A 56,517-nucleotide genomic window follows, 5' to 3' on the forward strand; every position below is an offset into this window, starting at 1 on the left:
CTGGTGGACGACCGGATCACCCGGATCGAGCTGGTGGCCGAGGCCGACCGGCTGCGGGACCTGGACATCACGCTGGTGGAGTGGGCCGGCCGCCCGGAGGACCGGCCGGAGGACCGCTCGAAGGACCGGCCGGAGGACCGCCCGGAGGACCGGCCGGAGGCGGCCGGGACCGCCCCGGACTAGCTCCCCGGCCGGACTAGCTCCCCGGCCGGTCCAGCAGCTCCGCGACGATCTTCTCCACCCGCCGCTGCCGCGTCTCGGGCTTCTTCGCGCCCTCGACCGCGATCACGTGCTGCCGCCGGCGCCCCGGGGGCAGCTTGTCGTACGCGGCCCTGGCCGCCGGCTCGGCGTCGAGCGCGGCGGCCAGCTCCTCGGGCTCGACGACCGGACGCGGCTCGGTGTCCAGCTCCAGCCCCACCTCGACCTCGTCGCCCGTCTCCACCCCCGCGGCCTCCCTGTTCGCCCGGCTCAGGCCGATGAGGTAGCGGCCGCGCATGAGGGCGACGCGGCTGCGCCACACGTGCCCGTTCAGCGTGATCGTCACCGGCGGCCGCTTGCCCCCGCCCAGCGACTCGACCACCTCGGGGGGAATCTCCAGGCCCTTCATCGGCTCCGGGGGCTCGACCCTGGACTGGAACTTCATCGTCTGCTCCTGCGGCGTCGGCGAGTGCGTACCCCCTCATCCTCCGCCGCCGGGGCGCCGCCGGGCGGAAGAACCGCCCCGGCGGCGCCGACCCGGGTACCCGGGTCCCCGGCTGCCCGGGTCCCCGGCTGCCCGGCTACTCCGCCGTCTTCTCCGCGACGTGGTCGATGCGGTAGATCCCCGCGTCGGTGTTGGTGCTGCCGCGGCCGACGCCGCTACCCGCGCCGAAGTCGATGACGTAGAGCGAGCCGTCGGGCCCGAAGGCGGCGTCGAAGATCTGGATCCACTCCATCCCCTCGAACACCGGGTCGATCGACCGCAGCTCGCCGTCCTCGTACGAGAACGTCTTGAACCACTTACGGGTCAGCTCGTAGTTGAACCACTTGCCGTCGTACGACTCGGGGAACTTCGTCGCGCTGTCGAGGTCCGGGTCGAAGTCGTACGCCGGACCGCCCATCGGGCCGCCGCCGCCCGTGCCCAGCTCCGGGAACTCGGGGGAGGCCGCGTACGAGTACCAGACCTGCGCGGCGGTGGCCGGGGGCAGCCGCGTCTTGCCGGTGTTGTTCGGCGACTCGTTGACGGGCGCGGCGCAGTCGAACTTGTCGCCGGAGGTGCCGGTGGCGAAGTCGTAGTCGTTGAACGGGATGTTGTCGCCGACGCAGTACGGCCAGCCCATGTTGCCGGCCCGGGTGATCAGGTTGTACTCGACGGTGCCGGCAGGCCCGCGGTCGGGGTTCGCCTCGCCGGAGTCGGGGCCGTAGTCGCCGACCATCAGCGCGTCGGTGGCGGGGTCGACGGCGATACGGAACGGGTTGCGGAAGCCCATCGCGTAGATCTCCGGGCGGGTCTTCTTCTCGCCTCTCTCGAAGAGGTTGCCCTTCGGGATCGTGTAGCCGCCGCCCTTGGTGGGTTTGATGCGCAGCACCTTGCCGCGCAGGTCGTTCGTGTTGGCGGAGGTGGCCTGCGCGTCCCAGGCGTGCCGTCCGTCGCGCTCGTCGATCGGCGCGAAGCCGTCGGACTCGAAGGGGTCGGTGTTGTCTCCGGTGGCGGCGTACAGGTTGCCCTTGCTGTCGAAGGCCAGGGACCCGCCCATGTGCACGTTGGCGCGGCCTTCGTCGCGCCAGGTGGGGATGGACAGCAGGGTCTTCCGGGAGGCGGGGTCGAGCTTGTCGCCGTCGAGGGTGAACCGGGAGATGTCGACCTCCTTCTCGGCCTTGTCGGAGTGCATCACGTACAGCCGGTTGTTCCGCGCGAAGCCGGGGTCGAGCGCGAGCCCGATCAGCCCGTCGGACTGGGTGGTGAACTCCAGCGGGTAGTCGAAGTCGTACGCGGTGGTGACCTCCCGGGTCTCCTGGTCGACGATCTTCAGCTCGCCGGTGCGCTGCGCCCAGATCACCCGCCCGTCCGGCGTGACGGCCAGTTCGAAGGGGTCGGCGAGGCCGGAGTCGACCAGAGTGGTGCGGGTGAACCCGGCCGCGTTGGGGGCGCTCGCGCCGGTGGGCCCGGGCGCGGCGACCGCGGCGGGCGTCGCCGCCAGCAGGGCCGGCAGGACGGCGAGGGAGGCGGCGAGGGCCAGGGGTTTGATCGGACGGCTCATGAGGCTCCCAAAGGTGGAGGCGGTGCGGCGGGACGGCGCGGCGCCGTTTCCCGCCTGCTCGTCACTTGCCAAAGACCTCGATCACGATGTTCCGGAACGAGACCTCGTCTCCCGCGCCGTGGTTCTGCAGCCCGACGTGGCCGGGGCCGAGGCGGCGCTCGGGGACGGTGTCGGTGTAGTCGTTGATCTTCACGCCGTTGAGGCGCACGGTGAGCCGGTCACCGGTGACGCGGAGTTCGTAGGTGTTCCACTCCCCCGGCGGCCGGAGAGCGGCGTCGCGGGCGGCGATGTCGGGCGACCGGAACCCGTACACCGCGCCGGTGGTGCGGTCGGGGGCGTCGGTGGCGTCGATCTGCACCTCGAAGCCCTCGTTGCGGATGGCGGGGTCCTCCCCGGCCGGAAAGCCGAGGTGCACGCCGGAGTTGTCGTCGCCGGCCATGCGCCAGTCGAGCGTCAGGCGGTAGTCCCGGCCGAACTCGCGGCCGGAGTACCAGAGGAGGCCGAGGCCGCCGTACGAGGTGAGCGCGCCGTCGTCGAGGGTGAAGCCGCCGGGTCCGGCCTGGCTCCAGCCTGCGGTGGAGGTGCCGTCGAAGAGGACGAGGCGTTCGGGGACGGGTGCGGGTGCGGCGGTGGCCGGGGCCGGGGACAGGGGCGGGGCGGCGGCGAGCAGGCACCCGGCGGCGGTGGCGACGAGGGCCGCCCGGAGGCCGGCGGCCCGGCGGGTGGTGCGGGAGTGGGGGGTGGGCACAGTGTTCTCCCGGTACGTAGAAGAAAGCGCTTACCGACTGTGCCCTGTCAAAGTAAGCGCCCCGGCCGCCCGGGGTCAACGCCCCGGCACGTACCGGAAGTCGGGGCGCAGCGGAGCTAGCTCGCGTGCGGGTACACGACCATCGAGCTGTTCTCCTCGTCCCAGAACAGCCCGTGGCCGGCGTAGTCGGCGAACGGGACCTCCAGGTGCTTGCTCGCCTCCACCTTGCCGGTGGCGATGTCGACCACCACGCGCGTGTCCGGCGCCACGCCGAAGGCGAGGCCGGTGTCGGTCACACCGTCGAACTCCACCGGCTTGTCGGTGTCGGTCTCCTCGAAGCAGTGCCCCCCGCCCTGCTCCAGGTCGAAGACCACGTTGCCCCTGACGAGGTACCGCCCGTTCGCGGAGAGAGCGGGCTCGTCCTCGGCGTCGAAGCCGCCCAGGCCGCCATCCGGCTCGCACTGCACCTCCGCGCGGATCTCGCCGGTCGCGCTGTCCAGCGCGCCCCAGGTGACGTGGGTCGCCCCCTTCGCACGCCACCGGGCCACCAGGACGTCCTCCAGGATCAGCGACGGGTAGGGCCGGGCGTCCGCATCGATCTCCGCGCCCGTCCATCCGTCCGGCACCCAGAGCGCGGTGTCGGATCCGAGGCCCTCGTTCCACAGCAGCGGGCCGCCGGCCGTGACGCCCTGAATCTCGGAGAGGACGCCGCACAGGTTGCACTCGCTCGCCGGGGGCTCGACCTCGTACAGGTCGTACTCCTCCGTGGCCCCGGTGGCAAGGTCGACGGTCACGTACACGTCGCCGTCCTGCTGCTTGACCATGAGCCCGCCGCCGCCGTCCGACACGAATCCCTCACCTTCGAGTTCGACGTGCCGGGCGGGCTTCACCCCCTCGCCGGAGCCCTCGGCGTCGAAGATGTCGATCGTCGTGATCTCGCTCCCCTTGCTGACCACGTCGCCCTCGGTCGTGCCGGTGCCCCAGAGCACGAGGTAGTCCTTGCCGCCCGCGGTGGCCGAGAGCGACTCGTAGCGCATGTCCTCGCCCGCGGAGCGCAGCTTCGCGCTGGTCCACAGCGTGTCGCCGCTGGTCACGTCCAGGACGGTGAACTGCCTGGGCTCCCCGGTGTACACGCCGACCGCGCCGGAGTGCGGCAGGGGGTGCTGCGTACCGCGGAGGTCGGACTCCCAGCCCCGGGACGTGTCGTACAGCGCGGGCACCTTCAGCTGCGCCTCCGGCGCGCCCCCGCCGCCCCCGGACGGGCCCCCGAGGATCCCGCCGCCCTTGCCGTCGTCACCACCGTCACCGCCGCCGCAGGCGGTGAGCATCCCGGCGGCCAGCAAACCGGCCAGTACACGCGTGAGCCGCATCAACTCGGTTCCTCGTCACGGAAGTCGGGTCTGGGGACGGCACCCGGCTCCCCCAGGACCCGAGCGCGCGCCCCGAGTATGCCAGCACCCGCCCCACACCCGTGCCGTCTTACGACGACGCCCCGTCAGCGCGGCGACCGCCCGGTTGCGAGTCCCATGACGACGAGAGACACCGGAGGGTCCCGCCCGGGGTCCTGACCGGAGGACAGGGCCCTGTCCGGCGGCCGGGGGAACCGGGTGGTCCTGGGTGTCGAGCCGGACCCGGTGGCCGTGGGGGCGTTGCCCGCCGCGGTCTCCCCGGAGGGCGGGGGTTGTGCTTTCGTGGTAAGTCGACGGGCGGATCGCGCCGGGGCCTCGCCACCGCCCGCGTACGTAAGCCGTCCGCCGTCCGCTGTCCGCGAAGCGAGGTCCCCATGCCGCTCGACCGCCGTACGTTCCTGCTCTCCTCCGGTGCCGCCCTCTCCGCCGGCACCGCCCTCGCCGCCGCCGGCCCCGCCGCGGCGCGACCCGCCGCGCCGCTCGCGTGGGAGACCGTCATCGGCTCCGGGACCTTCGCCGACTACGGCGCCCTGGAGGCCGCGTGGAACTACCGCTATCCGTGGGGCTCCGACCACAACGGCTCCGCGCGCATGTACGCAAGCGCCGGCGACCACAACCACGTCTATCTGGAATCCGGCGTCCTCGTACTCAAGGCGTCGCGCATCACCTGGGACGAGGGCAACAGCAGCTCCGACCCCCACCTGCCCATCCGCTACCACTCCGGTGCCGTCCACTCCAAGGCGCACGTGGTCGTCAGCGACCGGTACCCGCAGTGGGAGGTCAAGGGCGAGTTCCAGGCGCCGTCCGCCCGGGGCACCTGGCCCGCCTTCTGGCTGACCGGCGTCAACGGCTGGCCGCCGGAGAGCGACATCCTGGAGTACAAGGGCGACGCCCGCAACTGGTTCAACACCTACGACGGCGGCTGGGACAACACCGTCGTCGGCGTCTCCAACCCCGGCGCCTGGCACACCTACCGCGCCTGGATCGCCAAGGTGAGCGCCACCGACGCCGACATCCACTACTACCTCGACGGCACCTGGGTCGGTCAGCACCGCGCCTCGAACTTCGTCGGCGAGCCGATGTGGATCATCATCAACCTGCAGATGGAGGGCTCCTCGGGCTCCCCCGGCCCCTCCGGCGACACCTTCTACCGCGCCCGGAACCTCTACGTCGGCCGGTCGAACAACACCTGATCCCCGCCGCGGCAGGGCAGGGCGCTCGACCGGGGCGGAGCACGTACTGTATGAGCCCCGCCAGCGTTGGAACGGAGCACCCTTCATGCCCCAGGACGTACGCGCCGTCGTCGCGCGCGCCAAGAACGAGCCGGTGCGGATCGAGACCGTCGTCGTGCCCGACCCCGGGCCGGGCGAGGCGGTGGTGGCGGTGCAGGCGTGCGGGGTGTGCCATACCGACCTGCACTACCGGGAGGGCGGCATCAACGACGACTTCCCCTTCCTCCTCGGGCACGAGGCCGCCGGGGTGGTGGAGGCCGTCGGCGACGGTGTCACCGGGGTGGCGCCCGGGGACTTCGTGATCCTCAACTGGCGCGCGGTGTGCGGCCGGTGCCGGGCGTGTGAGCGCGGGCGGCCCTGGTACTGCTTCGACACCCACAACGCGACGCAGAAGATGACCCTCGCCGACGGCACCGAGCTGGCGCCCGCGCTGGGCATCGGCGCATTCGCCGAGAAGACCCTCGTCGCCGCCGGCCAGTGCACGAAGGTCGACCCCGGGGCGTCCCCCGCGGCGGCCGGGCTGCTCGGCTGCGGCGTGATGGCCGGCCTGGGCGCCGCGCTCAACACCGGCGAGGTGGGCCGCGGCGACTCCGTCGCCGTCTTCGGCTGCGGCGGCGTCGGCGGGGCGGCCGTCATGGGGGCGCGGCTGGCCGGCGCGGCGAAGATCATCGCGATCGACGTGGACGAGCGGAAGCTCACCACCGCCACCGGCCTCGGCGCCACCCACACCGTCGACGCCCGCGCGACCGATCCCGTCGCGGCGGTGCGCGAGCTGACCGGCGGCAACGGCGCCGACGTCGTCATCGAGGCGGTCGGCCGCCCCGAGACGTACAAGCAGGCGTTCTACGCCCGCGACCTCGCCGGCACCGTCGTCCTCGTCGGCGTCCCCACCCCCGAGATGCGGCTGGAGCTGCCGCTGCTCGACGTCTTCGGGCGCGGCGGCGCGCTGAAGTCCTCCTGGTACGGCGACTGCCTGCCGTCCCGCGACTTCCCCGTGCTCATCGACCTCTACCGGCAGGGCCGCCTCGACCTCGACGCCTTCGTCTCCGAAACCATCGAACTCGACGGCGTGGAGGCGGCCTTCGCGCGGATGCAGGCGGGCGACGTGCTGCGCTCGGTGGTGGTCCTGTGAGCCGCGTGCGGATCGACCACCTGGTCACCTCGGGCACGTTCTCGCTCGACGGCGGCACGTGGGACGTCGACAACAACGTGTGGATCGTCGGCGACGATACGGAGGCGCTGGTCATCGACGCCGCGCACGACGCCGACGCGATCGCCGCGGCCGTCGGCGACCGCCGCCTGACCGCGATCGTCTGCACGCACGCGCACGACGACCACATCGACGCGGCCCCCGCGCTGGCCGCCGCGTCCGGCGCGCCGGTCCTGCTGCACCCCGACGACCGGGTGCTGTGGGACATGACCCACCCGGACCGCGCCCCCGACGCCGCCCTCGCCGACGGCCAGACGCTGACGGTGGCGGGCACGGACCTGACGGTCCTGCACACGCCGGGGCACGCGCCGGGCGCGGTGTGCCTGTACGCCCCGGGCCTGGGCACCGTGTTCACCGGGGACACCCTCTTCCACGGCGGCCCGGGCGCCACCGGCCGCTCGTACTCCGACCGCCCGACGATCGAAGCCTCGATCCGCGCGCGGTTGCTGACGCTGCCGCCGGAGACGGTGGTACGCACCGGGCACGGCGAGTCGACGACGGTCGCGGCGGAGGCGGCGGGGGCGGAAGGCTGGTGACGGCGAGGGCGACGGGGGCGACGGGGCGCCGTTGACCCGTCCGGGGGCGGGCGGCATGCTCATGGCCGGGACATGCCACCCACTCGTCACTCCATCCCCCACTGGAGGTCTCGCATGCCGTCACGTCCCGAACCCTCCGGCGCCAGCCGCCGCTCCCTGCTCTTCGGCGCCCTCGGCGCGGGCGCGCTCGGCGCCGCGGGCATCGGTGCCGCGGGCGCCGGCGCCGCCCACGCCGGCCCGGGCCGCGCCGCCGGCCGCGCCGCTCTCAATCCGCTCTACCTGGGCACCTACGGCCAGGGCATCATCGCCTGCACGTACGACACCGCCACCGGCGCGCTCACCGAGACCGGCGGCGGCTTCGGCGACGTCACCAACCCCGACTTCCTCGCCCTCTCCCCTGCCGGCGACGTGCTCTACTCCACCGTCGGCGGCGGCCCCGAGGGCGGGGTGCGGGCGTACGCCATCGGCGCGGACGGCGCGCTCAGCGCGCTGGGCGGCGTGCGGTCGACCGGCGGCGCCGGCGTCACGCACGTGTCGGTGCACCCCGGCGGCGGCCATCTGCTCAGTGCCAACTACAACAGCGGCAGCGTCGCCGCGCACGTCATCGAGGCCGACGGCAGCGTCGGCGAGCGCACCGGCTTCGTCCAGCACTCCGGCTCAGGACCCGACCCGGACCGCCAGGAGGGCCCGCACGCCCACCAGATCGTCACCGACCCCGCCGGCGGTTTCGTCTACGCCGTGGACCTGGGCACCGACTCCGTCTACACCTACACGCTCGACACCGGCGGCGCCCTCGCGCCGGTCTCCGAGGTACGGGCCGTGCCCGGCGCCGGACCGCGGCACATGGTGTTCCACCCCGACGGCGGCCACGCCTACGTGGCCAACGAGCTGGACAGCACCGTCACCGCGTACGCCCACGACGCGGCGACCGGTGGGCTGACCCGGCTGGAGAGCTGGTCGACGCTCCCCGGCGGCGTGGACCCCGGGGGCAACTTCCCGGCGGAGATTACGATCTCGGCGGACGGCGCGTACGTGTACCTCTCCAACCGCGGCCACGACAGCGTCGCCCGCTTCGCCGTCGGGGGCGGCGGCGCCACGCTCGCCCTCCAGGACGCCGTGCCGTGCGGCGGCAGCTGGCCGCGGCACATCACGCTGTCGCCCGACGGCGCGCTGCTCTTCTCGGCCAACGAACGGGGCGCCAACATCGGCGTGTTCACCGTGGCCGCGGAGACCGGCGCGCTCACCGCGTCGGGCGAGCCGTTCGCCACGGCGTCGACCGGGTGCGTGCTGCCCACCTGAGCGGCGGCGAGCGCGCGGCCCGGCCCGGAGGCCGCGGGCCGGTCACGTTCGGTCACGACGTGCCGGGCCCGCGGCCCCGCGGGCCCGGCGCGGGGCCCGTGTGTGGCCGGCGCCACGAATCGAAACAGAAACCACACACCGCCTCACACCCCGATCAGGCAGCCTGAGAGGTCAGGCGTGTGCCGTTATGCCGCTTTTCCACTGACGAATCGTCAACCGGGCGCCAAGTCGCCTCCGGCTGGCGGCCAAGTCCCCCGCCCCACACTGTCGCCGCGCAGGTCGAGGGCGCACCCCCGCCCTCCGTAACCGAAGGTGACGCCGGTCTGGGTGGAGGTCGTCATGAGCCGGATCCCGAACCACGAGCGCGGCCTCTATCTGGGTACGGTCCCGGAGCGGGCCGCGCTACGGCACGGCGCCACGCTCCTCACCCTCGACCACGACCTCGACGTCCTGCCCGACGCCGGCCGCCGGCTGACGGTGGCCGAGGTGGCGGCCTACGCGGCGGACCTGGCGAACCGCCTCGCCGCGGCCGGCGTACGGGCCGGGCACCACGTCGCCGTCTGCAAGCGGGCGAACGTCGACGCCTGGCTGCTGGCCACCGCCGCCGCCCGCCTCGGCGCGGTCCCCGTCATGCTCTCCCCCGCCCTCCCCGCCCCCACACTCGCCGCGCTGCTCAAGCGGCTGCCGCGGCCGCACCTCCTCACCGACGGCCCGAAGCTGGACGAGCTGGCGGACCTGCCGCTCGCCGGGCTGACCGCGTCGGTGATCGGGGTGGCGGGCGCGGGCCGCGGGGTGGCGTCGCTGGCGCGGCTCGCCGGGTCGCCGGCGGTGCCGCCGGTGTGCCAGGGCCTCGACGAGCCCGCGTTGATCACGCACACCTCGGGCACCACGGGCGTGCCGAAGCTGGTGGTGCACACCCCGCGCACGATGCGCGCCCGGCTGCGCCCGCAGCGGTTCCTGCTCGGCGCGCTGCGGCGGCGGGAGACGGTCGCGGTCAGCGTGCCGTTCGTGCACTCGCGGCTGTTCGCGGCGATGGCGCTGACGCTGCTGAAGGGCATGCCGACGCTCCTGGTCAACGACCAGGACCCGCGGGCGGTCGCCAGGTTCTTCGTCAAGAACCGCCCCGGGCTCGTCGAGGCCCTGCCCCGCTCGTTCCTCGCCTGGGAGGGACTGGCCGCGGACCCGCGCGCGCCCTTCGCCTCGGTGAAGTACTTCTCCGCCACCTTCGACGCCCTCCACCCCCGCACCGTACGCCGCCTCCTGGGCGCCTCCCGCCGTCGCAACCCGGGGTTCTTCCAGATCTACGGCCAGTCCGAGGCGGGCCCGGCCGCCGGCCGCCCCTACTACCGCCGCCACGCCCGCGCCATGGACGGCCGCTGCGCCGGCTTCCCGCTGCCGGGCGGCGCCCGGGTCCGCGTGGCCTCCCGGGACGGGCGGGCCGTCTCGGCGGCCAACCCGGGCTTCATCGAGGTCCGCTGGGACGGCCTCGCCCAGACGTACCACGGCGAGCGGGACCGTTACGACGAGAACCTCCGCGACGGCTGGTGGCGCACCGGCGACGTCGGCTACCGCACCCGCGCCGGCTGCCTGCACGTGCTGGACCGCGACACCGGCACCGCCCCCGGCGCCGCTCCCGCTCCCGGCGCCGGTTAACCGCCGCCTTACCCCGCGTCTGCGGGAATACGGCGGTATGCGGATACTGGTGGCCGAGGACGAGCGGGTGCTCGCGGACCTGGTGGTCGAGGGGCTGTACGCGGAGGCCATGGCGGTCGACGTCGCCTACGACGGGGCCGGCGCGCTCGAACTCCTCGCGGTCAACGACTACGACGTGCTGGTGCTGGACCGCGACCTGCCGCGCGTGCACGGCGACGACGTCTGCCGGGAGCTGGCCCGGCGGGGGAGCCGGGTCCGCGTCCTCATGCTGACCGCCTCCGGCGCGGTGCACGAACGGGTCACCGGGCTGAACCTGGGGGCCGACGACTACCTGGCCAAGCCCTTCGCCTTCGACGAACTGGTCGCGCGGGTACTGGCGCTCGCCCGGCGGTCCGCCCCGCCGCTGCCGCCGGTGCTGGAGCGCGGCGGCATCACGCTGGACACCGCGCGCCGGGAGGCGTCCCGCGACGGGCGCCACCTGCCCCTGTCCCGCAAGGAGTACGCGGTGCTGGAGGAGCTGATGCGGGCGCGGGGCGCGGTCGTCAGCACCGAGGAGCTGCTGGAACGGGCCTGGGACGAGCACACGGACCCGTTCACCACCGTCGTCAAGGTGACGATGAGCAAGCTCCGGGCCAAGCTCGGCGATCCGCCCGTCATCGTCACGCTGCCGGGCAGCGGGTACCGGCTGTGAGGCCCGTACGGATCGTGCGGCGCGTCACGTCGCTGTGCGGCGGCTCCCTCCGGGCCCGGATGACGCTGCTCTACAGCGGCATGTTCACGCTCATCACCCTGGCGGTACTCATCGCCACGCAGCGCTTCCAGCAGCGCGCCGTCAGCGACAAGGTGAACAACCTCGTCTCGACCGGCCCGGTCGAGGGGATCCCCTGCCGCTTCCGGCCCGGGAAGGCGCCGTGCCCGGCCGTGCCGTACGACCCGTCCCAGGCCGTCCCGCCCGCCCCTCCCGGGTCCGAGCCGTCGGTCTTCGTCCCGGACGGGAAGGAGCAGTTGCAGGAGGAGCTCGCGGACACCCAGCTCGTCGTCGGCCTCGTCGCCATCGGGGCGCTGGTGCTGCTCGCCTTCGCGGTGTGCTGGTGGCTGACCGGGCGCCTCCTGCGTCCGCTGCACCGCGTCACCGCCACCGCCCGCCGCCTGTCGCTGTCCACCCTGCACGAACGCATCGCCCTGGCCGGGCGGGAGGACGAACTCAAGGAACTCGCCGACGCCTTCGACGCCATGCTCGACCGGCTGGACCGCGCCGTGGCGAGCCAGCGGCGCTTCGTCGCCAACGCCTCCCACGAGCTGCGCACGCCCCTCGCCATCCAGCGGACGGCGATCGAGGTCGGCCTGAGGGACCCGGCCCCGGAGCGGGTGCGGCGGATCCGCCACGAGCTCCTCCGCGCCACCGAACGCTCCGAGCGGCTCATCGAGGGCCTGCTCGTACTCGCGCAGGGGGAGCGGGAACTCACCTCCCGGGACCCGGTGGACCTCGCCGCCGCGGTCGACCAGGTCGTCGCCGAGCAGCTCCCCCTGGCCGAGCGCCGCAACATCAGCCTCACGGCCGCCACCCGTCCCGTCGTCGTCCCGGGCGACGAGGTGCTGCTCACCCGTCTCGTCGCCAACCTGGTGCAGAACGCGATCCGGCACAACACCGACGGCGGGCACGTGCTGGTCGACCTGTCACCGGACGGCGGTCTCGTGGTGTGCAACACCGGACCGCCGGTGCCGGACGAGCTGGTCGGGGAGCTGTTCGTGCCGTTCCGGCGGCTGCGCGCGGACCGGACCGGTTCGTCCGAGGGCGCGGGCCTCGGGCTCTCCATCGTCACCGCCATCGCCGACGCCCACGGCGGCGGTGTGCACGCGACGGCCAACCCCGGGGGCGGTCTGTCGGTCCGCGTGTCCCTCCCGGCCGGCGCCCCGGTGCCGTCCGCCTGACGGCCCGCCGCCCCGCCCCGGGGCATACGGACGGGGCGGCGGGCCGGGGAACCCCGGCGGCTCTAGCCGGATTCGCGGCCGTACTTCTTGTTGCACAGGGCGAGCGCCTCGACCAGCTCCTGCTGCGACTTCTCAGCCCCCTCCTCGATGGTGATGTCCACCGTTCCCGGCGGGGGGTCCTCGGCGGCGATCCCCTGCTCGCGCAGGCACTCGGCCTTCTTCAACGCGCGGTCCTGGTCGGCTTCGGTGACGTCCTCGGGGGCGTCCTGGACGGGCGCGTACCTGGCGCAGGCCACCCGCGCGGCCTCCTGTTCGGCGGAGGACTCGCCGGGGGCCTGGACCTCCATCTCGCCCTCCTTCACCTCCCCGGGGGCGGGGAGGTGCATGCCGTGCTTCTCCATGCACGCGGCGAACTTCCGTTGCCGGGGGCCCTCGTCCGCCTGCGCGTTCCCGCCGGCGGCGGGCGGGTCGTCGCCGCAGGCGGTCAGCCCGAACGTGGCGGTGGCCGCGAGTACCACCGCGGCGAGAATCTGTGTCTTCATGCCCGTCAGCGTGGCCTCCGGCGGGTTTCCCCGCGGTGACCACCGGCGCCGGCCGGCCGGGCCGGGGCGGGAGCACCGCGGCGGACATGCGGCCGGGGTGCCTCCGCGTCGGTGCACGCGGAGACACCCCGGGGGCCCGGTCAGGAGGCCCGTAGCGGACGCCCTGTCAGCACACGCCCTGTCAGCGGATGCCCCGTCAGGTCGTGGCGAGGGCTTCCGTGGGCGTGAGACCGGCCGCGCGGCGGGCCGGGTAGACGCCGGCCAGCGCGCCGATGACGACGGCGGCCAGCGCGCCGCCGGCGACGGCGGTGCCGGGCAGGGGGGTGGGCCAGTCGCGGTAGAGGGCGTATCCGGCGCAGGTGCCGAGCCCGACGAGTACTCCGGCGGCCCCGCCCAGCGCCGACAGGGTCACCGACTCGGTGAGGAACTGGAGCCTGATCTGCCCGCGGGTCGCGCCCAGCGAGCGGCGCAGCCCGATCTCCGTCCGCCGCTCCAGCACCGAGATGACCATGATGTTGGCGATGCCGACGCCGCCGGCCAGCAGGGCGATGGCGCCGAGGCCGAAGAACAGCGCGTTGAAGGTGCGTTCCGCGGCGGCCCGGGCCGTGAGCGCGTCCGAGGGGCGGCTGACCGCCACCTCCTCCGGGTGCTCGGGGTTCACGGTGTACCCCAGCACGGCGCGTACGTCGTCCACCGCCGCTTCCGTGGACTTCTGGTAGAGGGTGGTGACGTTCCCGTCGAATCCCATGCGTTGCGCGTACGACCAGCCGACGAGGGCGGAGCGGTCGATCTCGGGCGCGAGGTCGATCTCGTCGAGGACGCCCACGACCAGGAACCACCGCCCGTCGATGTGGACGTGCGCGCCGGCGCGGTCGATGCCGAGCCGCCCGGCGGCGTCGGCCCCCAGCACGACCACCGGGTAGGCGCCGGTGGCGGCGTTGAGGAAGGTCCCGGATCGCAGCGTGCCGCCGAGGGTCCCGAGCAGGTCGGGGCGGCTGGCCTGCACCGCGATGCCGCCGGTGGTGCCGGGGTCGATCTTGTCGGTGCGGCGGGCGGTCGCGTCCTCGACCGTTCCGGTCGCGGACACGCTCGTCACCCCGGGGATACGGGAGACCATGCTCTCCGCGCTCCGGGGCAGCTCCGAGTCCTTGCCCGTCAGCGTGGTGCCGGGCTCGACGGTCAGCAGGTTGGTGCCCAGTTCCTCGATGTCGGCCAGCAGCGCGTCCCGGCTGGCGGTGCTGATGCCCACCAGGGCGACCATGGCGGCGACGCCGATGGCGATGCCGAGCGCGGAGAGCACGGCGCGCAGCGGCCGGCCGCGCAGTCCGGCAACGCCGACCGCGGCCAGGTCGCGGGTGCGCAGCCGGGCGGCTTCGGGCAGGGGTTTCATGACGGAGCCCCCGTATCGGCGTGGATCCGCCCGTCGCGTATCTCCAGGCACCGCGGCAGCGACGCCGCGACCTCAAGGTCATGGGTGATCACCACGACGGCGGTGCCGTCGCGGTTCAGCTCGGCGAGCAGCTCCAGCACTCCCGCTCCCGATGTCGTGTCGAGGTTGCCGGTCGGCTCGTCCGCGAGCACGAGCGGCGGGCTGCCGACGACGGCCCGGGCTATCGCGACGCGCTGCTTCTCGCCTCCCGACAGCTGGTGCGGGCGGTGGGCGAGCCGGTGGCCGAGCCCGACGCGCTCCAGCGCGGCCTTCGCCCGCTCGCGCCGTTCCCGGGGCGGGGTGCCGTGGTAGAGCAGCCCGGTCGCCACGTTGTCCACGGCGGAGAGGTGCGGGGTGAGGAAGAACTGCTGGAAGACGAAGCCGATCCAGTGGGCGCGTACCGCGGCGAGCCGCCGGTCGGGCACCTCGGCCATGTCGTGCCCGTGGAGGAGGACCCGCCCGTCACTGGGGCTGTCCAGGGTCCCCATGAGGTTCAGCAGCGTCGACTTCCCGGATCCGGACGGTCCCAGGATCGCCATCAGCTCCCCCTCGGGTACGGCGAGGGAGACCCGGCGCAGGGCCCGCACGCCACCGGGGTACTCCTTGGTGCAGCCGTCCACCTCGATGACCGCCGGCCGGCCGGCGGCGCCCGTGCGGCGGCTCATGAGCGGGGCACCTGCACCCTCATGCCCGCGGTGAGGTCGCCCTTCACCTCGACCAGGTCGGCTTCGAACACGCCGAGTTCGACGGGCACGGTCCGTACCCTCCCGGCCGCGGTCACGACCTTCACCCGGTAGGCGCCGGTCGCCGACGCCAGCAGCGCGTTCACCGGCACCGCCAGCACGTCCTCGCGCGCGGTGCCGGCGAAGCCGACGGTCGCGGGGGCGCCGTCCAGGTTCCCCGTGCCGCTCTTCTCCGCCAGGGTGATGTGGACGGGGACGGTGGCGTTCCGGGTGCCCACCCCGGTCTGGGACCGGGAGTTGGTGTCCCCGGCGGACGCCACCGTGCCGATCGAGGAGATCCGGCCGGCGGCGCTCTCGCCGCCCGGCAGCTGCACCGTCACCTTCGCGCCCACCTTCGCCAGCGCCAGGTCGGTCACCGGCAGGTCCACGGTGACCCGTTGCCGGGTGCTGCCGCCGGTCAGCACCGCCCCCCGGGCGGGTGCGCCCGGCACGGCGGTGACCTCGCTCACCCGGAACCGCCCGGCCCGTACCACCGCGTCGCCCGGCGCGACCGCGCCGGACTCCGGCGCGCCCAGGTCCTCCTGCCAGTCCTTGACCGCCTCGGCGGTCGCCGCGGTGAACTCCTCGTCGACGCTCAGGTAGCTTCCGTGGCCGAGGGCGCGGAGGTTGCGTTCCAGCTCCAGCACGTCGTGCCCGGCGGGCACCCCCGCCTTCAGCTCCCGCCAGAACGGCGTCGAGCCGTAGAACAGCGGCACCGGGCGGCCGTCCGCGGCGTAGACGGCGTCGCCCCGTTCGATGACGTCGCCGACGTCCGGGAGCCAGGTGATCCGCCCGCCGCCCTCGGCGAGGACCGTGCGGCCGCCCGCGTAGCCCAGCGTGCCGTCCACCTCGGTGGTGCTGACCAGATCGGTGCGGACCACCTTCGCGGTCGGCAGCTTCGCGCCGGACCGGGCCGGGCCGCCGCCGTCCTGCGCCGGGTACAGCGTGCTCGCCGCGCCGACCGCCAGCGCGACCGCCGCGCCGCCCAGCACCCAGACGCCGCGCCGGCGACGGCGGGGCGGCGGCGCCTCGTGCGGCTCGCCGGCGGGCGCGGCTTCCGGCCCTGTCTCCTCCTGCCCGGGCACGTGCTCCCGGGGCGCCTCAGATTCCCGCATGGCCCGGCCTCCGCGTGGTCCGCCCGGCCTCGCCGCGGACCGGGCCCGGGCGGCGGAACGCCGCCGGCAAAGCGGTGAAATGTGATGTCGTCTGCATGCCCGTCAGGGTGCGGTGCGGCAGGTTTCCCGGGGGTGAGCGCGTTCTCCGACGCGTACGGGCCCGGGCGGGCCGGCGCCGCCGGCCGGGGCTACGCGGCGTCCGGGGTGAAGCTCTCGCGGAGGTCGCGGAGCACCGCTCCGGAGAACGGGTCGGCGGCGGGGTCGGCCGGGGTGAGAACGGTGACGACGAAGAAGGCGGTGAGCATGAGGCCGACGGATTCGACGGATTCGGCGACGGCCGCCGGTACGGCGGAGACGCCGGTGACCGCGGCGGCCGTCAGGGGGCGGGGGTGGCGCGAGTAGAAGAGCGCGAAGGGGCCCTCGCCGGTGGCGTCGAGCGCGTATCCCTCGTCCTCCCAGTGCTGTTCCATCGCGGCGTCGCGGGCGAAGCCGAGGATGTTCGCGTCGGACGAGTCCGCCGCCTCCGGCAGCCGCCAGTTTCCCAGATCCGCGCCGACCAGTCGTTCTCCGTTCAGGAACAGCCGCGGCCAGTGACGCGCCCGGCGCACCAGAAACCTCCGCGCGACCCCGGGGAAGGCGAGGTCCGCGACGAAGTCGGTCGGGTATCCGGTGGGCTCCACGCGTCGCAATTTCCCGTCTGGAAGGGTGTGTTCACCAGCGTACGCGGGTTCGCGGCCCGTTCCGCCCGCCGCCGGGAACGGCCCCTGGCGCAAGCGGTCAACACCCGCCACCCGCGCCGCCGATAGCCGCGGCCCGTGGCAACTTTATGCCCCGCCACGGGACTCCGGGCGGGTGGTATACATCATTTTTAAGGTTCTGCCCGACTCTTCGCGGCAAAACGGAGCCCGTGTATCGGCACGCCTCCCGCGCAGCCTCATTTCAGCCGTCTGCGCACCTCAAGCGATGTTCTCAAGAAAGGCACGACTCCTATGACGACGTTCGGGGATTCATCGGTCTCAGGCTTCTCACCGCGGCGCAGGTCGTTACTGCTCGGCGGAATCGGCGGTGCCGCCACGGCGGCGCTGGGCGCCCTGGGGCACAGCGGGACGGCCGCCGCCGACGAATCCGGCCGCTCGGCGGCGGAGTCGGTCGCGGACTTCGATCTGGACACCGGCAACTTCATCCGGGACGTGATCTCCCGGTTCCAGCCGAGTCATCCGCTGTACGAGGACATCGCCGCCCCCATGGATGTGACCATCGTGCAGCGGTACATCCACCTCTCGATGGTCTCGTGGTTCGACGCGCTGGCGCCCTACCACCCGACCGCCGTCGGCGTGTACTCCCGGCTCGGCCGCCGCCCCTCCAGCGAGTCCGCCACCAACAGGAACAAGAACATCGCCGCCCTGCACGCCAATTACCACGTGACCAAGGCCATGGAGCCGGCGTGGGAGCCGCTCTTCCGGGAGCTGCTGACCGCGGTGGGGCTGGACCCCGACGACATGTCGGAGGACCGGACCAGTCCGGTCGGCATCGGCAACCTGGCCGGCAAGGCCGTCGCCGCGGCGACCGAGCGGGACGGCATGAACCAGCTCGGCGACGAGGGCCGCAGGTACCACCGCCAGCCCTACGCGGACTACACCGGCTACCGGCCCGTGAACACCGCCTACGAGCTGACCCACCCCTCGCGCTGGCAGCCGAAGCTGGGATCCCACCAGCGCCGCCTCGGCCCCGGCCGGGGCGACAAGGGCATCTTCACCGTCCAGCAGTTCGTCACCCCGCAGATGCGGCTGACCCGGGCCCACACGTTCGACGGCCCCGGCCGGTTCGGGCTCGCTCCGCCCACCCACACCGACCACACCCGGCGGCGCGCGTACCGGCACGCGGTGGACGAGGTCCTCGACGCGTCGGCCACCCTCACCGACGAGCGCAAGCTCAAGAACGAGTTCTTCGACAACAAGCTGCTGGGCGTCGGCCTGGCGGGGCAGGTCGCGGCTGACGCCCGCGGCCTGGACCTGGACGGCTGGGTCCACATGCTGTTCGCGATGTCGGTGTCGATCTACGACGCGCTGATCGCCGTCTGGCACTACAAGGCGAAGTACGACTCGGTGCGGCCGTTCAGCGCGATCCGGCACGTGTACGGCGACCGCCCGGTGACCGCCTGGGGCGGCCCCGGGGTGGGGACCGTCGACGACCTGCCCGCCGACGAGTGGACCAGCTACCTGAACGTGGCGGACCACCCCGAGTACCCGTCCGCGTCGGCGTCGATCTGTTCCGCCGAGGCGCAGGCGGCGCGGCGCTTCTTCGACGACGACACCCTCGACTGGACGCAGCCCATCCCCGCCGGCTCGTCGCTGGTGGAGCCGGGGGCGACGCCCGGCAGGGACCTCTCATTCCACTGGGCCACCTGGACCGACTTCGTCCACGACTGCGCCACCAGCCGGCTGTGGGGCGGCGTGCACTTCGCGAAGACGTCCGAGAGGTCGGTCCCCTTCGGCGAGCAGTTCGGCGACCTGGCCTACGAGTACATGCGGCGGCACGTCGACGGCGACGTCGGCGACTGACCCGCCGGTCCCGTAGCGCGGCCTCCCGGCCTCCCTGGCCCTCCGGGCTCCCCCGGTGCGACGGGGAGCGCCGCCGCTCTCCGGCACGGCGGCCGTACGGGCTGCGATCCTTCGACCCGGCGATCCGCGTCGGGCGGCGGATCGCGGCCCCGCCGGTGCCGCGGCGCCGTCGCGCGCCCGCGACCGGGGCGGGCGCACGCGCACCGGACCGGCAGGCGGTCCTCGCGACCCCTGGGGGAGGGTGCTGGGTGGGGCGGGTGGGACTCGAACCCACGGCCGACGGATTATGAGTCCGTTGCTCTAACCGGCTGAGCTACCGCCCCGTACGGCGCGTCACGCACAGATGTGCGCGCCGTCTGCCGCAGCATAGCCGCTCATACGATCTGTCGCCCGGAGACCCCTGCGCCGGGGCGGACCGGCCGCTGCGCACGCCCGGAAGGACGCGCGGAAGACCGCTTCCGGTTCCGGGGCGGCGGGCGCCGGCGGGCCGTACGGCGCAGAAAGGGGCGAAGGCCCCGGTCGGGGCCTTCGCGTACCTGCTCCCCCGACTGGACTCGAACCAGTAACCTGCCGGTTAACAGCCGGCTGCTCTGCCGATTGAGCTACGGAGGACTGCTCCGCACGGAGGCCCTTCCGGCTCCCGGGGGGCGCTCCTGTGCTGCTCGCCATACATTAGCGCATGGCTGGGTCCGCTCCGAAATCGGTATTCACACCTCCCCCACCCCGGGTAGCCGTACCGGTGGCGGCAGGGCGGGACAGCCCAGTCGAGCTAGGCCGAGGGAAGGTGGAGACCATGCGGTACCGGGTCAGCTTCATCGCGGGGATCGCCGTCGGGTACGTCCTGGGCAGCCGGGCCGGACGCGAGCGCTACGAGCAGCTGCGAAAGGCGGCACAGCAGTTCAGCGAGTCCCCGGCGGTGCGCAACGCGGCCGAGGCCGCGGCGCTGACCAGCCGGGACGCCGTGACCAAGGCGGCGAACACGATCTCCACGAAGTTCGCGGACGTCGTGCCCGAGAACGTCGCCGCGCGCGTGCACCTCCGGCACGGCAACGGGCACGCGGGCAGCGTCCGCGGCGGACGCGAGGAGTCCGACGACTGGGGTACGACGAACACCTGACCCCGGCGCGCCCCACGGCCGAGCACCGGTTCGACCGCCCCCGGCCGGAAGCGGCCGGATCATGACGGTCCCGCGGCCGAAACCGCGCCGGTGCCCGGCCGGGTCCCCCGATAGGGCATCATCTGCGGCATGGGGATAGTCGCCGGTCTGGACAGCTCGCCCGAAGGCACCAACATCGTCGTCTGCGACGCCGACACCGGCGCGGTACTCAAGCAGGGCTACGCCCCGCACCCCGAGTCCGCCGGGGAGGCGGCGGCCGCGTACGAGGCCGACCCGCAGACGTGGCTCCTCTCGCTCGGCGAGGCCGCCGACGGCGGCCTCCTCGAAGGCGTGCAGGCCATCGGGGTCGCGGCGCAGCAGCACGCCGTCATCCCGCTGGACGGCGCGGGCACGCCCGTACGGCCCGCGCTCACCGGCAACGACAAGCGGGCCCAGGGCGCCGCCGCCGACCTCGTCGACCAGCTCGGCGGCCGGGCGGCCTGGGCCGGGGCCGTCGGCACCGTGCCCGACGCCAAGCTTCCCGTCACCAAGCTGCGCCGCTTCGCCGCCGACGAGCCCGACCACGCCAAGCGCACCACGCAGCTCATGACCCCCCACGACTGGCTGGTCTGGCAGCTCCTCGGCAAGCCGCACCGCCGCACCACCGACCGCGGCTCCGCCTCCACCACCGGCTACTGGTCCGCGCACGCCGGCGACTGGCGCCGCGACCTCGTCGAGCTGGCCCTCGGCCACGAGGCCGGGCTGCCGGAGGTGCTGGGCCCCGCCGAGGCGGCCGGCCGCACCCCCGAGGGGCTGCTGATCTCCGCCGGCACCGGCGAGACCATGGCCGCCGTCTTCGGCCTCGGCGTGGGCGCCGGCGACGCGGTCGTCACCCTCGGCGCCTCCGGCGCGGTCTACGCCGTCCACGACGCGGCGCTGCCCGACACCGGCGGCACCATCACCGCCCTGGCCGACGCCACCGGCAAGCACCTGCCGGTCGTCCACACCCTCAACGCCGTACGCGCCCTGCGCGGCGCCGCCGAGCTGCTGGGCCTGGCGCCGACCGACCTGGAGCGGCTCTCCGAGCTGGCCCTGACCTCCACGCCCGGCGCCCACGGCCTCGTACTCCTCCCCTACCTCGACGGCGAACGCACCCCGAGCCTCCCCCAGGCCGCCGGTTCCCTGCACGGCCTGCGCCGCGAGAGCATGCGCCCCGAACACCTGGCGCGGGCCGCCTTCGAGGGCATGCTGTGCGGCCTCGCGGATGCGCTGGAGGTGCTGCGCGCCCGGGGCGTCGCCGTACGCCGCGTGTTCCTCCTCGGCGCCGCGGCCGCCCTCCCGGCGGTCCAGGCGCTGGCCCCGGCCGTCTTCCAGGCGCAGGTGGTCGTCCCGGCCTCCGCGGACTACGCGGCCCTGGGCGCCGCCCGGCAGGCGGCGTGGGCGCTGGGCGTCGCCGAGGGGCGGCTGAGCGCGGAGGCGCCGCCGGCGTGGGAGACGGGGCCGCACGAGACGTTCGAGGCGGCGGAGGAGCAGGCGCTGGGGCAGGCGGTGCGGCAGCAGTACGCGGCGGTACGGGAGTCGGTGTACCCGGAGGCGGTGTCGTCGGGGGCGGGCGCGGCCGGTACGGGTGCGCCGGCGGCAGGGGCGGCGGCCGGCGGGCCGGGGCCCGGGCAGGAGGAGCGGGAGCGGGGGCCCGCGCAGGAAGTCTCGCAGGACTGAACCGAACGGCGCCGCGGCGCGTGGACCGGCGGGGTGGGCCATGCGGGCGGCATCGGGCCCGCCCCTCCCCGGGGGCGACGACGTACTCCTAGCTCACCCCGGTGCCGCAGTCGGTGCGGATATGCGGGCTGGCGGCCCAGGATTCGCCGACCGTCACGGAGTCCACCTCGACCCTCACCGCAAGGCGGTAGTTGTAGGTGCCCGTCCTGCCCTGCGGACACGGCTCCGTGCGGGCGGGCCCCTGCTGGCTCCGCGCCCTGGTCCACGACGTGTACCGCGGGTCGCCGTAGTCGCGCCAGCCCGACCAGCTGTCGCGCTCAAGTACGGAGACCTGCCTCATCCGGCCCGGCAGATCGCCGTGGCACTCGGTGGCGAACCCCTCGCCGCCGATCTCGGCACGGGGCTCGGCGCCGCCCACGACGATCTCCCCCTCGACCGCGATCGGCTCGACGGTCGTGGCGCACCACCAGCCGCTGACCGGTTCGATCCGCACCGTCTCGCACTCCGTGACGGCGGCCGGCTCCCGGTAGTCGACGGTGCGCACGGCATCGGGGTCCTGGGGAGCCGCGTCGACGTCGCCCACGGTCATGACCACCGAGCCGTCCTCGAACTCCTCGGCGCGGTAGGTGACCCGGGTGAGGTGCGGCGGCTCGGGAGTGTGCCCCGGACTCCACGAGGCGCACGGCGTCGGGGACTCGGGCAGCACCGAGCCGCCCGGCTCGCGGACTTCTTCACAACCCCCGGCTCCCAGCACGACCGCCGTCACCACGACCGGTACTAAGCATCCACGTCGCCGCACCGTCGCCCCCCGTCATCCCCGTTGCCGCGGGTCCGCTGCCCGGACCCGGGAGGGCGTCACCGTAACAGCTCACGGTCTCCGTGCCACGACCAAGGCCCCGCTCAGCGCACGGCCGGGGCGGGGGCGGCGCAGATCGCCCGGAGGGGGGTTTCGTCGGGGGCGCCGGGGTGGAAGGCGATCGGCGGGCCCGGGGTCCAGGCGCCCGCCTCGTACCGCACCGTCCGCAGCGCGAGCGCGTGCTCGCCGCCCTCGCGGGCGACGAAGACCTGGTTGTAGCCGTTGCGCTCGTCCGACTCGCGGCTCCCCAGCGCCGGCGCGCCCGCGATGCGCGTGGTCCAGGGGCGGGCGGTGCCCAGCAGCCGTTCGGCGGCGGTGAAGCCCAGGTGGGTGTGGCCGTGCAGGACCAGGGAGGTGGCGGCGTCCGCCAGCGTCCACTTCGCCTGGCCCGCGTTGACCACCCCCGAGTACGGGGCGATCTCCACCGCCGGGACCGGCGACAGCGGGTGGTGCAGGGCCGCCAGGGTGACGTAGCCCGGTTCGCGGGTGAGCCGGTCGAGGACGCCGCGGGCGAGGACCCCGGGGTCGTGGCGCTCGAAATCGAGGACGAGGCGGCGTACGGCCTCGTCGTCCGCCGCGTCCGCCGCCGCCACGTACTCCTCGCGGAACCGCGCCAGCCGCTCCCGGTCCCGGTCGTGCGCCGGTTCGCCGCCGGACTCCGCGGTGCCCAGCAGCGCCACGCGCAGGCCCGCGTCCGGGTAGGTGACGTAGAGCCGGCGGGCGGCGGGGTCGGGCTCGTGCAGGTCGGGGTGCGGGTAGCCGGCGAAGACGTCGGCGAACCAGCGGTGCCGCGCCTGCGGGTCCGCGTCCAGGCACAGCTCCCACGACACGTCGTGGTTGCCGCCGGTCAGCAGCACCCGCGGGTCGCCGGGGCGCAGGTCGGGGTGGTCGGCGAGGTGGGTCTCCAGGGCGCGCAGCCAGCCGAGGGCCGTCTCGCCGTCCGCGTCGACGGGCCGGTTCACGAGGTCGCCGGTGGCGATGACCAGGTGCGGCGCCCGGCCCTGGCCGGCGAGTTGACGGACGTGTTCGAGGTACGCGTCGAGCGGCGACCCCGCGCCCGCCAGCTCCGCGAGCCGCTGCCCGGCCTGCGAGGTGTCCTTGGCGTCGACGTTCGCGCGCAGCCCGCCGCCGTGGTGGAGGTCGGTGATGTGGTGGATGCGCAGCACGTCGGGGAGGTGCCGGACGAGCACGGGGTCGTCCGCGGGCGGCGTGTGCGCGTCCCGTACGGCGACGTCCACGCCCGCGTCCCGCCACCGCCGCGCGCGCAGCGCGGCGCGGTGCGGGGCGGCGAGGCCGTCGTGGAACCACTGCGGCACGTACTGGTGCCGTCCGCACGCCTCCTCGTACGCGGCCGTGGCCAGCCGCGCCGCGTCGGTGCGGAGCGCGGGGTGCTCCTCGGCGGTCTGGAGGGCGAGTTCGAGGAGGAACGGCGTGTGCAGCCAGGCCGGTTCGGCGGCGCGCAGCAGGTCCACGACGCCGGGGGCCCAGTCGGGGGCGCGGGCGGCCATGCGCGCGCACTCGCCGGCGCCGAGCGGCGGCGGGCGCAGCACGTCCTTCGGGGCGTCGGCGCCGAGGTGCGGGGCGAGGAGCAACTGCTCGGCGGGGGTGGCGAGGACGACGGGCACGGCGCCGGCGTCGCGCACCTGCGCCAGGCCGGCGGCGAGGGCGGCGGGGTCGACGCCGCCGCGGGCGGCAGGGCCGGTGGGGCCGGTGGCGGCCGGGTCGTGGGCGGGCGCGCGGGCGGTACGGTCGCCGTCCCGCGCCAGCGCCGGCTCGTCGACCAGCACCACGCACCCCTCCGGCACCCCCGGCGCCTGCTTGCCGCCGCGCAGGCACAGCAGCCCCCGGCGCCGTACCGCCTCGGGCCCCGACCGCAGGTCGACCCGGCGCGACGGCCGGTCGTCGCCCCGGGCCCGTTCGACCGCGTGCGCCAGCCACGTCTTGCCCGCCCGGCGGGGCAGCTCCACCAGCCAGGCGGCGGAGTTGGGCAGCTGTCCCTCGACCAGGGGGCGCGCCCAGCCGGGCACGTGGTCGCCGGGGAACCGGACGTCCAGCTCCCGCTGGTAGGCCCGGCTCGGCCGGTAGAGGCTCATGGGGCCGACTCCTCATCGGTTCGGGGGCCCGCGGCCCGGGTGTGTGACGACTCGTCCCGCAGCGACACCTGGCTCAGCGCGATCCAGTCGAAGAACGGCCGGTCCGCCAGCCACTCGTCCCCCGGCCGCAGCAGCCCCACGTCCCGCAGCTCCATCCGCTGCGCCGGCGCCGGCTCCGGCGGCGGCTCGCCGGGCACCTGGAGCAGCGCGGCGCGGCCCGCGGGGCCGATCTCCGCCCAGCGGGACTGGAACTGCTCGCCGCGGCCGATCAGCAGCTCCTGGCGGCGCAGCTCTTCGAGCGCCGCCCCGCTGGTGAGCGGGTCGCGGTCGTCGGCCTGCACGGCCCGTACGACCGCGTCGCCCATCACCTGAAGGTAGAACGGCCAGGTGCCGACCAGCGCGAGGATCCGCGTGCCCGCGCGGCCGGGTTCGATGTCGACGCCGAGGTTCGCGGCGGTGCCGGTGAGGAACGCCAGGGCGTGCGGCTCGCCGAGGGGGCCGAGGATGCGTTTGTCGACGTCGTTGCCGAAGCTGGAGCCGGGGGCGGTGAGCGCGGAGCGTACGACGGTGTGCCAGTCCTTCTCGGTGCCGGTGTAGACGAGCCAGGCGCCGGCCTGGCCGAGGTCGCGGAGCCAGGAGACGGCGGCGGGGTGGTACTCGGCGAGCCGCCCGACCTCGTCGAGCAGGAACGCCTCCCGGTCGGCGCGCGCCGCGGGCTCGCCCGCCCGGGTGAGGAGGGCGTCGGCGGGGCTCGCGGCGCCCCGTACGGCGGGGTCGAGGAGGGCGGCCAGCTCGTCCGGGCTGTCGACGGGACTGGCGCGGTGCGGCACGGTGAGCTTGCGCACCCGCCGCGCGCCGTCCGCGACGAGCCGCCGCTCCAGCTCGCCGAGCACCCATGTCTTGCCGGCCCGGCGGGGGCCGAGGAGGGCGACGGAGGTGCCGGTGGCGTACCGGTCGCGCAGCCACGCGAGTTCCGCGTCGCGGCCGACGGGGCGGCCGGTACCGCCGCCGACGTGGAAGCGGTCGGCGGCGAGGTCGAGGGCGTCGACGCGGAACGGCCGACGCGTGCGCGGCACGTCGGCGTCCCGCTCGCGCGCGGCGGCGCCGATGCGGGCAAGGGCCTCGGCCTGGCCGCGGGCGGTGGGGTCGCCGGGCAGGAGGGCGATCTGCAAGACGACGCGGACCCTGCCCTGCGCGGACAGGGCCCGGCCGGGGGGCAGGTAGTCCGGTACGCGGCGGGGGTTGATGCCCGCCGCCCCGTAGTCGTGGCGGTCGCCGAGCGGCAGCACGAGCGTGGCCGCGGCCATCTTCCTGATCCGCGCGGACAGCACCGCCCGGCCGCCCGCGACGACCGGATGGACCCCGACCCGCGGCCCCTCCCGGCAGAGCCGGGTGAAGTCCTCGACGGGCTTGCCGTGCTCCACGTCCTCCAACGCGTCCAGGAAGCCCTCGTAGCCGTCCAGGAGCACGAGCAGGTACGGCAGCCGCCGGTGCGTCGCCACCGCCTGCCGCTGCGCGACGACGTCGGGGAACGCCTCGGCCGCGAGCTGCGACTCCCGGGCGCGCACGGTGGTGGTGAGCCGGTCCAGCAGGCGCGTGAGCCGGTCGGGTTCGTTGCGGGAGACGACGGCGCCGCAGTGCGGCAGCTCGGTGAGTGCCTGCAGCGCGCCGGCGCCGCAGTCGATGCCGTAGAGGTGCACATCAACGGTGCTGTGCCGGCGTGCGACGGCGCCGGCCACGGTGCGCAGGAACTGCGAGCGCCCGCTACCCGGGCCGCCCACGACGAACAGCGGCGCGTTGTCGGACAGGTCGAGCAGCGTGCGCTCCTGCCGCTGGGCGCCGGGGACGTCCGCCAGACCGATCGGCACGGGGGCCAGGTCGGGCCACTCCTCGGGGGGCGCGTCCGGCGAGGGACGGCCCGCGGACAGCGCGTCCAGGTCGATCTCCTCGCGGAGCGGAGGCGGCAGCAGCGGCGTGGGCCCGGGGACGCCTGCCGTGCGGGCGGCGCCGCGGACGGCGTCGACGAGGACGGCCAGATCCGTCCGCCCGGTCGGGTCCGGCTCCACGCGCAGCGAGCCGCCGCCGTCCTCGTCGCCGGCCCCGTCGGCGCCGCGCACCCGCACGAGGGGCCCGGCGCCGGGCCCGGCCGCCGAGAGCACGCCGACGCGCGCGGTGCGCAGCCGCACGAGCGTCTCGGCGCCGGTGCGCACGTACGCGAGCCCGGGCTCGGAGGCGCTGAGCCAGGCCGCGTCCGGCGCGTCGATCACGTCGGCGCTGTCGCTCTCGCCCGCGACGCGCAGTGCGATACGGAGGTTGGTGGTGGCCCGGACCTGGGCGGTCGCCACGGCGGCGGGCCGCTGGGTGGCGAGCACGAGGTGGACGCCGAGGGAGCGGCCGCGCCGCGCGATGTCGAGCAGGCCGCGGACGAAGTCGGGCAGTTCGCTGAGGAGCGCGGCGGCCTCGTCCACGACGAGCACCAGCCGGGGCAGCGGATCCGGGGCGCGCGCGTCCCCGGCGGCGTAGCGGTCGGTGTACTCACCGATGTCCCGCATTTCTGTCGTCATCAACAGTTCCTCGCGCCGGCGCAGCTCGGCGGCGAGGCCGGCGAGGGTGCGTTCGACGAGATAGCCGTCGAGGTCGGCGAGCACGTCCACGGTGTGCGGCAGCAGGGCGCACTCGCCGAACGCGGTGCCGCCCTTGTAGTCCACCAGCAGGAACGACAGGGCGTCGGGTGGGTGGGAGACGGCCATGGAGGAGATCCAGGTGCGCAGGAACTCGGTCTTGCCGGAGCCGGTCGTGCCCGCGACGAGGGCGTGCGGGCCGTCGCGTACGAGGTCGATGGAGACGGGCTCGCCCCGGGACTTCCCCACGCGCGCGGAGAGCCCGCGGGGGCGGAGACCGCGGGAGGCGCGGAGGCTGTACGTCCGGGGGTCGGGGAGCTCGATCAGGTCGAGCAGGCCGGGGCTGTCGGGCTCGGCAACGGAGGCGGGGTCGCGGAGGGGGGCGAGGATGCGGCCGACGCGGTCGGACCAGGCGGGGTCGGCTCTGTCCGCGACCCAGGCGTCGGGCGTCCTCCAGTTCGGCAGGTCGCGTGCGTCGAACACGCGGCGGCAGGCGGCCGGCAGCAGCCTGGGGTGGTCGTCCAGGCAGATAGTGAGCACCCCGTGGTCCGGACCGGTGCTGAGCAGCTCCGGCACGCCCGGGAGCTGTCCCACCTGCCGGGCACCGTCCAGCATCAGCACCGCCGTAGCGGGCCGCGGGCCGTCGTCGAGCCGGTCATCCAGCCGGCGCAGCAGGTCGGCCACCTGGCCGGCGTGCGTCCGCGCGTCGCGGCTGACTCTGGGGCCGGCCGCCGTGCGCGGGAGCCAGCGCAGGAAGGCCCAGGCGTCGTCGTCCTCTCCGCCGCCGAGGGTCAGGACGCGCAGGTCCACGTCGGCCGGGCTGTGCAGGGTCGCGATCTGGGCGGCCGCCCAGGCGGCGATCCGGTGCCGGCCGTCGTCCGCGGCAATGCCGATCACGCCGAGGCGGCGCAGATCCGCACCGACCGGCTCCCCGACCGGGTCGAACCCGACCAGGTCGTCGCTGTGATGGCCCCGGGACCAGCGGTAATGGCCCAGGTACAGGCGGAGGAAGTCGTCGTCGGACGGCCTGCGGCGCCACAGTTCCCACATCGCCCTTCGGGGGTCCGGCATCAGCTTGCCGGGCTCCGTGGGTGGGACGGCCAGCAGCGGCGGGTCGCCCGGTTGCCGTCCGCCCGGCAGTAACCGCCGCCAGCTGCCCCGCGGGCGCCGCTGCGCGGCCGACGCCCCCGGGGAGCGCGACAGCAGCAGCGTGCCGCCCTCCCCCGGCTCGGCGAGGCCCAGGCGGAGGAGCGCGCGGTGGACGGCGTCCGGAGAGGCGACGACGGGGCCCGGGGAGGCGGCGTTCGGCTTCGCCGGGGGCCGGCCGAGCCAGATGCGGCTGCCGGGGCGCACCGGGACCTCGGACAAGGGCACGTCGAGCGGCAGCTCGGTGCCGTCGGCCAGATGGACCGGCCGGGAGAACAGAGCCGGGTCCACCCAGTTCACCAGTGCGGCAACGACCTCCCGCACCGGCGCGCTGTCCGGCGCCTCCAGCACCACGTCGCGCTCCGCGCCGTCCGGCAGGACGACGGTCAGCATCCGCTCCGCGGCCACCCCCGCCTCACGCCCCCGCGCCCGTGCCGCCCGGTGGCGGGCCCGCGTGCTCCTGGAGCTGCTGCGCCGTCGCGCGGAACTCCGTCAGCCACTCCGCCGTCTCCGCCTCGACCTGCCGGCGTACGGCCTCCACCAGCGATGTCAGCAGCGCCAGCCGGCGTTCCAGCGCCGCCGGTTCGAGGTCACCGTCTCCCTCGGCGGTGCGCAGCTGCTCCGCCGCCCACGCCATCCGGAAGTCGTTCAGCTCCGCGCGCAGCGCGTTCGCCGCCGTGATGTCGCGCATCCACCCCGACGACAGCCCGAAGAAGTGGTCGAACCCCTTGCACCCCGCGGCCAGCGCCAGCAGCACGTACCCCCACCCCTGCGGCGGGCCGCCGGAGACGACGCTCGCCAGCGGGATCAGCGTGCCGCCCACCGCCAGCAGGATCGTCAGCGCGCTGATGACGCGTGAGCCGCGGCGTTTGAGGCGCTTGTCGTGCAGGTACCACTCGATCGCGTCCTCGGCCTCGCGTTCGGCCCAGGTCCGCAGCTCGCGCAGGACCTCCCGGGGCCCGCCCGCGCCCGGCTCCAGCGCGGCGCCGGGGAAGGGGCGGCCGCGCAGGTCGCGGTGTCTGCCGCGGCCGAAGCGGACGCTCGGCGCGGGCGCCGGTTCCGGTGCCGTGCCCGTCCGCGTCTCCCCACCCGGCATCAACCGCCTCCGCGTTCGCCCCAGTCCGGCTCCTTGAGGCTATCGGACGGGGGCGGGCCGCCACCCGGGTCCGTACGGGCTAAGTGCCCTGCGCCGACCACCAGACCGTCGTGTCTCCCGGCAGTTCGACCGCGCCGTCGACGGGCTCCCCCGCCGCGGCCTCCGTGCTCGCCAGCAGCACCCGCCCGCCGGGCACCTCGACGCGGACCGCCGCGCCCGTGGTGTTCGCCGCGCAGACGAACCCGGTGCCGTCGGCGGCCGTCCGCCGGAACAGCAGCACCCCCTCCGGCGCGGCCAGCCACTCCACCCCGTCCCCGGCGCCCAGCGCCGGGTGTTCGCGGCGTAGCGCCAGCGCCGTGCGGTACAGCTCCAGCGTCGAGCCCGGGTCGCCGCTCTGCGCCTCGACGCTCAGCTCGCCCCAGCCCGCCGGCTGCGGCAGCCAGCTGCCGCCCGGGCCGAAGCCGTACGAGCTTCCCGCCACCGTCCACGGGATCGGCACCCGGCAGCCGTCGCGGAACCCGTCCTGCCCCGCGCCCCGCGCGAACGCCGGGTCCTGCCGCACCTCGTCGGGCAGGTCGGTGACGTCCGGCAGGCCCAGTTCCTCGCCCTGGTAGAGGTACGCGGAGCCGGGCAGGGCGAGCATCAGGAGCGTCGCGGCGCGGGCGCGGCGCAGGCCGAGGGCCGGGTCGCCGGGGGTGCGCAGCTGGGTGCCCAGGCCCGCCGGGTTGGCGAAGCGGGTGGTGTGGCGGGTGACGTCGTGGTTGGACAGCACCCAGGTGGCGGGGGCGCCGACCGGGCGCATGGCGGCCAGCGAGGCGTCGATGACGGGGCGCAGCTCGGCGGCGTCCCAGTAGGTGCCGAGGTACTGGAAGTTGAACGCCTGGTGCAGCTCGTCGGGGCGTACGTAGTTGGCGGTGCGCTCGACGGTCGGCGTCCACGCCTCGGCGACGGCGATGCGCCGGCCGGGGTACTCCTCCAGGACGCGGCGCCAGCTGCGGTAGATGTCGTGCACGCCGTCCTGGTCGAAGAAGGGCATGGCGGAGTTGCCCAGCAGCCGCAGCTGGTCGTCGCCGCCGACGTCCGGCAGCCCGGCGGCCTTGACCAGGCCGTGCGCGACGTCGACGCGGAAGCCGTCCACGCCCATGTCGAGCCAGAAGCGCAGGATGGAGCGGAACTCGTCGGCGACCGCGGGGTGGTCCCAGTTGAAGTCGGGCTGTTCGGGGGCGAAGAGGTGCAGGTACCACTCGCCGTCGGGGCAGCGGGTCCAGGCGGGGCCGCCGAAGATGGACTCCCAGTCGTTGGGCGGCAGCGCGCCGTCCGGGCCCTTGCCCGGGCGGAAGTGGTAGCGGGCGCGCAGCGGGGAGCCGGGGCCGTCGGCGAGGGCGCGGCGGAACCACTCGTGCCGGTCGGAGGAGTGGTTGGGCACGACGTCGACGATGATCCGCAGGCCAAGCTCGTGGGCGTCGCGGATGAGGGCGTCGGCGTCGTGGAGGGTGCCGTAGACGGGGTCGATGGCGCGGTAGTCGGCGACGTCGTAGCCGCCGTCGGCCTGCGGGGAGGCGTAGAAGGGGCTGAGCCAGACCGCGTCGACGCCGAGCTGCGCGAGGTACGGCAGCCGGGCGCGGACGCCGGGCAGGTCGCCGGTGCCGTCGCCGTCGCCGTCGGCGAAGCTGCGCGGATAGACCTGGTAGATCACCGCGTCGCGCCACCAGTCGAGGGCGTCGGCGGAGTCGGCGGCCGTACGGGCGGCAAGGTGCTGGGTCATGTCTTCCCCGGGTGGTGAGGTGGGCGGGCGGCCGCGCGGGCCGCGTCCAGTGGCTTGCGGGTGGGGGGTCGCGGGAGGCGGGCTACGACTTGGCGGCGCCGGCCGTCAGGCCGGTCACCAGATGGCGCTGGACGAGGTAGAAGAACCCGGCCGCGGGGATCCCGATGAGCACGCCGGTGGCGGCCATCAGGTTCCACTGCTGGTCGTGCTCGCTGACGAAGGTCGCCAGGCCGATCGGCAGGGTGTACTTGTCGGAGCTGAGCATGAACACCGACGCGAAGGCGAACTCCGCCCACGCGGTGATGAAGGTGTAGAACGCCGCGACCGCCATCCCGGGCCGGGCCAGCGGCAGCACCAGCCGCCAGAAGGTGCCGAAGGGCGTGAGCCCGTCGACCCGGCCGGCCTCGTCGATCTCGTGCGGGATGGTGTCGAAGTAGCCCTTGAGCAGCCAGGCGCAGTACGGCACGGCCTGGGTGAGGTTGACGGCGATCAGCGCCCAGTACGTGTCCAGCAGGTCGAGCCCGGCGAGGATGTTGTACAGCGGCACGATCAGGATCGCGAACGGGAACATCTGCGTGACCAGGAACGTCCACATCAGCTGCCGGTGGCCGGGGAAGCGCATGCGCGAGACGGCGTAGGCGGAGCTGGCGGAGACGAAGACGCCGATGAGGCAGGTGCCGAGGCTGACGATCAGCGAGTTGCCGACCCAGCGGAGGAAGTCGGTGTCGGACAGCACGGTGGTGTAGTTCGACAGGCTGATCTTCCCGGCGATCTCGCCGGCGTGCAGGAAGTCGGTCTTGTCGGGGCCGAGGGAGATCCAGGCGAGCCAGGCGACCGGGAAGAGCGCGACGAAGCTCGCCAGCAGCAGGGTGCCGTGCAGCGCGACGGACGCGGCCGTGCTGCGCTCGCCGCGGCGGCGCGGGCGCGGGCGGGCACCGGCGGGGCGCGCGGCGGCGAGGCGGGAGGCGGCCGGGCGGGAGGTGGTTGCGGGGCTCATCGGAGGGCCGCCTCCTCGTTGCGGTTCAGCCAGCGCCGGTAGACCGACACCAGCACGACGAGCATGGACAGGATGATCACGCCGTAGGCGGCGGAGCCGGCGTAGTCCCGCGGCGTCTGGCCGAAGCCGAGCCGGTACGCCCAGGTGACCAGGATCTCGGTGTCCGGGGCGGTGGAGCCGAAGAGCAGGAAGATGACGATGAACTGGTTGAACGTCCAGATGATGCCCAGCATGATCACCGTGCTGCTCACCGCGCGCAGCCCGGGCAGGGTCACGTACCGGAACCGCTGCCAGGGTGTGGCGCCGTCCGTCTCGGCGGCCTCGTACAGCTCGTTCGGGATCGACTGCAGCCCGCCGAGCAGCGAGACCATCATGAACGGCACCCCGCACCAGGTGTTGACGACGATCGCCGCGGTCCGCTGCCAGAACGGCTCGCTGAGCCAGGCCGGTTCGGGCAGGCCGACGGAGGCGAACGCGGAGTTCAGGACGCCTCCGTCGGCGAGGATCATCCGCCAGGAGAAGACGGTGACGAACGTCGGCACCGCCCAGGGCAGGATCAGCGCCAGCCGGTAGAGGGTGCGCCCGCGCATCCTGCGGTTGAGCAGCACGGCGAGGCCCAGGCCGATGCCGTAGTGCAGGGTGACGCAGGCCGCGGTCCAGAACAGCGTCCAGACGAACTGCTGCCAGAAGGTGTCGGCGGCGCTGCCGGTGAGGATCTCGACGTAGTGGTCGAGGCCGACGAACGAGAAGCTGTCCGGGATCTCGTTGACGCCGATGGTGCGGCCGACGTTGTCGCTGGTGGCGTCGGTCAGCGACAGGTAGATGCCGCGGCCCAGCGGGTACGCCACGAGCACGGCCAGGACGGCGGCCACGGGGGCCACCATGGCGTAGGCGTACCAGTGGCGGCTGTACGACCTCTTCAGGCTGCTGATCACTTCGGTGCCCTTCCGGCGCAGCGGTCTCGTCTCTACGCGAAGTCGGGGACCAGCTCGGCGAACTTCCCGGCGGTGTCGTCGAGTCCGTCCGCGACGGACGTGTCGCCCTGGAGGATCGCGGTGAGGTTCTGCGCGAAGTCGTCGCCGAGCAGGGTGCTGTACTCGGGCAGCGACGGGCGCGGCTGGGCGGTGTCGGCGAGGACCTGCTGGTAGTCGGCGATGCCGGGGGCGGCCGTGACCTCGTCGGTGTAGGCGGAGGCGCGGGTGGGCAGGGTGCCGTTCGCCCGCGCGATCTTCGACTGGGTCCGCGCGGAGGTCATCCAGCCGACGAACTCCTTCGCGGCCTCCTGGTGCGCCTCGTCGGAGCCGTTGTAGACGGAGAGGTTGTGGCCGCCGGTGGGGGCGCCGGCCTCGCCGGTGGAGCCGGCCGGGACGGGGGCGATGCCGAGGTTGGACTTGTGCGTGAAGGCGGAGCCGGCGTAGATGTTCGTCAGCTCCCAGGGACCCTGGATGATCATGGCGACCTTGCCGTTGACGAACGCGTCCTGCATGTGGGCGTACGCGTCGGCGGTGACGTCCAGGTCCGCGGTGCCGGGGGCGTCGACGATCTCCTTCAGCTTCTCCACCCCGGTGACGGCCGCGGGCGAGTCGACGGTGATCTTCCCGGCCTCGGCGTCGACCATGTCGGTGCCCTCGCCGAAGAGGAACGGCAGCGTGTAGTACGGGTCGCTGTTGACCCAGAAGCCGTCGGCGCCGGCCTTGTCCTCGACGTCGGCGGCGATGTCCATCAGCTCGTCCCAGTCGGCGGGCGGGGCGTCGTGGCCGGCCTTCTTCAGCAGGTCCTTGTTCCACAGCAGCGCGAGGGTGTCGGTGACGATCGGGGCGCCGTAGGTGGCGCCCTCGTACTGCGCCTGCTTCAGCAGCGACGGCGTGAAGTCCTCCGGCTTCGGCAGGGCGGCCGTGCCGTCGAGCTGGGCGAGGAACTGCGACTTGGCCCAGGAGGCGGTCCAGCCGACCTCGGTGCGGATGACGTCGGGGGCGCCCTTGGTGCCGGCGGCCGTGGTGAACTTGTTCTGGGCCTGGTCGAAGGGGACGTTGACGTACTCGACGTCGATGTCCGGGTGCGCCTTCTCGAACTCCTTGATCAGCGCCTTGTACGTGGGCGCCTCGTTGGTCGCGTTGGAGGTGTCCCACCAGGTGATCTTCACCGGACCGCCGGCGCTCCCGCCGTCGCCGTCGTCACCGCAGGCCGTCGCCACCAGCGCAAGTGATGCGGCCAGGGCGGTGGCGGCTATGCCACGTCGCATAGTGAACTCTCCTTCAGCAGGGAACCGCGACCGCACAGCGCGGCGCCGGACGCCGAGGAAGCTAACAGGATTGACAGGCGACCGAAAGGTCTTGCAAAGAATTTCTGCAAGGAGTTACGGTCGCCTCCGAGAACCAGGGAGGCACGACGTGCGCCAGGAACAGTCAGGTCCCGCGACCGCGCGGCTCGCCGACATCGCGGCCCAGGCCGGGGTGAGCGAGGCCACGGTCAGCCGGGTGCTGAACGGCAGGCCGGGCGTGGCGGACACCACCCGGCAGGCCGTGCTGGCCGCGCTCGACGTGCTCGGCTACGAGCGGCCGGTGAAGCTCCGCCGGCGCAGCGCGGGCCTGATCGGGCTGCTCATCCCCGAGCTGGACAACCCGATCTTCCCCGGCTTCGCCCAGGTCATCGGCCAGGCCCTGACCCGGCAGGGCTACACCCCGGTGCTGGCCGCGCAGACGCCCGGCGGCTCGACCGAGGACGAGCTGACCGAGATGCTCGTGGAGCGCGGCGTGGACGGCATCGTCTTCGTCTCCGGGCTGCACGCCGACACGACGGCCGACATGGAGCGCTACACCCGACTGCGCGGCAAGGGCGTGCCGTTCGTGATGATCAACGGCTACTCGGAGAAGTTCCAGGGCACGTTCATCTCCCCCGACGACCGGGACGCGATGCGGCTGTCGGTGACCCACCTGACCTCCCTGGGCCACCGCCGCATCGGGCTCGCGCTCGGACCCGGCCGCTTCGTGCCCGTCCAGCGGAAGGTCGAGGGGTTCCTCGACTCGATGCGCGAACTGCTCGACGTACCCGAGGCGGACGCCCGGGCGGACATCGAGCACTCGCTGTACTCGCTGGAGGGCGGCCAGGCCGCCGCCGCGGCGCTGCTGGACCGCGGCTGTACGGCGATCGTGTGCGCCAGCGACATGATGGCGCTGGGCGCGATCCGCGCGGCGCGGCAGCGGGGGCTCCCGGTGCCGCGGCAGGTGTCGGTGGTGGGCTACGACGACTCGCCGCTGATCGCCTTCACCGACCCGCCGCTGACCACGGTCCGGCAGCCGGTGCGGGCGATGGGGCAGGCCGCCGTGCGGGCGCTGCTGGAGGAGATCGGCGGCACGCCGGCGCCGCACAGCGAGTTCGTCTTCCACCCCGAGCTGGTGGTGCGCGGGTCGACGGCCTCGGCGCCCGGGTGAAGGCTCCGCCGGGGCCGGGGCGCGGAAAGACGCCTGCAAAATCTTTCAACACGGTCCCGGCGGCGGTGACTTCACGGCCGCCGGTACGGGGATCAGTCCAGGTAGCCGCGCAGCTGGTCCGCGAAGGCGTGGTCCCGCAGCTTGTTGAGCGTCTTGGACTCGATCTGCCGGATCCGCTCGCGCGTCACGCCGAAGATGCGGCCTATCTCCTCCAGCGTCCGCGGCCGGCCGTCGATCAGCCCGTAACGCAGCTGCACGACCTTGCGCTCCCGCTCGCCGAGCGTCGACAGCACCGCCTCCAGATGCTCCCGCAGCAGCAGGAACGCCGCCGACTCCACCGGCGACGCGGCGTCGCCGTCCTCGATGAGGTCGCCGAGCGCGACGTCGTCCTCCTCGCCGACGGGCGCGTGCAGCGACACCGGCTCCTGCGCCAGCCGCAGCACCTCGCTCACCCGCTCCTCGGGCAGCCCGAGGTGGGTGGCGACCTCCTCGGGCGTCGGCTCGTAGCCGCGCTCCTGGAGCATGCGGCGCTGGACGCGGACGACGCGGTTGATCAGCTCGACCACGTGCACCGGCACCCGGATGGTGCGGGCCTGGTCGGCGAGGGCGCGGGACATCGCCTGGCGGATCCACCAGGTCGCGTACGTGGAGAACTTGTAGCCGCGGGCGTAGTCGAACTTCTCCACCGCGCGGATCAGGCCGAGGTTGCCCTCCTGGACGAGGTCGAGCATCGTCAGCCCGCGGCCCACGTACCGCTTGGCGACGGAGACGACGAGGCGCAGGTTCGCCTCGATCAGCCGGCGCTTGGCCATGCGGCCGAGCACCACGAGCCTGTCGAGGTCCAGCGCGAGCTGCGAGACCAGGTCCGGCTCGGCGGCCAGCTTCTCCTCGGCGAACAGCCCCGCCTCGACGCGCCGGGCCAGCTCCACCTCCTCGGCGGCGCTGAGCAGCGGGATCCGGCCGATCTCGCGCAGGTACTGGCGGAACAGGTCGGACGAGGGCCCGCCGCGCTCGGGCCGCACGGCGGACGCCGGCGGCGGAGGCGGCGCGGGCGCCTCGGCGGCCGCCTCTGCGGCGACCCCGGGCCCGGGCTCGTCGAGCCCCGCCGGAGCCCCGTTCGGCAGGGTCAGGACGTCCGGCGCGCCGTCGCGCGCGGGTCGTACGGAAGTGTTGAGGGTCTGGGTCTGCACGGGGGCGACCTCCAGGGTGGTCACTGCCGGTTCGGGGACGTGGGGCAGCGGAACGGCTGCGGCGAACTCGCCGCCTTCCGTCCCGATCGTGGATAGCGGATCCCTGGCGGGTTGTCGCCCCTTCCGGGAGACACCGCCACGCTCCGAGGACTCAGGCACCGACCCCAGTGTGGGGTACGACACACGCCGCGCAGTAGGGGCGTGCGGCCACATTTTGTGCCCGTGCCGTGACCGGATGGTTACGCAACGGACGAATGCGCACGCTCAGGGCAGCACGGGACCAGGTGCCGCCGGACGTTCGGCGTCAACCCGCCCGAGGCGTCCGCGTCAGAGCGCCGCCGCGCCGCGGGCGCGGAGGGAGTCGCGGTACTGCTGGAGCGTCCACAGCTCCCGCTGGGCCGCCTCGAACTGCTCCGGGGGGCCCTGGGCGCCGAGGCGGTGGACGGTGCTGCGGACGTCGTCGATGCGGCGGTCCACCGCCGCCAGGCGGACACCGGCGAGCTGTTCGCCCGCGTAGATCGCGTCGGGTTCGCGGCGGGTGCGGACGGGTTCGACGGCCAGCTCCGTGATCAGGGAGCGGACGCCGTCGTCGGGGGCGGCGTCGCGGACGCGGGCCAGGTAGGCGGCGCCGTCGCCGGCGTCGGTGACGCCGCCGGCGGTGTCGATGGCGGCGCGGACCGTGGCGTACGGGGCGGCGGTGAACTCGTCGGCGAGGTAGGCGTCGAAGGCGGGGGCGACCAGCTTGGGGTGCTGGAGCGCGAGCTTCAGCAGCTCGCGCTCGCGGTGCAGGGCCGGGGTGCGCATGTACAGCGCGGGGCCGGCGGAGGCGGCGGGGCCGGGGGGCGCGCCCGCGGTACGTCCCGGGCCCGGGGGCCGGCCGGGCGCCGGGCCGCCGGGCTGCGCCTGTCCCGGCCCCGGGCCCTGGCGACCCCCACGGCCGCGGCCCGGGCCGCCCTGGGACGCGTACCGCGCGAGCTGCCGCACCCGGTTGATCACGAACCGCTCGTCCAGGATCCCCAGCATCCCGCCCAGCCGCACCGCGTAGTCGTGCTGGATCGACACGTCCTTGATCCGCGCCACCACCGGCGCCGCCTGCTCCAGCGCCGCCGAACGGCCCTCCGCCGTGTCCAGGTTGTGCTGGGTGACGAACGAGCGGATCGCGAACTCGAACAGCGGCGACCGGTCCTCGATCAGCCGCTGCACCGCCTCGTCGCCCTGCGCCAGCCGCAGGTCGCACGGGTCCATGCCGCCCGGGCTGATCGCGATCGACGTACGGGCGGCGAACTTCTGGTCGTCCTCGAACGCGCGCAGCGCCGCCTTCTGCCCGGCCGCGTCCCCGTCGAACGTGAACACGACCTCCGAGCGCGAGTTGTCCGTGAGCACCCGCCGGAGGATCTTCACGTGCTCGCCGCCGAACGCCGTGCCGCACGTCGCGATGGCCGTCGTCACCCCGGACAGGTGGCAGGCCATCACGTCCGTGTACCCCTCGACGACGACCGCCCGGCCCTGCTTGCCGATGTCCCGCTTGGCCTGGTCGATCCCGTACAGCACCTGGGACTTGCGGTAGATCGGCGTCTCCGGCGTGTTCAGGTACTTCGGCCCGTTGTCGTCCTCGCGGAGCCGCCGGGCGCCGAAGCCGACGACCTCCCCGGTGATGTCCCGGATGGGCCACATCAGCCGCCCCCGGAACCGGTCGATGGGCCCGCGGCGGCCGTCCTGCGACAGCCCGGAGAGCGTCAGCTCCTTGTCCGTGAACCCCCGGCCGCGCAGGAACCGCGTCAGGTGGTCCCAGCCCGCCGGCGCGTACCCCACACCGAAGCGCTCCGCCGCCGCCTGGTCGAACCCCCGCTCCGTCAGGAACCCGCGCCCGGTCTCCGCCTCCGGGGACGCCAGCTGCTCGGCGTAGAACTGCGCGGCGACCTTGTGCGCCTCCAGCAGCCGGGTGCGCTCGCCCTGCTGGCGGCCGGGGGTGTAGCCGCCCTCCTCGTACCGCAGGGTGATGCCGCCCTGGGCGGCGAGGCGCTCGATGGTCTCCGAGAAGGACAGGTGCTCGACCTTCATGACGAAGTCGACCGTGTCCCCGCCCTCCTGGCAGCCGAAGCAGTGGTAGAGACCCTTTGCCGGGCTGACGTGGAAGGAAGGGGACTTCTCGTCGTGAAAGGGACAGAGGCCCTTGAGGTTTCCGCCGCCGCCGGGGCGGAGTTGCAGGTATTCCGAGACGACGGCGTCGATCGGAACCGCGTTCCTGACCGCCTTCACGTCGTCATCGTTGATCCTGCCTGCCACGAGTGCAGTCTACGGCCGGGCGCCGACAGCCGGAGCCGCCGGGCGCGCAGGGTCAGCCGCGCGGCACCGCTTCCGTGGTCATCACGACGTGCGGGCCCACGCCCTCGATGACGAACTCCGCGCCCCGGACCTCGAAGCCGCGCTTCAGGTAGAAGCCGCTGGCGGAGGTACGGGCGTTGCACCAGACCAGCCGCGCGCCGCGGGCGGCCGACTCGGCGAGCCCGGCGTCGAGGACGGCGACGCCGTAGCCCCGGCCGCGGACGGCGGGGGCGCTGGCCATGCCGCGGAAGCGGTAGGCGGGGGTGTCGTCGCCGGGGAGGGGCTCGGGGCAGAAGGAGACGCAGGCGGCGAGGGCACCCCGCGGGTCGTACGCCGCGAGGTGGAAGGCGCCCGGCGCGGTGTCCTCCGCGAACTCCGCCTCGGCGGGCGGGCGGCCGGGGAGCAGCACGGAGTGGCGCAGTCCGAAGATCTCGGCGACGTCGACCTGGGCGGTGCGGATCGGCATGGGCCGAGGATATGCCGGGGCGGGCGGGCCGGTGCCGGGCGGGGGCGTGGATGGCGGGGTCGCGGCGGCCGGGGTGCGCGGGGACGGCGCGTCCGCGTGCGGGGGCGGCCTCGCCCGTACGGTGGCGCGCCGCGGGCCCGCGACCGGCTCCTGCCCGGTCGCGGACCCGCGCGGCGCCGTCCCGCGCCCTACGCGCTCAGGTCCCCCAGCGGCACCGCCGGGTCGCCCAGCCGCTCCGGGTCCACGCGCGCGCCCGAGCGGATCAGGTTCTGGATGTCCCCGGTGACGTCCCACACGTTCATGTTCATCCCCGCCAGCACCCGGCCCTCCTTCAGCCAGAACGCGACGAACTCCCGCCGCCCGACGTCGCCGCGCGCGACGACCTGGTCGTACGACCCGGGCGGCGCGTGTCCCGAGTACTCCAGGCCCATGTCGTACTGGTCGGAGAAGAAGTACGGCACGCGGTCGTACGTCACGTCCTGCCCGAGCATCGCGCGGGCCGCGGCGGGGCCGCCGTTGAGCGCGTTCGCCCAGTGCTCCACCCGCAGCGGGCCGCCGCCCGCGGCAGGGGAGACGGCGGCGGGGTACGTGACGGCGGCGACGTCGCCGGCGGCGTAGACGGCCGGGTCGGAGGTGCGCAGGGAGGAGTCGGTGGCGATGCCGCCGCCCTGCTCGCGCGGCACCACGTCGAGCCCGGCGGCCTCGGCGAGCGCGGTGCGCGGGGCGGCGCCGATGGCGGCGAGCACGTCGTGCGCCGGGTGCTCCTCGCCGTCGTCGGTGAGCGCGGCCAGCACCATGCCGTCCCGGCCGGTGATCTCCGTCAGCCGGGCGCCGAAGTGGAACCGTACGCCGTGTTCGCTGTGCAGGTCGACGAAGACCTGGCCGATCTCCGGGCCGACGACCGCGTGCAGCGGCGTGGGCTCCGGCTCGACGACCGTGACCTCCGCCCCGTACGAGCGCGCCGCCGCGGCCACCTCCAGGCCGATCCAGCCGGCGCCGGCGATGACGAGGTGCCCGTTGTCGCGGCCGAGGGCGGCGAGGACGCCGCGCAGCAGCTCGGCGTGGGCGAGGCGGCGGAGGTGGTGGACGCCGCCGAGGTCGGTGCCGGGGATGTCGAGCCGGCGCGGCTCGGCGCCGGTGGCGAGGAGCAGCTTGTCGTAGTGCACCCGGGTGCCGTCGCCGAGGGTCACGGTCTTCGCGGCCCGGTCCAGCGCGGTGACGGTCTGGCCGAGGTGCAGCTCGACCTCGGCCTCCGCGTACCAGCCGGACGGCTGGGCGAAGACGCTGTCGCGCTCCTCCTTGCCGAGGAGGTATCCCTTGGAGAGCGGCGGTCGCTCGTACGGGTGGTCGCGCTCGTCGCCGATGAGGATGACCCGCCCGCTGAATCCCTCCGATCGCAGCGTCTCTGCTGCTTTCGCGCCGGCCAGTCCTCCTCCGACGATGACGAACGTCTCATGTGCGTCGACCACTTCACGCCCTCCTCTGGCTCCCTGGCCCCGACCATCCATTTTGCCGTGTCCCCGGCCGCGTTGCCGCCACCGCGAGCCTCCCGCACGGAACGGGGGCGCGGAAGGGGGAGGCACGCCAGGGCTGGGTGGGCGGAACGGGTGGCGGACGCGACGGGCGGGGCGGACGGCGGTCCGGGCGCGGCGCGGGCGCGGGTCCGGCGGGTAGCCGACGCGGGGCCGGGTGGGGGGCAAACGTGCTGGTGGGGGCGGTGAGGGGCGGGTGCCGGGACGGCACCTTACCCCGGTACGCGGCCGGGGGCGCTCCCGGGTCCGCGCCCGCCCCCGCGGCCACCGGCGCGCCGGTGGCCGGATCTCGCCGTTCACTCCGTCGGGGGTGCGTGTCCGCGCGGTTCACCCCGCCGGGCGGGCGCGGCTCGGGCCGGTTCACCCGCCGGGCGCGCCGGGTCCCGCCGCTCACCCCGCCGCCCGCGCCGCCGGCCGCCCGGCAGCCCCGTCAGCCGCCCGGCAGCCGCCGTCAGCCGCCGTCAGCCGCCGTCGGCCGCGGTCAGCCGCGCGTGCAGCCGCCGCGCCGCCGCGTCCGTCAGCGCCGCGATCTGGTCCACCACCGCCCGCAGCCGCCCCGCGTCGTCCGCCGCCTCGCCGTACAGCGCGCGGAACTGCGGGTCCAGACCCGCCGGCGCGCCCGCCGTCAGCGCCTCCGCCAGCTCCGCCAGCACCACCCGCTGGTCCGCCCGCAGCCGCGCCTGGTCCGGCCGCTGCATCACGAACCGGTCCGCGACCGCCTTCAGCACCGCGCACTCCAGCCGCGCCGCCCGTGGCACGATCAGCTCGGCGGCGTAGCGGGACAGCGGGCCCGTGCCGTACGCGGCGCGCGTGGCGCCCTCGGCGGCGAGGCAGAAGCGGCCGATGAGCTGGCTGGTGGCGTCCTTGAGGCGGGCCTGCGCGGCGGCGGTGCCGTCGTAGCCGTGCGGCCACCACTCCTGGGCCAGCAGCCGGTCGAGCGCCTCGGCCAGCTCGACGGCCGGGGTGCCCGGGGCGTAGCGGCCGGCGGCGACGGCGAAGACCTCGGCGCGCTCCGGCCCGGCGAGCAGCATCGCGGGGTCGAGGTGCCCGGCGTGCAGGCCGTCCTCGACGTCGTGCACGGAGTACGCCACGTCGTCGGACCAGTCCATGACCTGCGCCTCGAAGCAGGTGCGCGGCCCCGGCACGCCGTCCCGCAGCCAGCCGAAGACCGGCAGGTCGTCGGGGTAGACGCCGAACTTGGCCGCGTCCGGCCCGGCCGGGTGGGCGCCGCGCGGCCAGGGGTACTTGGTGGCGGCGTCCAGGGCCGCCCGGGTGAGGTTGAGCCCGACGGGCCGGCCGTCGCCGGTGAAGCGCTTGGGCTCCAGCCGGGTGAGCAGCCGCAGCGACTGCGCGTTGCCCTCGAAGCCGCCGCAGCCCGCGGCCAGCTCGTCGAGGACCTGCTCGCCGTTGTGCCCGAACGGCGGGTGGCCGAGGTCGTGCGCGAGGCACGCGGTCTCGACGAGGTCGGCGTCGCAGCCGAGGGCGGCGCCCAGCTCGCGGCCGACCTGGGCGCACTCCAGCGAGTGGGTGAGGCGGGTGCGGGGCGTGGCGTCGGCGAACGTCACGGCCTGCGCGTCGCTGACGCCGGGGGTGACGACCTGGGTCTTGCCGGCGAGCCGGCGCAGGGCGGCGGAGTGCAGCACGCGGGCGCGGTCGCGCTGGAAGGCGGTGCGGCCGGGGCGCTTGTCGGGCTCGGGGGCCCAGCGTTCGAGGTCGGCGTCGGTGTACCCCATGGGTCGAACGGTAGCCCGGGCCCGGCGCGGGGGCGGTGCCCCGGTTCGTACCCCCCGGTGCTCCTCCCCCTACGCCCCGACCTCCGCGATCCGCGCCGGGTACGCCGGCACCGCCACCTCGTCGTCGTCCAGGCAGCGCCCGTTCCCCAGGTCGAAGCGCTGCTTCAGCAGCGGCGACGCCACGAACGGCCGCCCGCCCGCGGAGCCCAGCAGCCCTCGCGACAGCACGTACGCGCCGGTGAACGGGTCGCGGTTGCCGATCGCGTACGCCTCGCCGGTGCGGCCGAGGAAGAGCGCCACCTGCGTGCCGTCCGGGAGCAGCGCCGCGACGCCGCGGCCGTGGGTGAGCAGGCCGAGGTCGCACACCGGGTGCCAGCCGCCGGCCGCCGTGCGGATCTCGACCCGCCGCACGGTCCGCGCGGGGGCGTGGGTCATGGTCATGGTCGTCACGCGGATGCTCCTTCCAGCGTCCCGCGCACCGGGATGGCGGGGCCTGACAGCAGGGTGAGGTCGGGCTTGACCTGGTCACGCTCGGGGACGAACCGCACGGAGGGGTCCGGCACGCCCGGCGCGTTGACGAACGAGACGAAGCGCGCCAGCCGCTCCGGGTCGGCCAGGGTGGCGGCCCACTCGTCGCGGTAGTGCGCGACGTGCGCGGCCATCAGCTCCTCCAGCTCCGCCCCGATGCCGAGCGAGTCGGCGACCACGACGTCCCGCAGGTGGTCCAGGCCGCCCTCCAGCCGCTCCAGCCACACCGAGGTGCGCTCCAGCCGGTCGGCGGTGCGGATGTAGAACATCAGGAACCGGTCGATGAGCCGGATCAGCTCCTCGTCGGAGAGGTCCTGGGCGAGCAGGTCGGCGTGGCGCGGGGTGGCGCCGCCGTTGCCGCACACGTACAGGTTCCAGCCGTTGGCGGTGGCGATGACGCCGAAGTCCTTGCCCTGCGCCTCGGCGCACTCGCGGGAGCAGCCGGAGACGGCGGCCTTGAGCTTGTGCGGGGAGCGCAGCCCGCGGTAGCGCAGCTCCAGGTCGATGGCCATGCGGACGCTGTCCTGCACGCCGTAGCGGCACCAGGTGGACCCCACGCAGGACTTCACGGTGCGCAGCGCCTTGCCGTACGCGTGCCCGGACTCGAACCCGGCGTCGACCAGGCGCGCCCAGATGGCCGGGAGCTGGTCCACGCGGGCGCCGAAGAGGTCGATGCGCTGGCCGCCGGTGATCTTCGTGTAGAGCCCGAACTCGCGCGCCACCTCGCCGAGCACGATCAGCTTCTCGGGGGTGATCTCGCCGCCGGGCACGCGCGGGACGACGGAGTACGAACCGTTGCGCTGGAGGTTGGCGAGGAAGTGGTCGTTGGTGTCCTGAAGCGCGCCCTGCTCGCCGTCGAGGACGTAGCCGTCGGCGCCGATGACCGGCGCGAGCGAGGCGAAGATCGAGGCGACGGCCGGCTTGCAGACCTCGCAGCCGTCGCCGCTGCGGGCCTCCGCGCGGCCGTGCTCGTCGAGGAGGCGGACGTACGAGCTGATGCGCTTGACGCGGACGATCTCGTACAGCTCGGTCCTGGTGTGGGCGAAGCAGCCGCACAGGCCCTTGTCGACGGCGACGCCGCGGGCCGCCAGCTCGTCGTTGACGAGCGCGGCGAGCACCTTCTCGCAGGAGCCGCAGCCGGAGCCCGCGCGGGTGCACTTCCCGACCTCGCGGACGGTGGTGCAGTCGTGGTCGGCGACGGCGCCGCGGATGGCGGCCTTGGTGACGTTGTGGCAGTTGCAGACGACGGCGTCGTCGGGGAGCGCGGACGGCCCCAGGGCGGCGGGCGCGCCGGCGCCGGGGGGCAGCACCAGCTGCTCGGGCGGGACGGGCGGCACGCTGCCGGTGAGCGGGCGGAGCATGCCGTACGCGTCGGTGTCGCCGACGAGGACGCCGCCGAGGAGGGTGCCGTCGCGGTCGACGACGAGCTTCTTGTAGAGGCCGGCGCGGGAGTCGGAGTAGACGACGTCGAGGCAGTCGTCGGCGGCGCCGAGGGCGTCGCCGAAGGAGGCGACGCCGACGCCGAGGAGCTTGAGCTTGGTGGAGGTGTCGGCGCCGGTGAAGGTCCGGCCCGCCGCGGCTTCGGCCCCGGCGGCGGCTTCGGTGGCGGCTTCGACGGCTTCGGCGTCGGTTTCGGCCGCCGCCGGCCCGGCCGCGATCGCGGCGGCGGCGGTCTCCGCCATCTCGTACCCGGGCGCCACCAGCCCGTACACCCGGCCGTCGGCGGCCTGCGCGCACTCCCCGATCGCGAAGACCGCGGGGTCGGAGGTCCGGCACCGCTCGTCGACGGCGACACCACCGCGCTCCCCGACGTCCAGGCCCGCCTCGCGGGCGAGTTGGTCCCGGGGGCGTACCCCGGCGGAGAACACGACGAGGTCCGCGTCCACGGCCGAGCCGTCCGACAGCTCCATCGCCGTCACGGCGCCCGCCGCGTCGGTGCGGATCTCCTTGCCCGCGACGCCGGTGTGCACGTCGAGCCCCATGTCGCCGATGGTGCGGCGCAGCGCGGCGCCGCCGCCCTCGTCGACCTGCACGGGCATGAGCCGCGGCGCGAACTCCACGATGTGCGTCCGCAGCCCGAGCCCCTGCAACGCCCCGGCCGCCTCCAGGCCCAGCAGCCCGCCGCCGACGACGACGCCGGCGGTGGCGCCCTGCGCGTACGCCTCGATGGCCAGCAGGTCGTCGACGGTGCGGTAGACGAAGCAGCCGCGGGCGTCCTTGCCGGGCACGGGCGGGACGAAGGGGTACGAGCCGGTGGCGAGCACGAGCACGTCGTACGCGACGGTGCGGCCGGCGGCGGAGGTGACGGTGCGCGCCGCGCGGTCGACGGCGACGGCGGGGTCGCCGACGTGCAGCTCGATGCCGTGCTCGGCCATGAAGCCGTCGGGGGTGACGGACAGGTCGTCGGGGGTGGTGCCGGAGAAGTAGGAGGTGAGGTGCATGCGGTCGTAGGCGGGGCGGGGCTCCTCGCAGAAGACGACGACGCGGTCGGCGCCAGTGACGCCGTGCTCGGCGAGGGCTTCGAGGAAGCGCTGGCCGACCATGCCGTGGCCGACGAGCACGATCGTGCGGGGCGGGCGGGTGGTGGTGGTCGCCATCGTCAGGAGCCTCCGAGGTGGTCGGTGAGCAGGTGGTGCAGCGGGGCACCGGCGGGCAGCGGCTCGTCGCCCTCCCAGGCGCGGGCGAGGTCGCCGACCGCGCCGAGGTCGCCGAGGAGGATGCCGCCGACGAGGCGGTCGGCGCGGACGACGACCTTGCGGTAGACGCGGCGGGTGGCGTCGGCGAGGTGGACGACGTCGTCGCCGGGAGCGGGCTCGGTCTCGCCGAAGGCGGCGAGGTCGAGGGAGCCGTCGGCGGCGGGGAGGGTGAGGCGGGTCAGCGCGCGGGTGCCGGCGTAGCGGTGCGTACGGCCGGACCCGTCGCCGCCGGCGCCGGTGAGGACCCGGGCGAGGAGGTCGGCCTGTTCGAGCGCGGGGGTGGCGAGGCCGTAGAGGATCCCGGCGTGCTCGGCGCAGTCGCCGATGGCGTGGACGGCGGGGTCGGAGGTGCGGAGTTCGTCGTCGACGACGACGCCCTTGGCGACGTCGAGCCCGGCGGCCCGGGCGAGCCCGACGCGGGGGCGGACGCCGCAGGCGAGGACGACGACCTGGGCGTCGAGGACGTAGCCGTCGGCGAGTTCGACACCGGAGACGGCGCGGAGGGCGGTACCCGGGGCGGCGGTAAGGGCGGGGCCGCGGCCGTCCGTGGGCGCGGCGGAGCCGCCGACGTCCGCGGGACCGTCGCCGTACGCGGGACCGTCCGCGGGCGCGGAGCCGTCGGCGTACGCGGAGCCGTCGGCGGGCGGGGAACCCTCGGCGCTACTGGCGAAGCCGTCCCCGCCCCCATCCGCGCCGCCGTCCGCGCCCGCGGCGGAGCCGGCGCCGCGGGCGCGGCGGGCCACGGCCCGTGCCGCCGGGGCCGGGCCCGCCGCCGGCGGCCCCGGACGCACGTCCGGCACCCGGCGCCGGGTCCGCACGCCCCGTACCCGGCACTCCGTGTGCACCTCCACCCCCAGCTCCTCCAGGTGCGCCCGCAGCAGCCGCGCCGCGGCCGGGTCGAGCTGCCGCTCCATCAGCCGCTCCCCCTGCTGCGCCAGCACCACCCGCGCCCCGCGGCGCGCCAGCGCCCGCGCCGCCGAGACGCCGAGCAGCCCGCCGCCGACGACGACCGCCGCCGCGCCGGGCGTGGTCGCCGCGGCGAGGGCGAGGCAGTCGTCCATGGTGCGGAAGGCGTGCGCTCCCGTCGGCAGCGCACCGCCGCCGGCGCCCCCCGTGTCGTCCGCGCCGTCGAACAGCCCGCGCAGCGGCGGCAGCACCGGCCCGGAGCCGGTGGCGAGCACCAGCACGTCGTACGGCACGGCCCGCCCGTCGTCGCACTGCACGAGCCGCGCGGCGCGGTCGAGCCGCACCGCGCGCACCCCCCGCAGCGTGCGCACGCCCGGGCCCGCCGGCAGGTCGGGAAGGCGGATCACCCCGGGCTCGTACCGCCCGGCGAGGACCTCGGCGAGCAGCACCCGGTTGTACGCGGCGTGCGGCTCCTCCCCCACGAGCGTCACCCGCGCCCCGGCGGGCGCGAGCTGCCGCGCGAGCCGCGTACCGGCCATGCCGCCGCCCACGACCACGACGCGCCGCCCCTCGACGGAGGCCGCGACGGCCGCGGGAGCTGCGGGTACGGAGACGGTAGGGCTCATGGCGACCACCCTGCGCCGACGCCGTTACCCCGCCGCATCCCCCCTGTTTCCGCCGCGCAACACTGCCCTCAGCGGCACCCGCCCGGCACTGTGAGCGGCCACGGGACGCTGCGCGGCGCCGAGGGCGGCGCGGAACCGCACACTACGGTGCGCGCATGAACGATGCTCGGCCGTACGTCGTGCTTTCAGCCCAGGGCTTCGATCGCCTTGAGGATCAGCGCCCGCGCCTCCGCGCCGTACACCGCAAGCTGTGTGAACTTCGCGAACGCCTGCTCGTACAACTCGATCTCGCCGGGCGCGGTGACTCGCACGCGTGCGGCGAGTAGTTCAATGTTGACCTGCGAGTCATCGAAGATCGTGAACGCCTCCAGCGGCCACATAACCGTCTCCCGCGGCGTGGCCGTGGGCACGACGCCGAGGGAGACCGCGGGCAGTGTCATGCACGCGAGCAGGTTGCCCAACTGGCCCGACATCACCCCCGCGTCGCCGAGGCGATGGTTCAGCACGTGTTCCTCGACAAGTACCGCAAAGCGGTGGTCGCCTTCGCGGATGACCCGTGAGCGCCGCATGCGCGCGGCCACGGCCTCGCTCACGTCGTCCGGGGTGCCGCGGAAGTCGGCGATGGTGCCCATCAGAGCGGTGGCGTAGGCCGGTGTTTGCAGGTAGCCGGGTATGACGTTCGAGGCGTAGGTGCGGAAGGCTCGGGTGCGTTCGTACAGTGGTGCGGCGGCTTCCTGCAGTCGGCGCAGTCCGGTGCGCTGGAGCCGGCGCCACTGGACGTACATCTGGTCGGCCTGCCGGTTGGCGGCGATGAGGTCGAGCGCCTGCCCGTCGACGTCGCATGCGGTGCACCAGGCGCGTATGTCGGCGTCAGACGGGGCAGTGTGAGCGTTCTCGATACGCGACGGCTTCGCGACCGACCAGCCGCAGCGCGCGGCGAGTTCCTTGCTGGTGATCCCCGCGTCCAGGCGCAGCTCTCGCAGCCGGGCCGCGAGAGCTGCGCGCGCCTCATGGGCACTGGACGACGGGGACAGGGGCATCGGTGCTACCGGATCTCGTATGCGTCGTGCGGGATCGCGCGTGCCCAGACCTTCTCGAAGGCCGCGGCGCAACTCTCGACGAGCGACGAGTCATTATGCAACTCCTTGTCCACCCACTGTCCGTCACCGGAGAAGTGGTGGATGCGGATGAGCCGGTTGTCGAAGATCCAGAAGTCGCAGCCGGGGAGCAGTAGGTCCGCAGTGCAGCGCCGCGGTAGCCACCGCACCATCTCGCCAGCCTTGACGTTGGCGGTGGTGACGTAGTGCTCCCAGCGGATGTAGTCGGTCACCGGCTCGCTGACGACCCGGGCCCGGCGCATCGACACGCCGCGGGAGGCAGCGGCTGCGACATCGTCGTGGAACGGCCGCCACCAGGAGGCGCGGTCCTCCCAGTCGACGCGGTGACCGCGCTGCCACGCCTCGAAGCGCGGGTTGGAGAAGTACCGATCGCGCATCTCCAGGTGGACGGCGGACTGCTTCGCGTCGGCGAGGAGTTCACCGAACTCCGGAATCGAGTTCATCGCACGCCCTCCTGAGTGCGGGGATCATCCTTTGAGGGATCCTGATGATGGTCTCCTCCTGCGGCTTCGGTGATCGCGCCGGTGATGTGCTGTTGCAGTCGGAAGTCGTCTCCTCGTCGGCGGTGTAGCTCTGGACGAGTAAATCCCCCGCCTCTGAGTCGACCCACACTGTGGGGCACCCGTCTTCGTCCGTCTCCGGGTCGATCCCAACGAACCGAATGGTCATGGCATCCTCCTGTCTCGCGAGCTGGTTACAGGGAATTTCACCACCTTGAGCCGGTGAGGTGACGTCGTCAAGGGCGTACTGCGGTAGCACACCAGCACACCTCAAGACGCGTGTAATTCTATGTAACGGTTCTCCCATGCGCTCCCGCGCATCCCTACCTTCCTGGGCATGGCCGCCCAAGCAGAGGCGCCGTCGGCGCCTGAACGTCCGTTGATGACCCTGCGCGTGTCCCGCGACAGCGGACGCACCTGGGGACGCAAGAAGAGCTACCACGCCCGCGACTGCCTACCTCCCCTGCTCAACAGCACCATGCCGCCGTGCGAGTGCCCGCGCTGCCGCGGAGGGCGGTGACCATGAGCACCGAGGCGGGGGACGCGGCCCGCCGGCGGACCTGCCCCGAACCGTCCGTGTTCCGGCCCGCCCGCGACGGCAGGGAAACGCAACCCGTCCGCGGCTGCGAGACCTGCGGCCAACTCGACCAGGACCGCCGGGACGCGCGCAACCGCGGCGACCACTCGGCCGCCACCGACTGCTCCGTCCTCATCCGCCCATCCGCCGGCACCCCCACCACTGAACGCCCGCCCCCAGGCCGACCGAATCCTCCGGCCAGGGGTGGGGCGCCGCACCACCGTCCCGGGCGGTCCGGGGCGCTGGAGAGGAGGCACGCCCGATGACCCTCGACACCCCGCTCACGATCAACCCCGCCGTATCGGGCGACCCCGGCGACGAGGACGACAACACCGACATCGAGGACGGCGACGGCGGAGGCGGCAACCCGTCCCCCGGCCACCGCTGACATACCGGGCCATGTCGGCCCCCGCGGCTACGGCGCCGTGGGGGCCGCCCCAGAGCTACAGGAGCACCATGGCCAGCGAGCAGACCGGCACCGGCCGCATCACCGTCTTCCCTCTCACCCACCACTGGCCGGACCGCCGCTGTCTCCTCGCCTACACCACCACCGGCGACTTCGGCACCACCGCGATCGTCGGCGTACTGCCGGTGCCGGAACTGGAACACCCCGACCTGCTGGCGGTCGCGGCCGCGCACCACGCCCAGGGCCTCTACGGCTCCCGCGGCGGGCACGACAACGCCTGCGCCGGCTGGGTGATCTGCACCGGCTGGTCCGCCCGCATCGGCGGCTCCGGCCCCCGCCTCGACATCCGAGACACCCGCTGGAGCCTGCGCCCGGACCGCCGCATCGCGCTGGCCACGCAGATGTATGGCCACGACGTCCTGCACACCGGCACCTTCGCCCTCGATGACGGCGAGCTGATGAAGCAGGCCCTCCAACTCGTCCGCTGAACGTCCGCCGCCGGCACGGCGGGGCGTCCCCATCAGCTCCGGCTGCGCCGCTGCCCCGCGCGCGTACACCTGGCCTCTCGTCGCCGGGCACCCGCCCCCGGGCCCGGCGCTACCGAGCTGCCGCGACCGCCTCGTCCACGCCCCGTTCCCGTGGGCCCAGGTACTTCGGGTCCGGGGTGAACGCCGCGTCGTACGCCGCCTTCACCGCGCCCGGGATCTCCCGCAGGCCGCCGTAGTACCAGGCGCCGCGGTGCGGCTCCTCCACCCCGACCCCGTACGCGTCGATGCCCGCCGCGCGGCACAGGGCCAGCGCCCGGCGGATGTGGAAGCGCTGGCTGACCAGCAGAGCGCGGTCGACGCCGAAGACGCGGTGGGCGCGGGCGCAGCTGTCCCAGGTGTCGAAGCCGGCGTGGTCGCGGACGATCGCGTCGGCGGGGACGCCGTGGTCGACGAGGTAGCGGCGCATGGCGGTGGGCTCGTCGTAGTCGCGGGTGCTGTTGTCGCCGCTGACGAGGACGGCGTCGACCTTGCCCCGCTCGTACAGCTCGGCGGCGGTGTCGAGGCGGTGGGCGAGGTACGGGGACGGCTCCCCGCCCCACAGGCCGGCGCCGAAGACAAGGGCGACCGGCGCGTGCGGGGCGCGCTCGGCGGCCACGACGCGGTCGCCGGCGGCGAGGTACAGCCACGCCGACGGCAGCAGCCCCAGCACGCACGTCAGCACCGCGGCGCGCAGCGCCCGGCGGCGTCCGGCCCGGGTCCGCGGCAGCCGGAGCCGGGGCCGCGTGCGCGGCCACGGTCGCAGCGCCCGTGACCGCGCCGCCAGCCTTATCGCCCGGTCCCCCCACAGGATCCTCACGCAGACTCCCTCCCCACCCCCCAAGAACGCGGCCCGCCCGATCCCCGGTTCCACCCCGCCGGCCGGCCCGCTCCCCACCTCGGGTTACGCTCGCCCGATCATGCCCGACATATCCCTGTTGACGCTGGTCATGCTGTGTGTCGCCGCCGCCGCGGCCGGCTGGATCGACGCCGTCGTGGGCGGCGGCGGGCTGTTGTTGCTGCCCGCGCTGCTCCTCGGTTTTCCGCACCACCAGCCCGCGTATCTCCTCGGTACGAACAAGGCCGTGGCCATCGTCGGCACCTCCGCCGCCGCGGTGACGTACGCCCGCAAGTCCCCCGTCGACGTGCGGCTGGCGGTGCGTATCGGGGCGGCGGCGCTGGCCGGGTCGGCGCTGGGGGCGTTCTTCGCCGCGGGGATATCCAGCGAGGTGCTGCGGCCGGTGATCATGGGGGTGCTGCTCGCGGTGCTCGCGTTCGTCGTGCTGCGTCCGTCGTTCGGTACGGACGCGCCCGCGACCGGTCCGGTGACCGCGCGCCGCGTGGCCGTCGCGGTGGGGGTGGCGGGGCTGGGCATCGGCTTCTACGACGGGCTGATCGGCCCGGGTACGGGTACGTTCCTGGTGCTGGCGCTGACGGCGGTCCTCCAGCTGAACCTGGTGCAGGCGTCCGCCACCGCCAAGATCGTGAACGTGTGCACCAACTTCGGCGCGCTGGTGATGTTCGCGGTCCAGGGCACGGTGCTGTGGTCGCTGGCCGTGCTGCTGGCGGTGTTCAACCTCGGCGGCGGCTGGCTCGGCGCGCACATGGCGCTGAAGAAGGGCAGCGGCTTCGTCCGCGGGGTGCTGGTCGTCACCGTCGTCGGCCTGGTGGCCAAGCTCGCCTACGATCAGTGGCTATGACGGACTTCCTGACGGTGCTCACGACGACGGACGCCCGCGAGAAGGCGGAGGCGCTGGCGCGCGGGGCGGTGGCGGCGCGGCTGGCGGCGTGTGCGCAGGTGAGCGCGCCGATCACGTCGGTCTACCGGTGGCAGGGCGCGGTCGAGGAGTCGACCGAGTGGCAGGTGCTCTTCAAGACGACGACCGCGCGGTACGCGGAGCTGGAGGCGCATCTGAAGGCGGCGCACGACTACGACGAGCCGGAGATCATCGCGATGCCGGTGACGCACGGGAGCGGCGGGTATCTGGGGTGGGTGGCGGGCGAGACGTCGGCGGGGTGAGCCCCCGGCCCGTACGACACGGCGGGGCGGCCGCTACGCCCGCTCCACCCGCACCGCGCACACCTTGAACTCCGGCATCCGCGACACCGGGTCCAGCGCCGGGTTCGTCACCGTGTTGGCCCGCCCCTCCCCCGGCCAGTGGAACGGCATGAACACCGTGTCCGGCCTGATCCCCGCCGTGATCCGGGCGGGCGCCACGGCCCGGCCGCGACGGGAGAGAACCGCGACCGGGTCGCCCTCGTCGGCGCCCACGCGGGCGGCCAGCTCCGGGTGCATCTGCACGTACGGCCCGGGAGTGGCCGCGTTGAGCTCGCTCACCCGGCGCGTCTGGGCGCCCGACTGGTACTGGGCGAGTACCCGGCCGGTCGTCAGCCACACCGGGTACTCCGCGTCCGTCTCCTCCGCCGCCGGCCGGTGCTGCACCCCCGAGAACCGGGCCCGGCCGTCCGGTGTCGCGAACCGGTCGAGGAACATCCGCGGTGTCGGCTCCCCGCCCTCCGGGCAGGGCCAGAACACGCCGTCCGCGGCCTCGATCCGCTCGTACGTGATCCCCGAGTAGTCCGCCTTCCCCCCGGCCGACGCCCGCCGCAGCTCCGCGAAGACCTCCTCCGCCGCCACCGGGAACCCCGCCGCCCGCGCCGGCGCCAGCCGGTCGGCCAGCCCGCGCAGCACGTCGAGGTCGCCGCGTACGCCCGGCGGCGGGTCGACGGCGCGGCGGCGCAGCAGTACGCGGCCCTCCAGGTTCGTGAGCGTGCCGGTCTCCTCGGCCCACTGCGCCACCGGCAGGACGACGTCCGCGAGCGCCGCGGTCTCCGACAGCACCACGTCCGCCACCGCCAGGAAGTCCAGCGCGGCGAGACGCGACTCGACGTGCGCGGCGCGCGGCGCGGAGACCGCCGGGTTGGAGCCCATGAGCAGCAGCGCCCGGATCCCGTCGGGGCCGGTGCCGCCGAGCGCGTCGAGCAGCTCGTACGCGCTGCGCCCGGGCCCCGGCAGCGTCTCGGGGTCGACGCCCCAGACGGCGGCGACGTGGCGGCGCGCGTCGGGGTCGGTGAGGAGCCGGTAGCCGGGGAGCTGGTCGGCCTTCTGGCCGTGCTCGCGGCCGCCCTGCCCGTTGCCCTGGCCGGTGAGGCAGCCGTAGCCGGAGTGCGGGCGGCCGGCCCGGCCGGTGGCGAGGCACAGGTCGATCCACGCGCCGACGGTGTCGGTGCCCTTGGCCTGCTGCTCGGGGCCGCGGGCGGTGAGGACCATGGCGGACTCCGGCGCGCAGAACAGCTCCACGGCCCGGCGCAGCCGCGGCACGGGCACGCCGGTGATCCGTTCCACGAGCTCCGGCCAGTGGGCCATGGCGGTGGCGCGGGCGTCCGCCCAGCCGGTGGTGCGGGCGGCGATGAAGGCGTCGTCGGTGCGGCCCTCGGCGATCACGAGGTGCAGCAGGCCGAGGGCGAGCGCGAGGTCGGTGCCGGGGCGGGGGGCGAGGTGGAGGTCGGCCTGTTCGGCGGTGCGGGTGCGGCGCGGGTCGACGACGACGAGGGTGCCGCCGTTGGCGCGCAGCTCGGTGAAGTAGCGCAGGGCGGGCGGCATGGTCTCGGCGGGGTTGGCGCCGACGAGGATCACGCAGCCGGTGCGGGGGATGTCGGCGAGGGGGAACGGCAGGCCGCGGTCGAGGCCGAAGGCGCGGGTGCCCGCGGCGGCGGCGGAGGACATGCAGAAGCGGCCGTTGTAGTCGATCTGGGAGGTGCGAAGGACGACGCGGGCGAACTTGCCGAGCGCGTACGCCTTCTCGTTCGTCAGCCCGCCGCCGCCGAAGACGCCGACGGCGTCCGGCCCGTGCGCGTCCCGGGCGCGGGCGAGCCCGGCGGCGACGCGGTCGAGGGCGTCGGGCCAGGAGGCGGGGCGGAGCGGGGCCGCGGGGTCGTCGCGTACCAGGGGCTCGGTCAGGCGGGCGGCGGAGTCCAGGACGGCGGGCGCGGTGCGGCCCTTGGAGCACAGGGCGCCGCGGTTGACGTCGAAGCCCGTGCGTTCCAGCACGTCGAGACCGGGGGCGTCGGCGGCGGGTGTCAGCGTCATGCCGCACTGGAGCGAGCAGTACGGGCAGTGGGTGTCGACGTTCATGTGGGTGAGGGTGCGGCACGGATGTCTCCCCTGGTGGACGGGGGTGTTACGGGAGGGGTTCGCCGTCCTCAGCGCGGGGGGCGTACGGGCGTGAGCAGCCGTCAACACGTCGGCGCGGGGCGCGAAACACGGCGGCAAACCGGGCGGGTCAGGCTCGCGGCATGACGGGCTTTTCCGAACCGGCGCTGGTGGCCGTGGCGCACGGGAGCCGGGATCCGGCGGCGGTGGGTACGGTACGGGCGCTGCTGGCGGCGGTGCGCGCGCTGCGGCCGGGGCTGGCGGTGCGGCTGGGGCACGTGGAGCTGAACGAGCCGCTGCTGCCGGACACGCTGGGGGCGCTGGCGCGGGAGGGGGGCGCGGCGGTGCTGGTGCCGCTGCTGTACGGGCGGGGCCACCACGTGACGCGGGACATCCCGGAGACGCTGGCGGCGGCGCCGCCGCTCGCCGCCCGCGTCGCCGCGCCCCTCGGGCCGCACCCCCTCCTCGCCGACGCGCTCGCCGCCCGGCTGGCCGAGTCCGGCGCCGGCGACTGCGACTCCGTCGTGCTCGCCGCCGCCGGGTCCCGCGCCGCCCGGTCGGCGGCCGACACCGAGGCCACCGCGGCGCTGCTGGCCGCCCGGCTCGGGGTGCCGGTGCGGCCGGCGTACGCCTCGGCCGCCGCGCCGACCGTCGCGGCGGCGGCCCGCGCCCTCGCCGCCCGCGGCCACCGCCGTACCGCCGTGGCCTGCTGCTTCACCGCGCCCGGGCTCTTCGTCCGGCGCACCGCGGCGGCGGCCCGCGCCCTGGGCCTGCCCGTCGCGGCGCCGCTCGGCGCGCACCCGGCGCTCGCGCGGCTCGTACTCCGCCGCTACGACGAACAGCTCACCGCCGTTCACTCCCCCGCCGCCTGAGGGTTCTCCCCCCGCCCTCGCGCCCATACCCTGACGACCCTGACGCCCGACACGAGCGGCGCGAGCGGCACGAGCGGAAGGGCACCGGCCATGGCGGCGTGGACCGCGAGCGACATCCCGGACCAGACCGGCCGCGTGGCGGTGGTCACCGGGGCGAACGGCGGCGTCGGCTACCCCGTCGCGCGCGAGCTGGCCCGCCGCGGCGCGCACGTGGTCCTCGCCTGCCGCAGCGAGCGCCGCGGCACCGAGGCGTGCGCGCGGCTGCGCGCGGAGGTGCCCGCCGCCGGGGCGGAGTTCCGCCCGCTGGACCTCGCCGAGCTGGACTCCGTACGGGCCTTCGCCCGCGATTTCGCCGGCGACCGCCTCGACCTGCTGGTCAACAACGCGGGCGTGATGGCGCTCCCGTACCGCGAGACCGCGGACGGCTTCGAGATGCAGATCGGCGTGAACCACTTCGGGCACTTCGCCCTCACCGGGCTGCTGCTGCCGAAGCTCCTGGCGACGCCGCGGGCGCGGGTGGTGAGCCTGTCCAGCATCGCGCACCTCGCCGCCCGCGTGGACCCCGCCGGCCTCGGCTCCGGGCACCGCCGGGACCACCGCCGCTTCCGCGCGTACGCCCGCTCCAAAACGGCGAACCTGCTCTTCGTGCACGAGCTGGCCCGCCGGCTGGCCGCGGCCGGCTCGGACGTCGTCGCCGCCGCGGCCCACCCCGGCTACGCCGCCACCAACCTCCAGCTGGCCGGCCCCCGCATGGAGGGCCGGCGGCTGGCCGAGCGGCTCAACGCCCTCGGCCACCGCGCCTTCGCCCAGTCCGCCGACCGCGGCGCGCTGCCGGTGCTCTTCGCCGCCACCGCCCCGGGCGTCCACCCGGACGCGTTCATCGGCACCCGGCTGCAGGGCTGGCGCGGCGGGCCCGC

General features: G+C 74.7%; 46 protein-coding genes, 2 tRNA genes and 2 pseudogenes (2 of these 50 only partly in view). 18 read left to right on the top strand and 32 right to left on the bottom strand.

The features are described 5' to 3' along the window. Positions 1–183, top strand: partial view of a sigma-70 family RNA polymerase sigma factor gene (locus ACHZ99_RS04450; protein ID WP_420302980.1) — the end only. The gene continues 783 nt to the left of window position 1, outside the view; 183 of the gene's 966 nt are visible here — the last part of the coding sequence; the start codon falls outside the window, past its left edge; it ends in the stop codon at positions 181–183. A 13-nt stretch (positions 184–196) separates the two neighbouring features. On the opposite strand, the gene ACHZ99_RS04455 is transcribed toward ACHZ99_RS04450, so the two are convergent. The 4 genes and pseudogenes from ACHZ99_RS04455 to ACHZ99_RS04470 all read right to left on the bottom strand — a co-directional run bounded on the left by ACHZ99_RS04455 (position 197) and on the right by ACHZ99_RS04470 (position 4,358). Then, positions 197–643, bottom strand: coding sequence for a YdeI/OmpD-associated family protein (locus ACHZ99_RS04455; protein ID WP_420302981.1), 447 nt, complete (start codon positions 641–643; stop codon positions 197–199). Positions 644–794: 151 nt separating this feature from the next. Further along, a pseudogene (locus ACHZ99_RS04460) lies at positions 795–2,111 on the bottom strand (PQQ-dependent sugar dehydrogenase); the annotation flags it as partial. 190 nt (positions 2,112–2,301) lie between these two features. Continuing rightward, positions 2,302–2,835 (bottom strand): annotated as a pseudogene (locus ACHZ99_RS04465) (3-keto-disaccharide hydrolase); the annotation flags it as partial. 269 nt (positions 2,836–3,104) lie between these two features. Continuing rightward, positions 3,105–4,358 carry a hypothetical protein gene (locus ACHZ99_RS04470; RefSeq protein WP_420302982.1) on the bottom strand — a complete coding sequence of 418 codons (1,254 nt, stop codon included), beginning with the start codon at positions 4,356–4,358 and terminating at the stop codon, positions 3,105–3,107. 413 nt (positions 4,359–4,771) lie between these two features. Between ACHZ99_RS04470 and ACHZ99_RS04475 the strand changes: the two genes are divergently transcribed. The 7 genes from ACHZ99_RS04475 (at position 4,772) to ACHZ99_RS04505 (ending at position 12,259) form a co-directional block, all read left to right on the top strand. After that, a complete protein-coding gene (locus ACHZ99_RS04475) occupies positions 4,772–5,590 on the top strand; it encodes a glycoside hydrolase family 16 protein (protein WP_420302983.1) in 819 nt (272 codons plus the stop codon). 85 nt (positions 5,591–5,675) lie between these two features. Further along, positions 5,676–6,761 (top strand): S-(hydroxymethyl)mycothiol dehydrogenase, encoded by a 1,086-nt coding sequence (locus ACHZ99_RS04480; protein WP_420302984.1) that lies wholly within the window; start codon positions 5,676–5,678, stop codon positions 6,759–6,761. Beyond that, positions 6,758–7,375 carry an MBL fold metallo-hydrolase gene (locus tag ACHZ99_RS04485; RefSeq protein WP_420302985.1) on the top strand — a complete coding sequence of 206 codons (618 nt, stop codon included), beginning with the start codon at positions 6,758–6,760 and terminating at the stop codon, positions 7,373–7,375. The genes ACHZ99_RS04480 and ACHZ99_RS04485 overlap by 4 nt, the downstream gene beginning before the upstream one ends. Positions 7,376–7,489: 114 nt before the next feature. Continuing rightward, complete coding sequence (locus ACHZ99_RS04490) at positions 7,490–8,674, top strand: lactonase family protein (protein WP_420302986.1); 1,185 nt, start codon at positions 7,490–7,492, stop codon at positions 8,672–8,674. 339 nt (positions 8,675–9,013) lie between these two features. Next, positions 9,014–10,327, top strand: a complete 1,314-nt coding sequence (locus ACHZ99_RS04495) for a class I adenylate-forming enzyme family protein (RefSeq protein ID WP_420302987.1) — start codon at positions 9,014–9,016, stop codon at positions 10,325–10,327. Between the two features lie 37 nt (positions 10,328–10,364). Then, complete coding sequence (locus ACHZ99_RS04500) at positions 10,365–11,018, top strand: response regulator transcription factor (RefSeq protein WP_420302988.1); 654 nt, start codon at positions 10,365–10,367, stop codon at positions 11,016–11,018. Next, entirely contained in the window at positions 11,015–12,259 is a 1,245-nt protein-coding gene (locus ACHZ99_RS04505) for a sensor histidine kinase (RefSeq protein WP_420302989.1), read from the top strand. The genes ACHZ99_RS04500 and ACHZ99_RS04505 overlap by 4 nt, the downstream gene beginning before the upstream one ends. A 62-nt stretch (positions 12,260–12,321) precedes the next feature. Here the strand turns inward: ACHZ99_RS04505 and ACHZ99_RS04510 are convergent, their stop codons facing one another. The 5 genes from ACHZ99_RS04510 to ACHZ99_RS04530 all read right to left on the bottom strand — a co-directional run bounded on the left by ACHZ99_RS04510 (position 12,322) and on the right by ACHZ99_RS04530 (position 16,747). Then, positions 12,322–12,801, bottom strand: coding sequence for a hypothetical protein (locus tag ACHZ99_RS04510; RefSeq protein ID WP_420302990.1), 480 nt, complete (start codon positions 12,799–12,801; stop codon positions 12,322–12,324). Between the two features lie 196 nt (positions 12,802–12,997). After that, positions 12,998–14,191: an ABC transporter permease gene (locus tag ACHZ99_RS04515; protein ID WP_420302991.1), complete on the bottom strand. Its 1,194-nt coding sequence runs from the start codon at positions 14,189–14,191 to the stop codon at positions 12,998–13,000. After that, positions 14,188–14,895 (bottom strand): ABC transporter ATP-binding protein, encoded by a 708-nt coding sequence (locus ACHZ99_RS04520; RefSeq protein WP_420302992.1) that lies wholly within the window; start codon positions 14,893–14,895, stop codon positions 14,188–14,190. Before ACHZ99_RS04520 ends, ACHZ99_RS04515 begins: the two co-directional genes overlap by 4 nt. Then, positions 14,892–16,067, bottom strand: a complete 1,176-nt coding sequence (locus ACHZ99_RS04525) for an efflux RND transporter periplasmic adaptor subunit (protein ID WP_420302993.1) — start codon at positions 16,065–16,067, stop codon at positions 14,892–14,894. The genes ACHZ99_RS04520 and ACHZ99_RS04525 overlap by 4 nt, the downstream gene beginning before the upstream one ends. A gap of 188 nt (positions 16,068–16,255) precedes the next feature. Next, positions 16,256–16,747: a hypothetical protein gene (locus ACHZ99_RS04530; RefSeq protein ID WP_420302994.1), complete on the bottom strand. Its 492-nt coding sequence runs from the start codon at positions 16,745–16,747 to the stop codon at positions 16,256–16,258. Between the two features lie 309 nt (positions 16,748–17,056). On the opposite strand from ACHZ99_RS04530, the gene ACHZ99_RS04535 reads away from it, so the two are divergent. Continuing rightward, positions 17,057–18,628: a vanadium-dependent haloperoxidase gene (locus ACHZ99_RS04535; protein WP_420302995.1), complete on the top strand. Its 1,572-nt coding sequence runs from the start codon at positions 17,057–17,059 to the stop codon at positions 18,626–18,628. Between the two features lie 249 nt (positions 18,629–18,877). Here the strand turns inward: ACHZ99_RS04535 and ACHZ99_RS04540 are convergent. Continuing rightward, positions 18,878–18,951, bottom strand: a tRNA-Ile gene (locus ACHZ99_RS04540). A gap of 216 nt (positions 18,952–19,167) precedes the next feature. Then, positions 19,168–19,240, bottom strand: a tRNA-Asn gene (locus ACHZ99_RS04545). Between the two features lie 181 nt (positions 19,241–19,421). Between ACHZ99_RS04545 and ACHZ99_RS04550 the strand changes: the two genes are divergently transcribed. Continuing rightward, a complete protein-coding gene (locus ACHZ99_RS04550; protein ID WP_420302996.1) occupies positions 19,422–19,745 on the top strand; it encodes a YtxH domain-containing protein in 324 nt (107 codons plus the stop codon). A gap of 129 nt (positions 19,746–19,874) precedes the next feature. After that, positions 19,875–21,443 (top strand): FGGY family carbohydrate kinase, encoded by a 1,569-nt coding sequence (locus ACHZ99_RS04555; RefSeq protein ID WP_420302997.1) that lies wholly within the window; start codon positions 19,875–19,877, stop codon positions 21,441–21,443. Between the two features lie 88 nt (positions 21,444–21,531). On the opposite strand, the gene ACHZ99_RS04560 is transcribed toward ACHZ99_RS04555, so the two are convergent. The 8 genes from ACHZ99_RS04560 to ACHZ99_RS04595 form a co-directional block, all read right to left on the bottom strand. Beyond that, entirely contained in the window at positions 21,532–22,212 is a 681-nt protein-coding gene (locus ACHZ99_RS04560) for a hypothetical protein (protein WP_420302998.1), read from the bottom strand. Between the two features lie 131 nt (positions 22,213–22,343). Further along, entirely contained in the window at positions 22,344–24,392 is a 2,049-nt protein-coding gene (locus ACHZ99_RS04565; RefSeq protein WP_420302999.1) for a metallophosphoesterase, read from the bottom strand. After that, the gene (locus tag ACHZ99_RS04570; protein ID WP_420303000.1) at positions 24,389–28,567 is read right to left on the bottom strand and encodes an FtsK/SpoIIIE domain-containing protein; all 4,179 of its coding nucleotides are present in this window, start codon (positions 28,565–28,567) and stop codon (positions 24,389–24,391) included. The genes ACHZ99_RS04565 and ACHZ99_RS04570 overlap by 4 nt, the downstream gene beginning before the upstream one ends. 7 nt (positions 28,568–28,574) lie before the next feature. Continuing rightward, the gene (locus ACHZ99_RS04575; protein WP_420303001.1) at positions 28,575–29,255 is read right to left on the bottom strand and encodes an SLATT domain-containing protein; all 681 of its coding nucleotides are present in this window, start codon (positions 29,253–29,255) and stop codon (positions 28,575–28,577) included. 79 nt (positions 29,256–29,334) lie between these two features. Then, complete coding sequence (locus ACHZ99_RS04580) at positions 29,335–31,020, bottom strand: glycoside hydrolase family 13 protein (protein WP_420303002.1); 1,686 nt, start codon at positions 31,018–31,020, stop codon at positions 29,335–29,337. 82 nt (positions 31,021–31,102) lie between these two features. Continuing rightward, positions 31,103–32,017 (bottom strand): sugar ABC transporter permease, encoded by a 915-nt coding sequence (locus ACHZ99_RS04585; RefSeq protein WP_420303003.1) that lies wholly within the window; start codon positions 32,015–32,017, stop codon positions 31,103–31,105. Next, complete coding sequence (locus tag ACHZ99_RS04590; protein ID WP_420303201.1) at positions 32,014–32,901, bottom strand: carbohydrate ABC transporter permease; 888 nt, start codon at positions 32,899–32,901, stop codon at positions 32,014–32,016. The genes ACHZ99_RS04585 and ACHZ99_RS04590 overlap by 4 nt, the downstream gene beginning before the upstream one ends. 83 nt (positions 32,902–32,984) lie before the next feature. After that, the gene (locus ACHZ99_RS04595) at positions 32,985–34,259 is read right to left on the bottom strand and encodes an extracellular solute-binding protein (protein WP_420303004.1); all 1,275 of its coding nucleotides are present in this window, start codon (positions 34,257–34,259) and stop codon (positions 32,985–32,987) included. 148 nt (positions 34,260–34,407) lie between these two features. On the opposite strand from ACHZ99_RS04595, the gene ACHZ99_RS04600 reads away from it, so the two are divergent. Further along, positions 34,408–35,448, top strand: coding sequence for a LacI family DNA-binding transcriptional regulator (locus tag ACHZ99_RS04600; RefSeq protein WP_420303005.1), 1,041 nt, complete (start codon positions 34,408–34,410; stop codon positions 35,446–35,448). Between the two features lie 92 nt (positions 35,449–35,540). On the opposite strand, the gene ACHZ99_RS04605 is transcribed toward ACHZ99_RS04600, so the two are convergent. The 11 genes from ACHZ99_RS04605 to ACHZ99_RS04655 form a co-directional block, all read right to left on the bottom strand. Continuing rightward, the gene (locus tag ACHZ99_RS04605) at positions 35,541–36,662 is read right to left on the bottom strand and encodes an RNA polymerase sigma factor (RefSeq protein WP_420303006.1); all 1,122 of its coding nucleotides are present in this window, start codon (positions 36,660–36,662) and stop codon (positions 35,541–35,543) included. A gap of 303 nt (positions 36,663–36,965) precedes the next feature. Continuing rightward, a complete protein-coding gene (dnaG, locus tag ACHZ99_RS04610) occupies positions 36,966–38,924 on the bottom strand; it encodes a DNA primase (protein WP_420303007.1) in 1,959 nt (652 codons plus the stop codon). A gap of 52 nt (positions 38,925–38,976) precedes the next feature. After that, positions 38,977–39,429 carry a GNAT family N-acetyltransferase gene (locus ACHZ99_RS04615; protein WP_420303008.1) on the bottom strand — a complete coding sequence of 151 codons (453 nt, stop codon included), beginning with the start codon at positions 39,427–39,429 and terminating at the stop codon, positions 38,977–38,979. Positions 39,430–39,617: 188 nt separating this feature from the next. Then, a complete protein-coding gene (locus ACHZ99_RS04620) occupies positions 39,618–40,898 on the bottom strand; it encodes an NAD(P)/FAD-dependent oxidoreductase (protein WP_420303009.1) in 1,281 nt (426 codons plus the stop codon). Between the two features lie 524 nt (positions 40,899–41,422). Beyond that, positions 41,423–42,694, bottom strand: coding sequence for a deoxyguanosinetriphosphate triphosphohydrolase (locus ACHZ99_RS04625; RefSeq protein ID WP_420303010.1), 1,272 nt, complete (start codon positions 42,692–42,694; stop codon positions 41,423–41,425). Positions 42,695–42,763: 69 nt separating this feature from the next. After that, positions 42,764–43,129, bottom strand: a complete 366-nt coding sequence (gene nirD / locus ACHZ99_RS04630) for a nitrite reductase small subunit NirD (RefSeq protein ID WP_420303202.1) — start codon at positions 43,127–43,129, stop codon at positions 42,764–42,766. Between the two features lie 11 nt (positions 43,130–43,140). Beyond that, on the bottom strand, positions 43,141–45,819 hold the full coding sequence (gene nirB, locus ACHZ99_RS04635; protein ID WP_420303011.1) for a nitrite reductase large subunit NirB: 2,679 nt from the start codon (positions 45,817–45,819) through the stop codon (positions 43,141–43,143). 2 nt (positions 45,820–45,821) lie between these two features. Then, on the bottom strand, positions 45,822–47,450 hold the full coding sequence (locus ACHZ99_RS04640; RefSeq protein ID WP_420303012.1) for an NAD(P)/FAD-dependent oxidoreductase: 1,629 nt from the start codon (positions 47,448–47,450) through the stop codon (positions 45,822–45,824). 185 nt (positions 47,451–47,635) lie between these two features. Beyond that, positions 47,636–48,490, bottom strand: coding sequence for a helix-turn-helix domain-containing protein (locus tag ACHZ99_RS04645; protein WP_420303013.1), 855 nt, complete (start codon positions 48,488–48,490; stop codon positions 47,636–47,638). Positions 48,491–48,495: 5 nt separating this feature from the next. Continuing rightward, positions 48,496–49,011, bottom strand: coding sequence for a DUF6879 family protein (locus ACHZ99_RS04650; protein ID WP_420303014.1), 516 nt, complete (start codon positions 49,009–49,011; stop codon positions 48,496–48,498). After that, entirely contained in the window at positions 48,986–49,237 is a 252-nt protein-coding gene (locus tag ACHZ99_RS04655) for a hypothetical protein (RefSeq protein ID WP_420303015.1), read from the bottom strand. The genes ACHZ99_RS04650 and ACHZ99_RS04655 overlap by 26 nt, the downstream gene beginning before the upstream one ends. 670 nt (positions 49,238–49,907) lie before the next feature. Here ACHZ99_RS04655 and ACHZ99_RS04660 point away from each other — a divergent pair. Together ACHZ99_RS04660 and ACHZ99_RS04665 are read left to right on the top strand one after the other, a co-directional pair. After that, positions 49,908–50,033 (top strand): hypothetical protein, encoded by a 126-nt coding sequence (locus ACHZ99_RS04660; RefSeq protein WP_420303016.1) that lies wholly within the window; start codon positions 49,908–49,910, stop codon positions 50,031–50,033. A 68-nt stretch (positions 50,034–50,101) separates the two neighbouring features. Next, positions 50,102–50,539 carry a hypothetical protein gene (locus ACHZ99_RS04665; RefSeq protein ID WP_420303017.1) on the top strand — a complete coding sequence of 146 codons (438 nt, stop codon included), beginning with the start codon at positions 50,102–50,104 and terminating at the stop codon, positions 50,537–50,539. Positions 50,540–50,648: 109 nt separating this feature from the next. Here ACHZ99_RS04665 and ACHZ99_RS04670 read toward each other — a convergent pair whose 3' ends face one another. Then, on the bottom strand, positions 50,649–51,395 hold the full coding sequence (locus ACHZ99_RS04670) for a SanA/YdcF family protein (RefSeq protein WP_420303018.1): 747 nt from the start codon (positions 51,393–51,395) through the stop codon (positions 50,649–50,651). Positions 51,396–51,495: 100 nt separating this feature from the next. Between ACHZ99_RS04670 and ACHZ99_RS04675 the strand changes: the two genes are divergently transcribed. Together ACHZ99_RS04675 and cutA are read left to right on the top strand one after the other, a co-directional pair. Further along, on the top strand, positions 51,496–52,275 hold the full coding sequence (locus ACHZ99_RS04675; protein WP_420303019.1) for a sulfite exporter TauE/SafE family protein: 780 nt from the start codon (positions 51,496–51,498) through the stop codon (positions 52,273–52,275). After that, entirely contained in the window at positions 52,272–52,595 is a 324-nt protein-coding gene (cutA, locus tag ACHZ99_RS04680) for a divalent-cation tolerance protein CutA (RefSeq protein ID WP_420303020.1), read from the top strand. The genes ACHZ99_RS04675 and cutA overlap by 4 nt, the downstream gene beginning before the upstream one ends. A gap of 33 nt (positions 52,596–52,628) precedes the next feature. Here cutA and ACHZ99_RS04685 read toward each other — a convergent pair whose 3' ends face one another. After that, positions 52,629–54,710 (bottom strand): molybdopterin oxidoreductase family protein, encoded by a 2,082-nt coding sequence (locus ACHZ99_RS04685; RefSeq protein ID WP_420303021.1) that lies wholly within the window; start codon positions 54,708–54,710, stop codon positions 52,629–52,631. Between the two features lie 161 nt (positions 54,711–54,871). On the opposite strand from ACHZ99_RS04685, the gene ACHZ99_RS04690 reads away from it, so the two are divergent. Further along, positions 54,872–55,600 carry a sirohydrochlorin chelatase gene (locus ACHZ99_RS04690; protein WP_420303022.1) on the top strand — a complete coding sequence of 243 codons (729 nt, stop codon included), beginning with the start codon at positions 54,872–54,874 and terminating at the stop codon, positions 55,598–55,600. A 90-nt stretch (positions 55,601–55,690) separates the two neighbouring features. Beyond that, positions 55,691–56,517, top strand: partial view of an oxidoreductase gene (locus tag ACHZ99_RS04695; protein WP_420303023.1) — the 5' portion only. It continues 106 nt past the right edge of the window; the window shows 827 of its 933 coding nt (coding positions 1–827); the start codon lies at positions 55,691–55,693; the stop codon falls past the right edge of the window.

Origin of the sequence: Streptomyces sp. MAR4 CNX-425, assembly GCF_048656465.1 — a bacterium.
Lineage (GTDB): Bacteria > Actinomycetota > Actinomycetes > Streptomycetales > Streptomycetaceae > Streptomyces.

Bases quoted from the DNA above. Each gene is read 5' to 3' on its own strand.
- ACHZ99_RS04500 (WP_420302988.1), top strand. From the start codon at position 10,365: ATGCGGATACTGGTGGCCGAGGACGAGCGGGTGCTCGCGGACCTGGTG.
- ACHZ99_RS04550 (WP_420302996.1), top strand. From the start codon at position 19,422: ATGCGGTACCGGGTCAGCTTCATCGCGGGGATCGCCGTCGGGTACGTC.
- nirD (WP_420303202.1), bottom strand. From the start codon at position 43,129: ATGACCCACGCCCCCGCGCGGACCGTGCGGCGGGTCGAGATCCGCACG.
- ACHZ99_RS04640 (WP_420303012.1), bottom strand. From the start codon at position 47,450: ATGAGCCCTACCGTCTCCGTACCCGCAGCTCCCGCGGCCGTCGCGGCC.
- ACHZ99_RS04590 (WP_420303201.1), bottom strand. From the start codon at position 32,901: ATGGTGGCCCCCGTGGCCGCCGTCCTGGCCGTGCTCGTGGCGTACCCG.
- ACHZ99_RS04490 (WP_420302986.1), top strand. From the start codon at position 7,490: ATGCCGTCACGTCCCGAACCCTCCGGCGCCAGCCGCCGCTCCCTGCTC.
- ACHZ99_RS04585 (WP_420303003.1), bottom strand. From the start codon at position 32,017: ATGAGCCCCGCAACCACCTCCCGCCCGGCCGCCTCCCGCCTCGCCGCC.
- ACHZ99_RS04510 (WP_420302990.1), bottom strand. From the start codon at position 12,801: ATGAAGACACAGATTCTCGCCGCGGTGGTACTCGCGGCCACCGCCACG.
- ACHZ99_RS04615 (WP_420303008.1), bottom strand. From the start codon at position 39,429: ATGCCGATCCGCACCGCCCAGGTCGACGTCGCCGAGATCTTCGGACTG.
- ACHZ99_RS04690 (WP_420303022.1), top strand. From the start codon at position 54,872: ATGACGGGCTTTTCCGAACCGGCGCTGGTGGCCGTGGCGCACGGGAGC.
- ACHZ99_RS04660 (WP_420303016.1), top strand. From the start codon at position 49,908: ATGACCCTCGACACCCCGCTCACGATCAACCCCGCCGTATCGGGCGAC.
- ACHZ99_RS04470 (WP_420302982.1), bottom strand. From the start codon at position 4,358: ATGCGGCTCACGCGTGTACTGGCCGGTTTGCTGGCCGCCGGGATGCTC.
- ACHZ99_RS04650 (WP_420303014.1), bottom strand. From the start codon at position 49,011: ATGAACTCGATTCCGGAGTTCGGTGAACTCCTCGCCGACGCGAAGCAG.
- ACHZ99_RS04625 (WP_420303010.1), bottom strand. From the start codon at position 42,694: ATGGGGTACACCGACGCCGACCTCGAACGCTGGGCCCCCGAGCCCGAC.
- ACHZ99_RS04520 (WP_420302992.1), bottom strand. From the start codon at position 14,895: ATGAGCCGCCGCACGGGCGCCGCCGGCCGGCCGGCGGTCATCGAGGTG.
- ACHZ99_RS04580 (WP_420303002.1), bottom strand. From the start codon at position 31,020: ATGACCCAGCACCTTGCCGCCCGTACGGCCGCCGACTCCGCCGACGCC.
- nirB (WP_420303011.1), bottom strand. From the start codon at position 45,819: ATGGCGACCACCACCACCCGCCCGCCCCGCACGATCGTGCTCGTCGGC.
- ACHZ99_RS04555 (WP_420302997.1), top strand. From the start codon at position 19,875: ATGGGGATAGTCGCCGGTCTGGACAGCTCGCCCGAAGGCACCAACATC.
- ACHZ99_RS04685 (WP_420303021.1), bottom strand. From the start codon at position 54,710: ATGAACGTCGACACCCACTGCCCGTACTGCTCGCTCCAGTGCGGCATG.
- ACHZ99_RS04535 (WP_420302995.1), top strand. From the start codon at position 17,057: ATGACGACGTTCGGGGATTCATCGGTCTCAGGCTTCTCACCGCGGCGC.
- ACHZ99_RS04565 (WP_420302999.1), bottom strand. From the start codon at position 24,392: ATGAGCCTCTACCGGCCGAGCCGGGCCTACCAGCGGGAGCTGGACGTC.
- ACHZ99_RS04595 (WP_420303004.1), bottom strand. From the start codon at position 34,259: ATGCGACGTGGCATAGCCGCCACCGCCCTGGCCGCATCACTTGCGCTG.
- ACHZ99_RS04675 (WP_420303019.1), top strand. From the start codon at position 51,496: ATGCCCGACATATCCCTGTTGACGCTGGTCATGCTGTGTGTCGCCGCC.
- ACHZ99_RS04480 (WP_420302984.1), top strand. From the start codon at position 5,676: ATGCCCCAGGACGTACGCGCCGTCGTCGCGCGCGCCAAGAACGAGCCG.
- ACHZ99_RS04575 (WP_420303001.1), bottom strand. From the start codon at position 29,255: ATGCCGGGTGGGGAGACGCGGACGGGCACGGCACCGGAACCGGCGCCC.
- ACHZ99_RS04515 (WP_420302991.1), bottom strand. From the start codon at position 14,191: ATGAAACCCCTGCCCGAAGCCGCCCGGCTGCGCACCCGCGACCTGGCC.
- ACHZ99_RS04645 (WP_420303013.1), bottom strand. From the start codon at position 48,490: ATGCCCCTGTCCCCGTCGTCCAGTGCCCATGAGGCGCGCGCAGCTCTC.
- ACHZ99_RS04455 (WP_420302981.1), bottom strand. From the start codon at position 643: ATGAAGTTCCAGTCCAGGGTCGAGCCCCCGGAGCCGATGAAGGGCCTG.
- ACHZ99_RS04655 (WP_420303015.1), bottom strand. From the start codon at position 49,237: ATGACCATTCGGTTCGTTGGGATCGACCCGGAGACGGACGAAGACGGG.
- ACHZ99_RS04475 (WP_420302983.1), top strand. From the start codon at position 4,772: ATGCCGCTCGACCGCCGTACGTTCCTGCTCTCCTCCGGTGCCGCCCTC.
- ACHZ99_RS04525 (WP_420302993.1), bottom strand. From the start codon at position 16,067: ATGCGGGAATCTGAGGCGCCCCGGGAGCACGTGCCCGGGCAGGAGGAG.
- ACHZ99_RS04665 (WP_420303017.1), top strand. From the start codon at position 50,102: ATGGCCAGCGAGCAGACCGGCACCGGCCGCATCACCGTCTTCCCTCTC.
- cutA (WP_420303020.1), top strand. From the start codon at position 52,272: ATGACGGACTTCCTGACGGTGCTCACGACGACGGACGCCCGCGAGAAG.
- ACHZ99_RS04495 (WP_420302987.1), top strand. From the start codon at position 9,014: ATGAGCCGGATCCCGAACCACGAGCGCGGCCTCTATCTGGGTACGGTC.